Below are 57671 nucleotides of genomic sequence, written 5' to 3' on the forward strand. Positions count from 1 at the left end.
CGAGGACCAGGAGGTCACCTGGCCGGTGGTCATACAGGTGGTCCATGAAATACTGGGCATCACCCGCGGGGTTGTTCGAGCCGGCCACCCAATAATGCCCGACGATCAACCCGGCCGCGCGAGCCCGGGCGACCTGCTGGGCATAGTACGGCGCGACGTAGATGGGGGTGACGTTGGAGCCGCCTGCCTTGACGATCGCGAACTGATAGCCGGCACCGCGAATGGCGTTGAAGTCCAGATCACGCTGGGTCGTGCCGACATCGATTCCATAGACACCGAGCATCCCAGTCGGTGGAGGTGTTCCGGGGTTCTGGGCCAGCCAGTTGTTGAGACCCGCGTAGGTATACTGTCCCGGGAATCCATCCACGGGTCCCGTGTACCCGCCGAGCTGGGCGAGCCTCTGGACGCCCTTCCAGGTGTTCTCACCTGGGATGCCGTCAATGGGTCCGGAGTAGAAGCCCTTCTGGGAGATGACGGTCTGCACGCCCTTCCATGTATTGGTTCCAGGTACGCCGTCCACGGGGCCCGTGTATCCACCCCGCTGGGCGACGCGCTGGAGAATCTTTCCCTCCTCGACGCTGACCTGGATTCCTCCGGAACCCCCACCAGAGGAGGTTCCTCCGCCGGAGGAGGTGCCGAGCACGTTCCGGATGAGGGGGGCGGGATCGCTGACATTCTCGCCAAACACGCAGCGATCCGTGGTTCCCCGGGTGATGTGAAGATGCGGCCCGGTCCACGCCGACCCATGATCATCCCCGTAGCTCGCCGCATAGGCGATGATGTCACCCTGCTGAACGAAGTCTCCCACGGAGACCCGGGTCCGGATGACGTGGTCGTATCCGGAGAAATCGCCTGGCGCGGATTCCACGGCGATGGTGTGTCCCACGATGGAGGAGTACTGGACGCGGCGGACGGTGCCAGAGCGCAGCGCGGGAATGGGCTGGCCACCACTGGCGGCGATGTCGAGACCCCGGTGGCCCAGGGGGCCGTAATAGGGGCCAGTGACTCCGAAACGAGTCCCCCACCGTGCTTCCGCATAGAACGCTTGCACGTTCGACGGTACGGACAGGGTCATGCTTTGTTGCTGGAGCTCGGAGCCCTCCTGTCCCATCCCACCACAGCCTGTCAGGGCGGCCATGCTCAGCACCACCATCACGGTGGTCCATGTAAGACCCTGGAAGAACCCATTCGATGTGGACCTGCTGTTCATACGTCTCCTCTCATTTGAAACCAGAGCAAGCCCACTTCACGTGTCGAAGCGATAGGGTGTCTCTTGGATGGAAGCCCGCGTCGCGAACCGCTGACAGAAGTCGTTCAGCTCGGAATAGGAGGCAGTCGGCAGGACGTCCCGAAACTGCAGATGAGTCACGAGGCAGAAGAGCGTGACCTCCAGGTAGCTCAGGTCCCGTTGCGGCGGGAGCGCGGCGAGCGCGGACCTCGCGTTCTCCTCCAGCCACGACATCATGTTGACGAGCCCCTTTCGCATCTTCGCGTGGTGGGCATTGCTGTCGCTGGCGTCGGCCAGCTTGCCCATGATCAGCGACACTTCGGTCGCCATGGCCTGGAGAACGAGCTCCTGCGCATTGGCGAGCACCGGTTCGTCGAGATCCTCGGGCCATACCACGCGGGGTCTGGGACTCGACCGCCGCCACAGCTCGCGACAGACATTGAGGGCACCGAACCAGACACCTTGGGGCGTCTGCAAGGACGGTATCCTGAGCGCGGGGTTGCCGCCGTAGTCCTCCGGATTGGAGGACATGAGATCGCGCACCACCCGAAAGGAATAGTCGATGCGCATCTCCGCGGCGAATATCCGCGTGATGCGCGTGAAGTGTGAGCTCGAGCGGCCGATGATGACGGGTCTGGCGAGCTCTTCGATTGCAGCTGGCATACGTGTTCCTCCGAGCGCGGGGAGCTACGTATGTCGACTGTATGTTTTTTACTTACAGTGCACAAGGGGCCGTTGACAGCCTCGGGGCTCAGTTGCCGAGGAAGACTTCGCTGAATGCCGAGGAGGGGGGAACACCATGCGGACATTCATCCTGGCGCTCACGGCGGCGGGCACGCTCCTGGCGTGCAAGGGCGGTGGCACGGCGGGCGCGGCCAGCTCGACCAACTGCTCCACCTCCTCCGGGGGCGCGTCCGGGCTCACGTCTTTCGAGGAGGGCCTGGTGGGCCCGCTGCTCTCGGACGTGCGCGCGGGCGTGCAGCCCTGGAGCGACCAGAGCATCGGCATCTGCAAGGGCCAGGGCCGCGACTGCGAGGAGTTCCTCGGCACCAGCGCCGAGGAGCTGCCGCCGGGCGAGTACATGATGCGCGCCGAGCTCAAGGTGCCGCGCGTTGGCGAGAAGGGCACCTGGAAGGTGAAGTTCGAGGCGGAGTGCACCACGACGCGCAAGACCGAGCGCGGCGAGACGACCACCACGAACACCACCAGCAAGGAGTACGAGGTGCAGTACGCCGGTGCGGAGCGCGGCTCGCGGCTGTCGCCGCTCTACACCATCCGGAGCCCGGACCCGAGCGGCGAGAAGCACTGCAACTACAAGCTCACCTCGCTGCACCCGGACAGCCCCTCCGAGTGGAAGGGCAGCTGGTCGGTGCCGCAGGGCTGAATGTCGCACGTCAGCAGGGGTGGTCCCTGGGCCGGCATCCGCCTCGCGGGCCCCGCTCCGAGCGGCGGGTTCGATTCCCGCCGCCTCCACTCTTCAGGGCTCCAGGTTCTCCGGAACCTGGGGCCTTTTGTTTTTTCGGGGGGAGCACTGGTGCCAAGGCGCCGGTCGCGTCCTTTGACACCTTCTCAGCGTCCTTTGACACCTTCTCAGACACCTTGAGGCGCGGGCCGAGCTGGGACACTGCGCCCGCTCGCGTGTCGATTTTCCGCAACACCCATACCCGGGCTGTCTCCTCTTGCTGGGGGCTGGTTCCCCACGACTCGATGCAGGAGGACCCGATGAAGAAGAAGATGCTGCGTGCGCTGGCGTTGTCCCTGTCGCTGTCCCTGCTCGCCACGGCGTGTGGCGACTCCAACGCGAATGAGGATGGGGACAAGTTCCAGTGCCATGCCATGGCCTGGTGCACGAACATGGTGGGGGATGACACCGAGGTGACGGACGCGCCGGCGCTGACCGGAGGAACCATCAAGGATGGCATCTATCGCCTGGAGCAGGGCCGCGGCATCGGCTACGCGGAGGCGATGTACATCAAGGGCGACAACATCCTCTTCCTGGGGTCTGTCTGGCGCAACTACCAGGGGACCTGGAAGGTGACCAACGGAAAGCTGGAAGTGGTGGAGTTCGCGCTCTGTGACGAGTCCAGGAACAAGCAGCTGGACGATACTTGGACGTATACCGTCGCCTACGCCGTCCGTGGGGACGAGCTCTTCACCATGAGCGATGCGGACGACCCGAAGGTCCTCAAGCGCTGGAAGCGGGTGGACGACCTGTGCGATACGACCAACTCGTTCAAGTGCTGGGGCGGCGGCCTGTGCGCCTGTGAGTCCACGGTGAACAAGCCCCTGACGGGCAACGAGAACTGCACCCTCCCCTACTGACGGGTAGAAGTCCTCGCCCCTCAGTCGAGCAGCTGCATCAGGTCCGCGCGGGTGATGGCGGCGCCTCCCGACTCTCCGCTCAGCGCGGACTCGAAGAGCGCGCGCTTCTTGTCCTGGAGCGTGAGGAGCTTCTCCTCCACCGTTCCCCGCGACACCAGCCGGTAGACCATGACCGGCCGTTGCTGGCCGATGCGATGGGCGCGGTCGGCGGCCTGCGCTTCGCGGTGCCCCAGAAAAACCCGCGTCCTCCGCAACTTGCAGCCCCCTGGGGGCGATAACCTTCCCACGGTCACACTTCACAAGGTTTTCGAAATGCGAGTCTCCTCCGCCGCGCGCATCACCCTCTCCGCAGCCAGCTCACCTTCGATGCCCACCCTGAAGCTCGGTTCGTCCGGCGCTTCGGTGAAGACCCTTCAGCAGGCGCTGGCCAAGGCGGGCTTTTCGCCGGGCGCGGTCGACGGCCAGTTCGGTCCGAAGACGGCCGCGGCGGTGAAGGCGTTCCAGAGCGCGAAGGGCCTCGTCGCCGACGGCATCGTCGGGCCGAAGACGTGGGCCAGGCTGAATGGCGCGGCAGCTCCTTCGGCTCCGGGCGGTAGCGGCCCCACCCTCAAGCAGGGCCACAGTGGCGCTCCGGTGACCGCGCTTCAGAACCGGCTCAATCAGCTCGGCTTCAATGCCGGTGCGGCGGATGGTCAGTTCGGTCCGAAGACCACCGCGGCGGTGAAGGCGTTCCAGAGCGCGAAGGGCCTGGTCGCCGATGGCGTCGTCGGGCCGAAGACCTGGAACCAGCTCGGCATCACGGTGAGCGGCACGCCCACGACCCCCCCCAGCACCGGTGGCGTGCGCGGCAACTCCGCTCTCGCCAACAACGCCCGCTCGGTGGCGTTGGGCATGGGTGGCTACTCGAGCCAGGGCCTCTGCGCCACGGGCGTGAGCCGCGCCATTCAGCGCACCTACGGCATCAAGGTGTGGGGCAACGGCAACCAGATCGACGACAATCTGCCGAGGGACAAGTTCAAGCAGGTGAACCTGTCGCTTGCCGAAGCGCTGAAGATCCCCGGCCTCGTGCTCACCTGGGAGAAGACCTCCACGCGCCTTGGCAGCATCTACGGCCATACCGCCATCACCTCGGGCGACGGCCGCAGTTCCTACAGCGATTTCGTGGAGAGCAACACCCTGGGCGCGGGCGGCCGCAGCGGCTTCAAGGTCTTCATGCCGATCTAGGTTTTCGACCGCTCGGCGGGAGTTGGTGTGCTCTCCGGCGTCGAGCCATCCAGGACTGGATGAACGCGTCAAGCTCGGAGCCAGGCTTCGGCTTCCGCCCGGGAACGAACGAATCGCACCAGGGGGTGCACTTGATGTTCGTAGGCAAGCTCCTTGAATCGCTCGCCGTGGGCTTCCGGGTGGGGCACGACGAGCGCCACGCGTAGCCGGTAGTTCACGAACTTCTGAAGAAACTCGCCCGCCAGCCCACTGCGAAGGTTGAAGAACTCCGGGGCGAGGTCTTCCTCGGTGAAGAGGATTCCCTCCGCCCCGAAGCATGCGCCGATGGCGTCGGTCACGTCCCGGACGGCTCGGATGGAAATGCCTGCTTCGGAGGCAACGAGGACTCCGCGTTTTTCACTCATGGTTCATCGTACCCGAGCCGCCGTCGCCACCGAGGAACGGTGTGCGCACGGCGATGCACATTCGTGTGGCCTGCTGCTGGAGGCCCGCTACCTCACCGGAGAATACGGGTTGGCGCGCGCATCGTCCCGCGCGAGAAGCGCGAGGCCGGTCCACGCGCTGGACGCGGCGTGGGGCCAGTTGAAGTAGGACCAGCCGAGGCCCTCCCCCGTCTTCGCCTCGGCCCCGGGGGTCGCGACGAGCCCCGCGCCAACAGTCCCCGGCGCTTCGAGCTGCTGGCGGACCAGGCTGTCGAAGTAGGGCTCCGCGCCGTCGCGGAGGTCGCCGCCCATGAGATGAAGCGCCATCGCAGCCCCCGCCGTCACCTCGTTCTGCACGCCCTCGCCGGCGAGCGCGAACTTGAACCCCGCGAACCCCGCTGTGGTGGTCGAAAGCCGATCGAGCAGGAAGCGGAGGCTCGACGCGTTGCCCGCCGGGTTCAACCCCGCGAGGGCCGTCCACGTCTGCACATCGGCCGGCACGACACCCGCGTTGAGCACGTCGCCCACGCCGGTACCGGTCACGTAATAGCCCTCCGGCACGTGACAGGCCTTCACCAGTCGTTGGGCGCGCTGGGCGGCCGCGACCCAACGCTCCTCGCTGGTGAGACGGTACAGGTTGGTGAAGAGCGCGAAGGCGTCGACGTTGTGCTCGACGGACCGCCACGCGCGCTTCTGCCCCCACGCATCCTCGCCGCCGGTGTACCCCTGCCAGGCGTCCTTGGACGCGTGCTCCGTGTACACCCACCGCGCGATGCTGATGGCGTGGTGCAGGTAGCGGTACTGGCGCGTGGCCGCGTACATCCGGGTCAGCGCGATGCCGGCCCAGCACGCGTTGCCCACATCGCGGGTGGCGCCGTCGGCGGGGAAGATCGACGTGGCGTACCCCTCGGCGCGGTCGAGGAGCGCGGTGGCGTGCGTCGCCGCGACGATGCGGCCCCCGCCGATCGGATCGTGCTCCAGGGCGATGCACAGCCCGTCAGCGAGGTCGCCCGCGCGCCGGAGATCGCCGCGCGCCGCGAAGTAGATCGACGCGACGGCCGTGTCGTACGTGTCCGCGCGGTAGAACAAGTTGGATTGGGTGCCCACCCGCGGCTCGCCGGGCACGCGGTAGGTCTGGACGTAGCGCGGGCCCGACACCGAGAAGGTGTCCATCTGCTGGGCGAGGAACAGGTCGATGCGGTCGAGCGCCGTGGCGGAGGCGTCAGGCTCCACCACACGCCCCAGCGGCCAGGCGCGCACCACCGTCCGATCACGAGGCTTCCTCCCGCTCTCCCGCCCCTTCCAATCGACGAGCTTCAGGAGCTCCTGGGTGTGGTTGGTGAGGTGCTCGCCCCACCAGTCGTACACCTTCTGCTTCTGCTCATCCCCGTAGGCCACGACGCGCGCCGCGGCCTCCTGCTTCTTCTCGAAGTAGGCGGGCTCCATCCCGATGGCCTGCACCCAGCCCGTCTCGAGCCCGCCGAGGAACTCCGTCCGGTACTTGTTCGGGCTCATCCACCAGAGCGCCATGTCGTCATAGGCGGAGAAACTCACGATTTTCTTCTCGCCGGTCGCGCTCGGGCGCCGGTCGATCTCCTTCTCCATCACCTCGCCGACCCCGCCGGCAATCTGTCCCATCCGGTACCAGAGGAAGCGGTCGCGCAGCCGGCCCGCCAGCTCGGAGTAGCGGATGGCCGCCGTGTCGAGCGCGATCTGGTTCTCGTAGCGCTCCGGGTGCTGTTGCACCTGGTGGAGAAGCGCGGCGGTGTGCGCCACGGCGATGACCACCAGCGCATCCGTCAGCAGGTACAGGTACCGGTCGGGCACCGCCTCCACGCTCGCGGCCGAGATATCGGCCTGGACGAGCAGCACGGCAAGCCGGTACCGCCGCTCGTCCAGGTCCACGACGTTGGCGTAGTCGGCGAACGCGGCCCCGAGCCCCTGGAGGTCGGCCTTCACCCGCTCGAATGCCGCCGCCCCCACCGCGACCTCCACCCGCTTGTCCACGAGCGCGGTGATGCGCGACTCGAGGACCCGGAAGAGATCCTCGGCCGGCATGGGGAACAGCCAGTCCTTGAGGAGCCCCGGGAAGATCGCGCTGTCGAGGAGCCACCTGAGGAAGGGGTTGACCCCCGCGCTCGTCGCCACCGCGCCAAGGAGTCCCTTGACCACGTCCGCCGCCACGATCGCCACGGCCACCTCCAGAGGAGGCGGTACACGCTATGGGTCACGACCGTGTGCGGTCAACGAGCACGACGCGGGAGCGGTTCGAGGTACGTGCCTTGCTCCATGGCTACAGCAGATCCGCGCTGTGCGGCAGCGTCTCGAGGCCGCCCGGGCTCGGAGTGAAAGCCCTCCAGGGGGCACGTCGGGCCGAGGCGGACCGCGTATCCTTCGTGCTACGAGAGCCCTGGGGGGGCGTTGGCCGGTGCGCCCCTGGACTCGCGAGCCCATGCGCACGGACATCCCTCTCCCCGAGGAGCTTCTCGAGACGGTTCTCGGTTCGATGACGGCGGTCGCCGCCGAGCGGCTGCGGGCGGAGCCCGGGCTGCGTCAGGGACTCTCCCGGGCGTTCGAGGCGGCGGCCTCGCTGCGTGGCGTGGCGCCCGAACCGCGCGTGTTCGCGCGGCACCTGGGCGCGCGGCTCGCCGAAGCGGACGACCCCGCGCGTGCCCTGGAGCGCCTGCATGCGCGAGACCTGGCGCTCGCGCTCGCCTGCGCCCTGGAGACGCCCGGGGCCGCGGACCTGCTCGAGGAGGAGGTCCTGGGCAGGCTGCGCGTGCCGCTCTCCCGCCTCCATTCCTCGCCCGCGTTCGTGGACGAGGTGCTCCAGACGCTCCGGGCGAACCTGCTCATGCCCCGGGTGGGGGCGGCGCCACGGCTCGCGGGCTACGCGGGCGTGGGCTCGCTGTTCCACTGGGTGAACAGCGCCGCCGTGCGGCTCGCGCTGCGGATGCGCAAGGCTCATGGGCAGGAGGCCCAGGTGGACGCCGAGGTGCTCGCCGCGCACCCCGCGCAAGGGGGCCTGGAGCTGGGGTTGGTCCGCGAGGAGGCCCGCGCGCACGTGCGCGCCGCCTTCGTGCAGGCGGTGGCGTCGCTCGACGACGAGGACCGGGAGTTGCTGCGCCTGCACTTCGTGGAGCGGCTCTCCCTGGAGCGGATGGGGGCGCTGTTCGGCCTTCACAAGTCCACCCTGTCCCGGCGGCTGTCCGGCGTGCAGGCGCTGCTGGAGAAGCGCACGCGCCGGTGTCTGTCGGAGCGGCTGGCGCTCTCCTCGGAGGAGCTGGACAGCGTGATGCGCGCCATCCACGGCCGCCTCGACCTGAGCCTGTCCGGGCTCCTGGCGGCGAAGAAATGAGCTGTCCGGACGAGAACGACCTCGCTCGCTACGTGAACGGCCTGCTGTCGGTCGAGCGCGAGCATTCGGTGCGCACCCACATCTCCGGTTGCGCCGAGTGCCGGAGCGTGCTCGCCGCGCTGAGCGCGTCGGAGGAACCACCTCCCTCGATGGGCGCGGGTTTGCTCGCCACGGGCACGCGGGTGGGGCGCTACGTGGTGCTGGGCCTGTTGGGCGAGGGTGGCATGGGCCGCGTCCATGTCGCGTACGACCCCGACCTGGACCGCAAGGTGGCGCTGAAGCTGCTCAATCCGGAGCGCCTCCGCGGGGACTGGCTGGACCTGGCGCGACAGCGGCTGGAGCGCGAGGCCCGGACCATGGCGCAGCTGTCCCATCCCCATGTCGCCAGCCTCCATGACGTGGGCGAGTACGAAGGACAGCTCTTCCTGGTGATGGAGTTCCTCGAGGGCGGAACGCTGCGGCGTTGGCTGGCGGAGCGGCCTCGCTCGCGCCGGGAGGTCCTGGAGCGCTTCATCCAGGCGGCGGACGGGCTGGCCGCCTCGCACGCGCTGGGCATCGTCCACCGCGACTTCAAGCCGGACAACGTCCTGCTCACGAAGGACGGCGTCGTCCGCATCACCGACTTCGGCCTCGCCCACGCGACGGCATCGCCCGGCGCGGGAGCGGCGTCCGACACCTCGACGACGAGTGACTCGCTCACCGTCACCGGGGCCTTGCTGGGCACGCTGGCCTACGGCGCGCCCGAGCAACTGCGTGGCGAGCGCGGCGATGCCCGCTCCGACCAGTTCTCCTTCTGCGTCGCGCTCTACGAGGCGCTCAATGGCCAGCGCCCCTTCGAGGGGACGACCCGCGAGGCGCTGCTGGAGGGGATGGCGCGTCAGGCCGTGCGGCCGGAGCGGCCCGGTGTCCCGGCCTGGCTGCGGTCCGTGGTCCGCCGGGGGCTCTCCGAGGACCCGTCGAAGCGCTTCGCCTCCATGGGCGAGCTGCGCGCGCGGCTCGCCCATGACCCTGTCGCACGGTGGCGCAACCGGACCCTGGTGGCGCTGGCGGGCGTCCTGGTCGCCGCGGCGCTGGGCGTGCTCGCCCGGCGGGAACCGCGCGAGCTGTGTCAGGGGAGCGAGCGTCACTTCGCGGGAGTCTGGGACGGGGCGGCCCGCGAGGCCCTCCACCGCGCGTTCCTGGCCACGGGCTCGACGGACGCGGAGGCCTCCTTCGCGGCGGTGGCGGCGGCGCTGGAGCGCTGGAAGGCGGACTGGGTGCGCGAGCACCAGGAGGCCTGTGAGGCCACGCGTGTCTGGGGAGAGCAGTCGGACCAGGTGCTGGGCCTGCGCATGGCGTGCCTCGACGAGCGGCTGGGGGAGGTGACTCGCCTGGTGTCCGTGCTCCAGGGCGCGGATGCCCGCACGGTGGAGCGTGGCTTCGGCCTGGGTGGCTCCCTGGCGAGCCTGCGGCGCTGTTCCGACGTGAGGACGTTACAGGAGGCGGTGGCGCCGCCCGAGGACCCGGCGGTCCTGGCGGAGGTGGCGGCCATCCGGGTGGAGCTGGCGCGGGCGAACGCGGAGCTGCTCGCGGGGCATACCCCGGAGGCCCTGAAGGTGGCACTGGCCGCGCGGGAGCGCGCCGTGCGCACGCGCTACCGCCCCGTGGAGGCGGAGGCCCATGTGCTGTGCTCGATGATCCAGTCGGATGCGAACGCCTTCGATGCCGCCCGGGACTCCGCGGCCCAGGCGGCCCTCGCGGCGGAAGCCGGGCGACACCATGGCGTGCTGGCGCGGGCGCTCTACAGCCTGGCCTGGGTGACCGTGCATGGCCTGGGGCAGACGCGGGAGGCGTGGGCCCACCTCCAACGCGCCCAGGCCGTGGCGGAGCCGCTGCGCGACCCCGAGTTCGACGCGCTGCTGGACTATGTCCGCGCCGAGCTGCTCGAACAGGAGGGCCGCTTCGCCGAGGCGGAGCCCCTGCTGCGCCAGGCGCTCGACCGCGTCATCGCGAAGGGCGCGTCGCACGCCGCCACGCGCGCCGAGCTCGCCGGGCGCCTGGGGCTGCTGGCCCGTCAGCAAGGACGGCTCCTCGAGGCGAAGCGCTGGCAGGAGGAGGCGGTCCGACTCCATGAGGAGCTCCATGGCCCCGACCATCGGGACACCGCGCGGGCGCTGGCGAACCTGGGGGGCACGCTGGGCTACACGGGAGAGTTGTCGCGCGCGGAGGCCGTCATCCAGCGGGCGCTCGTCATCCTCCAGCGTGTCCTGGGAGAGGGGCACCTCGCGGTGGCACGCACTCTGTCCAACCTCGCCTTCGTGTACTTCGAGTGGGGACATGGCCCCCAGGCGCGCGAGGCCGCGGAACGGGGCTTCGCGCTGTCGCGTAAGAGCGTGGCCCCGGATGTCGCGGCGTCCATGTTGATGGTCCTGGAGTCGAACCGGCTGGGAGTGCTGGGGGAGTTGGGGGAGCGCGAAGCCGAGCTGGCGCATGCCCGACGCACCCTGGCCCACCGGGAGCGTACGTATGGAGCGGCCCACCCGGAGGTCGCCCTGGACCAGCACGAGGTGGGAAGGCTGCTGAGGTTGCTGGGGCGCGCGCGGGAGGCCCGTGCCTTCCATGCGCGCGGCGTCGCGCTCCAGGAGCCGCTGCTCGCCCGGGACGAGGTGGATGGAGAGGGGCTGCGTTGGCTCGCGGATGCCCTGCTGTTCCTGGGGCGTGTCGAGGAGGCGCGAACGCAAGCCGAGCGGGCGCTCGCGGCGTTGGAACGGGACAGGGGCCCCCTGGCGCCGGAGCGCATCAAGGCGCTGGTGCTCCTGGGCGACATCCACCTCGCGGGGAACGCTCCTGAACGGGCGGTGCCGTTCCTGCGGACGGCGCTGGAGGCGCTCGCGCGCGAGGGGGTCACGTCCGCTCGGGTTCCCCTGGCCCGGCGGCGGCTCGCCCGGGCGCTGCGGTTGTCCGGCGCCCCCGCGGAGGCCTGCCAGGAGGCTCGGCGGGCCTGGACGGAGTGGGGGCCCTGGCGCGCGGGTTACCCCGGGGAAGTCCTCGAGGCGCGGGCCGAGCTGGGGCCTTGCTCCGACGAACCCGAGTAGCACGCATGGGCGCGAAGGGCTGACCCTCCTGAGGACACACCGGGCTCGGGGCGCCGGGCCTGCCGACCTTCACCGGACGGATGAGCCCTACTTCGTCCTCCGTGAGGTCAGCCGAGCGGGAAATCGCTCCTCGACCCCTGGCAGGAACAGGGGCCGACCTTCGCGGGCGGCCTGGATTGCCAGCTGGAAATCGAGGTCGCCATAGCGGTCGAGCACCGCCGGGTCGAAGAAGTCTGCTCCGTCCCCAACCCCTTCGTTCTCGATGTCCGGATCCAGCGTCTCCCAGCCTCCGCGCGGCGCGTAGAGCAGCGAACGCACACCTCCGTCCGCATAGATGTAGGCATGCGCCCCGAGGAAGCTCGCCCTCGCGCGCAGCTCACCCGTGGCGCTGAGGACGGCATTGCGGTCCCCGTACTGGCCGAAGAGACAGTCGTCCACGAACACCGAGCCTTCAACGAAGACCCGCGCCCCATTGCCGAACGAGAGCGTTCGGGCCTGGAGGTCCCCTCTGACGATGACGAGCCCGGGGCGATAGTCGTCAGTCCACAGGTTGAGGTGGCCGGGTGACTTGAGGGGACCGTCGACCAGGACGACGTACGGGCCGTCGCCCGTGTCGATGTCTCCTGAACCGTCAACGCCCCCGTCGATGATGCGGACCGTGCAGGAAGGCGGACCGTTGGGGCGCTCGAACTCATGGAGTTCCGCCTCCCACCGGTGAAGGTGGAGGCGGGAGTGGAGCTCCGCGAACGTCGTCGCCCGGCCCAGGTCTTCGAGTCTGTCGGTGGTCATGAAGGGCATCATGCCTCCGGGATGGCTGAGCCTCGAGCCCGAGAGGGTGTCAAAGAACTTGAGCCGCACGACCCGGCACGACGCGCTTCACCTCGTGCAAGGCGCGGTAATAGCGATCCTTGCCACGCGATTCAGACATGCCATGTCCCCGCCCGAGGGAAGGGGGACGCTCGCGGTAGGGACGGCCCTTCGCCTCGAGACATTGGCCTTCCCGATGCGGCCTGTCGTTCGTGGACATGGGGCCTTCCACTTCGGTTGACCGCGTCGGCCTCCTGGAGGGGTCGATTTCGCGGCTCGATACCCTGCGGGCGTACCGGCACGATTCCGCCCCCGCCGTCCCTTGACGCGCCCGGAAGGTTCGTGTAGTTGAAATTGATAGTGATAATCAATTTCAACTTGGCGACGACCGCCGGGTGGAAGGAGCGAGACGTGGCGCGGAATACGGGACCTCGGGGCAGGGTGTGCCGCCGGTTGGGGATTGCGCTGTCGAACATCACGGCGAAGGACCCGGACAAGGATCCCGCGTTGCGCCGGCCCTATCCGCCCGGGCAGCACGGCGCCTCGGCGCGCCCCTCGGTGAGCGACTACGGGCAGCGGCTGCGCGAGAAGCAGAAGCTCAAGCTGTACTACGGGCTGATGGAGGCGCAGTGCCGCAAGGCCTTCCTCGAGGCGCGCCGCTCGCCGGGCAACACGGGCAGGGTGCTCTTGCAGCTGCTCGAGCGGCGGCTGGACGTGGTGGTGCTGCGCGCGGGGCTGGCCACGAGCATCCGCCAGGCGCGCCAGTTCGTGCGCCATGGCTACCTGCTGGTGGACGGGCGGCGCACCAACATCGCCAGCTACCGGGTGAAGGTGGGCTCCGAAGTGCGCTTCTCGCTCGCGCACCGGGAGCTGCCCATCGTGAAGGAGAGCTTCGAGCGGATGAAGGCCCGGCAGGTGCCGGGCTATCTCCAGGTGCTCGACGGGGGCCAGGGCGTGCGCTGCGTGCGCGAGCCCGAGCGCGAGGAGATTCCCGTCACGCTCAACGAGCCCTTCATCGTGGAGTTCTACGCCCAGCGCGTCTGAGCCCGCCGCTTCCACGACAACGTCACGCCTTTCAGGCCCGTCGTCGGCGGCACAGCCGCTCCAGTCCCTGCTTGTCGTTGGCGTGAGCTGGGCGCGGCGATGGTCTCCGCCGCCCGTGGAGCGCCCTCTTGGTAACTGGGCGTGGCTGAGCCATTACTTGCGTCATGCGTGGAGCGCGCTCTTCCTGGTTGCCGCTGCCGCCTCGTACCGGCGGGTACGCGCTTTGCCGTTTCATACCCAGGAGGGCCGCGCGGCCTGGCGCGACCAGCGCGTCAGCCGCGCCACGCGCCGCGAGCGGCGTAACAACGCCGGTATCACCCAGGGAATGATTGGCGACCGGTCCACTTCGTCCTGCATAGTACGAGGATGAGCACAGTCCTGGTGACAGGTGGATCGGGTTTCATCGGCAGCCATTGCATCCTGCGGCTCCTGGCGGCGGGCCATCAGGTGCGCACCACGGTGCGCAGCCTCGAGCGCGAGGGCGACGTGCGCGCCATGTTGAAGGAAGGCGGTGCCGAGCCGGGCGATCGCTTGTCATTCGTCGCCGCTGACCTCGAGAACGACGCGGGTTGGCCGCAAGCCGTCGCCGGCTGCGAGTTCGTGCTGCACGTGGCGTCGCCCTTTCCTCAGAACATTCCCAAGAACGAGGAGGAACTGATCGTGCCCGCACGCGAAGGCGCGCTGCGCGTCCTGCGTGCCTCACGCGCCGCGGGTGTCAAGCGCGTGGTGCTGACCTCTTCGTTCGCGGCGATCGGCTATGGCCAGAATCCGCGAGGAACGCCGTTCAACGAGTCGAACTGGACGGATCTCCAGGGCGATGACGTCATCCCCTACGTCAAATCGAAGACCCTGGCCGAACGCGCGGCCTGGGATTTCATCGCCAACGAAGGCGGCGGCTTGGAGCTCTCCGTCATCAATCCGGTGGGCGTGTTCGGCCCGGTCCTGGGGCCTGACTACTCGACCTCGATCCTCATGGTGCAGCGCCTGATGGACGGCGCCATGCCCGGGTGCCCGCGGCTCTATTTCGGCATCGTCGATGTACGAGATGTCGCCGACTTGCACATCCGCGCCATGGCCCATCCCTCGGCCAAGGGCGAACGCTTCCTCGCCGTCGCGGGCGATTTCATGCCAATCATCGGCATCGCCAAGGTGTTGAAGGACCGCATGGGCGCATGGGCCAGACGCGTGCCGACCCTACAACTGCCCAACTGGCTGGTGCACCTCGCCGCGCTGAGAGACCCCGCGGTGCGTCAGATCCTGCCCGAGCTCGGCAAGACGAAAAACGCCACCAACGAAAAGGCCAAGCGGATGCTGGGTTGGGCACCGCGCTCGAACGAGGAGTCCCTCGTCGCCACCGCCGAGAGTCTGGTGCGGCTCGGGCTTCTGAAGGACAGCCCGAAAAAAGGGTAGGCTCACTCGACGCGTGCGACCGTCTCGTGGGCAATCCTACGGAAGTGCGCCGCGGCGGGCGACGGTTCCGGACCTGAAAAGGCAATCGCCAGCTCCGCCCATCCCGAGGCGCCGCGCAACTCCCTGAAGGCCACTCCCTTCAGCCGAAGCGCTCGCGCCGACATGGGAGCGATGGTGATACCGAGGCCCGCTTCGACCATGCTGAGGACGGAGGGCCAGGAACCGGCCTCCAAGAGGATCTGGGGCGAGAACCCCGCCGCCACACACATGCTCGTGATCGTGTCGTGCAGACCGGGTGCCGAGTGCCGGGGGAACAGAATGAAGGCCTCGCTCGCCAGCGACGACAGGGCGAAGACCTTCTCGCGAGCTCTGCGATGCGACGCCGGGAGCGCCAGGATGAAGCGCTCTCGGAGCAGCCGTTCGACGGTCACCCCTTCATACCTGAAAGGCGCCCGGAGGATCGCCAGGTCCACGTCTCCGGCCAGGAGCGCCGCACCGATCTCCTGCCGCTCTCGGTCGTCGATATGAAGTGTCACCTCCGGAAACCGTGACCGGAACCGGAGTACGATGCCAGGCAGGAGCCCAAAGGCCGACGACGCACCGAAGCTGATCCTCAGTGTTCCGCTCTCCCCGCGGGCCGCTCGCTGAACGGCGGTGATCACGTCCTTGCGTTTCGCCAGAAGCTCCCGGGCGTCCTCCAGGAGCCGACTCCCCGCCGGGGTCAGGGCCACGCGCCGGCTGGTCCGGGTGAGCAGCTCAACTCCAAGCTCGGTCTCGAGCCTGCGGATCTGCTGGCTGAAGGGGGGCTGAGCCATCCCCACCCGAGCGGCGGCCCGGCCGAAGTGCAGCTCTTCCGCCACTGCGACGAAGAGTTGGAGCTGGCGAAATTCCATATCCAGACGATATCCGTCTTGATCGAACTCGAAAGATATATTGGTAACGCATGATCCAGCCTCCTACCCTCGGCTCATGCGACGCTCGCTCTTCCTCCTCCTCGGTATCCTGAGCACGCTCCTCGCAGGCGCCCCCGCCTGGGCAGAGGAGGCCGGCGCGCCAGCTCCCTCGGCCCAGCCCGATGCGCAGCTGCAGGCGCGGCTGGAGCTCTCGGCCCGGTACAACCGGCTCGTCGAGCTCATTCGCGACAGCCTCGTACCGCCGCAATGGCTCCGCGAGGGGGAGCGGCTGATCTTCTGGTCGGCAGTGGGGACGGACAGCGGAACCTGGGTGCTGGCCAACGCGCGGACGGGAGCGATGAAGCCACTGCTCCCCAGCGCTGAGCTGCGGACCCAGCTCTCTCAGCGGGTAGGCAAGACCGTTCAACTGCCGCAGACGATGGACTTCGCCATCGCACCGGATCAGCAGGGGATCGTCTTCCGATTCGAGGGACAGCCCTTCGGCCTGAGCCTGTCCGATGGACGCATCACGGCGCTCTCCCCGACTGACAGGGCGGTCCTGGCGCTCTCGCGGAGCAACCTCTTCTCCCCCGATGGCCGAGCCGTCGTCGTGCAGCATGAAGGCGGCTTCGCGGTACTGGGCAGCGACGGACGCACGCGGGTCGAGCGCAGCGGCGAGGAAAACTACGCCTGGCAGATTCCCGACAAGGCCTGGTCTCCTGACAGCCGCTTCCTGATGGCCATTCGCAACGACCTGCGCGGCGTCCACAAGGTCCCGGTGGTCGACTACACGAGCGCGCTCGAGCGCGTGACCCTGGTCCCCTACGTCAAGAGCGGGACACCCCTGGCGCGCTCGGAGCTCTACGTGGTCGAGCCGGCGACCGGCCGCGTGACACGCGTCCCAACGACCGAAGGTGAGACCTACGACTGGTTCGCGGGCTGGCGTCCCGATGGTCGCGAGGCGCTGCTCCTTCACCTCTCCCGTGAGGGCAAGCGGCTGGACCTCTCGGCCGTGGAGCCGAGCTCCGGCAAGCTCCGGCGGGTGCTGCGCGAGGAGCGACCCGAGAGCTTCGTGGCGGGGCTGGACTTCGCCGTGGAAGGCTGGGCCCGACAAGTCACTCCGCTGCCGGACAACAGTGGCTTTCTCTGGATGTCCGAGCGTGACGGATGGCGCCACGTCTATCTGTACGACCATGCCGGCAGGCTCGTGCGTCAGATCACCCGAGGCCCCTTCCCGGTCCATCAGGTGGTTGGCGTCGCTCCCAAGGGTGATGCGGTCTTCCTGCTCGCCTCCGCCGACAGCGCCGCGCCCTACGAACACCTCTTCTACCGGGGAAGCCTGAAGGGAGGCGCGCTGAAGCGGCTGTCGTCAGGCTCTGGCATGCACAGGATTACCCTCTCCCCGTCGGGCGGGTATTACGTCGACGCCTGGTCTTCTCGGGTGCAGCCGAGGCTGCGGGATGTGGCGTCCACGGACGGCGCGACACGCTTTCGCCTCACGACGGCGGATGCGAGTGCCCTCACGGAGCTGGGCTACAAGCCACCGGAGGCGCTCACCGTCCTGGCCGACGATGGCGTCACGCCTCTACACGGGGTGCTCTACAAGCCGCGCGACTTCGACCCCGCCAGACGCCATCCGGTCATCGCCTATATCTATGCGGGCCCCTTCACCACGGCCGTGCCCTGGAACTTCATCGGCAATGCCATGTCGCTCAATGCCAATGCCATGGCACAGATGGGCTTCGTCGTCATGATGATCGATCCGCGTGGCACGCCGGGTCGGAGCAAGGCCTTTCAGGACGTGAACTACGGCCGGATCGGCCAGACCGAGATTCCCGACTATGTCGCGGGTCTGAGACAGACCGCCGCCACCCGTCCCTGGATGGACATGGAGCGTGTCGGGATCGTCGGCCACTCGTGGGGCGGCTACTTCGCCCTGCGCGGCATGCTGACGGCGCCGGAGATCTTCAAGGCGGGCTACGCGGGAGCCCCAGGCGCGCTCGAAGAGGAGGCGATCATCAACGAGCCCTACCTCGGCCTCCCGAGCGACAACCCCGCCGGCTATCAGGCCGGGTCCAACCTCGCCCTGGCTGGAAACCTCAAAGGAGCCCTCAAGATGATGCACGGCTCCAGCGACGTGAACGCGACGCTCTCCACGACCATGCGCATGGCCGACGCCCTGATCCGCGCGGGCAAGCACTTCGAGCTGCTCATCATGCCGGGACAGCCGCACAGCCCCGAGCCCCCCGCGGCTCGCTACTATCTCGACGACATCAACCTGTTCTTCGTCCGGACCCTGGGCGGTCCGCGGTGAGCGACTGCTCCGCCGGAGCCCGAGAGGGTGTCAAAGAACTTGAGCCGCACGACCCGGCACGACACGCGGTGGGAAGGAGAAGAGAGGAAAGCGCGCCGAGAAATGCTTGGGAGCGGAGTGCAACGACGCCAAAGGACCGGAGCAGAAGCTCGCTTCCGCTGGATTCAGTCTTGTTAGGATCGGGAGAATGACTGCTTCCGCCCTGACGTCTCGTGGTTACGCCGGTGAGGCGGACCTGATTCGCATGCAGGCCCTCGTGCGCGATGCGTGGAGCCAATACGGCCCGCATGTCGAGTGCACCGTGGGGGACCTCGACTGGAGGATGTACCGGCGGGCGACGGTTGACCCGGGTGAGAACATCCGCCTCTGGGAGGCCGGCGGAACCCTGCTGGGCTTCGCGTGGTTCTTGCTCAATGGCGACCTCGACCTCCTCGTGCATCCACGCGAGCACTGCGCCACCGTGGTCGCTGACATGGTGCAATGGGGCGAGGCACGGCTGCATGCGATCGGCGGCTCGGAGCAGCCCGGTCGTCAGCTCCACGCCTGGGCGCTCGCGAGCAACAAGCCGCTCTCCCGTGCGCTCCGTGCCACCGGGCTGCGCCCCATCTCCACGTCCTACCTGCACCTGTTCCGCACACTCGATGCGCCGCTCGACGCGCCGTCGCTGCCCGCGGGGTACCACGTACGAGCCGTTACCGGACTCGCCGAGGCCGCGAAGCGTGCCGCCGTGCACCGGGCCTCATTCGGCTCGGAGCGGGTGACCACCGAGGTCTATGCACACCTGATGCGCAGCGCGCGCCACTACCGCCCCGAGCTGGATGTGGTCGTGACCGCGCCCGATGGTGATTTCGCGGCGATGGCCCTGGGCTGGCTCGATCCGGACAACCTGGTGGGCGAGCTCGAACCCGTTGGCACGGCGCCCGCTCATCGCCGCCAAGGGCTCGCGCGCGCCGCCTCGCAGGAGGCCCTGCGGCGCCTGCAGGCGGCCGGGGCGCGCTCGGTGGTCATCTACGCGCTACCGGACAACGCCGGCTCGGTCGAGCTGTACGTCTCGCTCGGCCTGCGCGAGCTCGACCGCAACGTGGGTTTCGTCCGGCCGGCAGGCTCGTGACCCCTTCGTCCACGCCCCCCCTCGCACGCTCCACGCCTACCAGCTCAACAGCCACTGCATGCGTCGAGCTCAAGTTCGTCGAGCCGCCCGCCCCCAAGAAACGCATCCTGGGGCAGTCCGATACGCGGCCTTGAGGAGGCTGGCGAGCGCCCACTCCACTCACTGCCCGAGCGACTGAGGCGGTGGCTTCGCGCTGTAGGCGGGTAGGTAGCACTCCCCCTGGTACTCGTGGAGGGAATCCGGGCACGGGGCCTTCAGCTTGTGAGGTATCCAGCACGCGCCGACGAGCTCCACCTCGGTGTAGCGGGTGCAGGGAGGGCGCTTCTGCCCTTTGTAGGGCTCTTTCGGCAGAGGCCGGGCGAGCACGGTTTGTCCTTGGGGTGTCGTGGTGTCCACGAGCCCCCTGTCGATGGAGGGAGACGGCACTTCGGCTGCCGCGGGCGCCTCGTGGCTCATGGGCACTGGCGGGGTGCTCGGGGGTTGGGACACCGAGGCCAGACGCACCAGCGCGAAGAGCAGGGCGCACACCATGGCGGCGCTCACCATGCCCAATTTTGGGCTCCATCGGAGGCGGGGCTCGTGGGTGTCGGCGACGGCGCGAGCCATGCGCCGCACTTCCTCGAGCACACCCTCCAACGTGAACAGCAGCGACTCCGCCGACTGCCTGTCCTGGGCCCTGGCCCAGGCGGTGTGCTCCACTTCCATGGCCGAGTAGCCCCGTGAGGCCCAGGAGCCGAGGAGCACCCGCCAGTCTTTCCGCGGTGCCGCTCTCTCCTCGGCGGAGTGCTTGCGCACCAGGGCCGTGGCCCCGCTCGTCTCGTGCGTGGCCAGGTAGAGCTCCACCTGACTGTCATGAGATTGCTGCACCTGCTCCTGGAGCAGGTACGGCCCCAACCGCTCTGTTTCCTCCCGATTCGCTTCGGACTTCTTCTCTTCGTCCATGCGTGCTCCTCACAGGCCTCTCCGCATGCTGCTGGTGGCCAGGTGCTCTTGTTCGCATGGACCGAGCCCGACTTCCAGGAGGTACCCGGTGTGTCAGGTGGGGGCCTACTCACACCCTTGGGGCACACGCCTGCCTGGTGATGATGGGCGCTCGCCTACTTCGCGAGGCCTTCGAGCTTCGCGACGAGTTCCGGCGAGAACGTGCCCCGCGCGAGGCGCTGGCGCATCTGCTTGAACACGCCTCCGCGCCCGCGGTGCGGATCGCCGGCACCTTGAAGGACAGCGGTGCTCGGTGGGACATCCGGGCTTGCGGAGCTCCACGCTCGTGCTCCGCGACGAGTTCACCCCACGCGCTGGCCTCCGGGGAGGAGGTTCAGTCCCCGCCCGGGCAGCCGGACGTTGAGCCTGTCCCGCTGGCGCAGCCGGGCCGCGTCCACCAGCATCCGCCCCGCCCAGCGGTACACGTTGAACTCCGCCACGAAGGCGCGTAGCGAGCGCATCCGGGCGGCCTGCTCCTCCCGGGGCATCTCCACCGCGGCGAGGATGGCGGCGCTCGCTTCCTCCAGGTCATACGGGTTGACGATGAGCGCCTCGGTGAGCTCGCGCGCCGCCCCGGTGAAGTGGCTGAGCACGAGCACGCCCTGCTCGTCCTCGCGCGCGGCGATGAACTCCTTGGCCACCAGGTTCATTCCGTCGTGCAGCGAGGACACGTAGCAGAAGTCCGCCGCGCGGTAGTAGCGGAACACCGAGAGCGGCTCGTGGTGGGCGCGCAGCAGGATGATGGGGCGGTAGTTGCCAGTGCCGAAGCGCTGGTTGATGCGCTCGGCGAGCACCTCCACGCTGGCGTTGAGCTGCCGGTAGCGCTCGATGACCGTGCGGCTGGGCGCGGCGAGCTGCACGAAGGTGAGCCGGCCGCGCAGGTGCGGGGCGCGCTCCAGCGTGCGTTCCACCGCCTGCAGCCGCTCTTCGATGCCCTTGGTGTAGTCCAGCCGGTCCACGCCCACGCCGAGCAGGGTGTCGGGAGGCAGTCCGAGCTCGGCCAGCACCGAGGCGCGGCACTCGCGCGTGGGAGGCGTCGCCTGGGCCCATTGGCTCGGCCACTCGATGGAGATGGGGTAGGGGCGCACGAGGCTCTGCCGCTTGCGGTGCACCACGGCGTTCTGCTCCCGATCCAGCCGCGCCTCCATGAAGCGGTCCACCGCGTCCAGGAAGTTGTTGCAGTGCGCCTGGGTGTGGAAGCCCAGGATGCTCGCGCCGAGCATTCCCTCCAGCAGCTCCACGCGCCACGGGCAGATGCCGAAGCGCTCCGAGTTGGGCCAGGGGATGTGCCAGAAGGTGATGATGGTGGCCCGGGGCAGCCGCTCGCGAATCATCCGGGGCGCGAGCGCGAAGTGGTAGTCCTGCACGAGGATGACGGGGTCCTCCCCCTCCACCTCCTCGCAGACGGCGTCGGCGAAGCGGCGGTTGACCTCACGGTAGTGCCGCCAGTCCTCGGCGCGGAAGAGGGGGCGCGTGTCGGCGATGTGGCACAGCGGCCAGAGGCCCTCGTTGGCGAAGCCGTAGTAATAGCCCTGCTCCTCCTCCTTCGACAGCCACACGCGCCGCAGGGTGTAGGACTGCTCGCCCGGAGGCACCCGGATGCGTCCGTGCGCATCGGCCGTCTCGCGGTCCGCGCTGCCGCTGCCGTGCGCCACCCACACGCCGGAGCACGCACGCATCACCGGCTCGAGCGCGGTGACGAGGCCGCTGGCCGGATGGGACACCTGGATGCCGCCATCCGCGGCGCGCTGGTGGATGTAGGGCTCGCGGTTGGCCACGATGATGACGCGCTCGCCACTGAGGTGGCGCGACAGCGTGCTCTTGAGCCGGTTGGCCGTCCAGGTGCCGCCCTCGCCCTCCTGCTCCCTCTCCTGGTGCAGCCGCTCCACCAGCTCGCGCACGTCCCGGAGGATGGGCTGGAACTCCCGCGCGGAGTCCTCCGGACCCACCCCCTGCAGCAGCCGTCGGAGCTGCTCGCTCCATCCGCGCCAGGACATGCGCGCGGCGATGAGCGTCACCACCGGCGCCGCGATGGCCAGGATGGCGAAGGCCACGAGCAGGAAGGACTGCGTCGTCCCCTCGCGCCGCTGCACCCAGCTCAGGTCGTGCACCAGGATGACGAAGCCCCGGACGCGCGAGCCCTCCAGCAGCGGTACCACGTTGGCCTGCACCTCGCCGCCCTCGAGCCGGGTGCGCACGGAGAAGGATGTCCCGGAGTCCTTGGAGGCCGCACGCTCCGGCTCCGCCTGGGTGCTCCGGCGGCCACAGCCGAGCGCTTCCGGGTACTCGGGCGTGCTGGCCAGGCGGTGCGGGCTCGCGTCACAGACGGCGGCGGCCATGATGCGCTCGTCCCGCGTCAGCTCTCCCAGCAGCCGCGCGAGGCCCTCCCCATCCCCCAGCGCGATGCGCTCGAGCAGTGAGTCGCGGGCGCCACTCACCGCCAGCTCCGCCCTCAGTTGGATGTCCTTCTCGAACCAGGCCCGGGTGGTGCTGGTCACCGCGAAGAGGGCCACGCCCGTCAACAAGGCGAGACCCACCACCAGTGCGATGACGAATCGTGCGGAGCGTGACATAGGAAAGTCCTTTGAGCAAAAACCATGCATTTAACACTCTTCGGGTTTCCGAAACACCCTCTGGAGAACCGAGGGCCGCTCCAGTGCACACTCCGCCGGGCGGTCAAAGGAGGAGCGGTGATGAGTGCCAGAGAGAACAGTGCGTCCGTGGCGGTGCCCGCGCAGCACCCCACCGTCCATGAGGCGCTGTTGGAGCGGTACCTGTACGTGCTCCAAGCCGATCCCCACATCCTCGCGGCCGCGGCCCGGCCTGGGGGAGAGCACACGGTGCAATGGGCGGCCGATGAGCTGCGGCACACGGCGGCCACGCTGCGCGGCGCCGCGCTGGAGGACGCCGAGTACGAGCTGCAGCGCGTGCTTCAGGAAGCCCGCGAGCGGCTGGGCCTGGTGCGGGGGCGCTGACGCCCACCGAGAGGCTACCCGCCGTATACGTGCACGATGTCGAAGCTTCCGGTGAGTGCACCCCACGTCCGCAGGCCCATTCGGCCAGAGACGTACTGCGAGTCACGACCGGTGCCCAGCGTCTGCCACGTGCCGCCCGGCTGGTAGACGCCCATCGTCAGCGCGTCGCCCTGCACCGAGAACCGGATGTTCATGTACTTCCCAGCACCGGAGGGCCAGTTGTAGAGGCCATTGGCCAGCGTGGTCCACGTCCCCCCGTTGTTCTTCGACACCGTCCACTCGTAGCCGACGTTGGTGCGCTTGAGCTCCGCCTGGTAGTAGTGCGTCGCATCCTGCGCCCTGGCGACCAGGGCGATGCCGGAGTTGAGCGGCGCGCTGTTGGCGAGCACCGAGGCGTCCAGGGTGTACGTCCGCCAGCCGGGATTACCTGCCAGGGCCAGGTTCTCGCCGCCGGTGCCGGTCGCGCAGTACTCGTAGGAGACCGGGTGGCAGACCGACCAGGTGCCGATCTGCGGCGTCCACTGGTTGGCGTTGTTGCCCTCGAAGTCGTCGTTGAACAGCCGGGGTTGCTCGGCCGGCTTCATCCGCCAGAGGTGATCGCTGGTCCCGTTGTCGCTGTACTGCACCACGTTGGCGCTGTCTGACTTGGAAGCTCCATCGACTCCGAGGACGAGCCCGCTGTTGCGGTTCAGGATCTTGAACTGTCCGCCGCCGGCGTCGATGAACCGCCAGAGCTGATCGCGCGTCCCATTGTCCTGGTACTGCTGGATCTGCGCGCTCAAGGCCGTCGACGCGCCCTGGACGGCGAGGACGAGACCACTGTTCAGGTTGACGACCTTGTACCAGCCGCCGCCCGCGTCGACCCACTCCCACAAGTGGTCCCACGTCCCGTTGTCATGGTACTGCTGCACATTCGCGCTGTTGGCCTGCGAGGCCCCGGCAACGGCCAGCAGCTTGTCGCTGTTGACGTTCTGGATGACGAAGATCGGTGCCGACCAGACCTCGAGCTCGCTGAGTCCCCAGCCCGTCCCGCCTCCGGCGTTGGGGGCGACCACCCGCAGCTGGCTCGTGGTCAGGGGTGGGAAGGTGATCTGGTTGACCGTCGCCGCCGTCGGCGTCGCTGGGGAGCGGAGCTGGTTGGGCACGCTCGCCCATGCACTCCCGGTCCAGTATTGCAGGTCGTAGCTCGTGGGCGTCCGCACCCCGCCGCCGTCGTCGTAGAAGTACAGCCTCACGTCGGATGTCGTGATGTTGCGCTGGAAGTTCACGCCGAAGGAATCGCTCGCGTTGGCCGTCGCGTACGTCGTCCAGCGGCTGTTCTGCGGAATGCCGTTGCGGTAGACGATGCCGTCGATCGCCTTCCAGACGCTGTCACTGCCGCCGCCGAATGTGTACGACGCGAACGGCTGAGCCTTGTACGCGATGCGCTGGCCGTTGGCGGCGATGTTGATCTTGCCGCCGTTGTTCGACTGGACGATCGGCGCGCCCACGTTGACCGTGATGGCGCCGAGGCCGGGCTGGCTGGCGACTCGCACCCCATCGACGTAGATGTGCAATCCCACGCCCTGTCCGTACCGCGAGCCGAGCCGGTCCCACAGGACGGTGACGTTGTGCCCGTGGTACGGGGTGTTCTCCAGCGCGAAGTAGTCCCACGACGCCGGCGCGAGGGGCCTGATCGTCAACGTGTCGCCGGGCTGGCCGCGCAGACCGATCAGTCCCGAGATGACGTTGTCGTTGTAGGTCGAGTGGTTGTAGTCCTCGCTGTGATTGCCGCCGTCATATATCCACGAGTTGGCGTCGGCGTCGTGCGCCTCCGCGACATAGGGGACGCCGTTCTTGTACTGCGTCGCCGCGTAGCCGTGCAGCAGACTGACGTAGTTCGCCGCGGTGATCGTCGACTGGGCGGGGTAGTCGTTGAGCAGGTTGGCCAGACCGGTCAGGGTCTGCGACGTCTCATAGGGCCAGGACGGACCGGTCCAGTGGCAGCAGCCCTTGTAGGCATCATAGTTGAACCACCTGCTGCGCCGCTCGACCGTGGTCGGCCCGTACGTGGCGGCGAAGCCCTGCGGGTCGAGCAGCTGGGCGAACGCGACGGAGTTCGAGGCCTGCGGCATGTTGAACATCCATGGGACGAAGCCGTGCTCCTCGCGGGTCCCGAGCAGGGCGTAGCCCGGGTTGTTGTCGCGGTGCATGTGGAAGAAGAAGCTGCGATTCGGGTCCCACAGGCGCGCCTGCATCGCGCTTTGCAGTGCGTTTGCCCGGTTGTTGTATTCCGTCGCGGTCGCGGTGTCGCCGACGAGGTTGGCGATGTTGGCGATCGCCCGCGCGTCCCCGTACTGGTAGGCGTTGATGGTCGGCCGGTAGCCGGCACCGCCGTGATAGGGGTCTGGCGATTCGTAAGACGCGGGGGTGAGCTCGGTCGCGTCCCACACGGGCACCTGCCAGTAGAGGCCGAGCGAGGAATTGAATTGGTTGTCCCAGCCGCGGTACTGCTTGATCAGGTTCGGCAGTTGGGCGACCACGAACGCCCGATCGCCGGTGGCGAGGTAATGCTGCCACACCGAGCTGGCCGCCCAGAAGCTGTACTCGTGCGCCCAGTCCGACGTGTTGGGGTTCACCTCCTCGGTCATCGGCTTGGGGAACTGCCCCGGCCCGGCCAGCCAGTAGTTGATGACGTCCTTCACGTACTGGTGGTCGCGCAGCCAGCGACCCTCGTTGATGTGGTGGCCGGCCGCCGCGACGATGCCGCCGTAGGGGGCTCCGTAGAAGACCGGCTGGAGGAACTCGTTCGAGAGATAGCCGTACTCCGCGCCGGTGTAGACCAGGTGCTCCTTGTAGGTCTGCCAGCGGTAATAGTAGACGCCCTGGATCTGGGCGTCCGGCACCTCGAGGAACGGGATGTTGGCCTCGAACCACGGTTTGTCGTTGATGCCGCCGAGCAGCGCGGTGTGGTTGAGGAAGGACGTGCCGCCGGTCGCGTTGCGCGCGTAGACGGTGGGCGCGTTGATCGCCCAGGCCGTGCCCGCGGGGACCGAGGAGGTCGCGGCGGCGAGGAGGGCGGCCGTCGCGACGCGGAGACCACGTCTGGAGATGACACGGCAAGATGACCGGGTTGAGGGCACCGGGCGCTCCTTGTTTTTTGGAGAAAGGGTGCGCGGATGCTGCTCCCGTCTGTCCAAGGAGTCAAAGCTTTTCCTGTTTTACACGTATGGGAGAGGATGGGAGGACGGTTCACCCCGAGGTTGTGCGTGATGCTGCGCAGGGCCAGCTTTACCGCGCCCTACCGCGCAAACCCACAGTCAGTACTCCTTCGAACAGAGCTCGACCATAAACCCCGAAGATGGGGTTTTTCTGTTGTCTCTCCCTGCTGAGAGCAGCCACCGCAACCAGCGGTTCACGGCCTGCCGTGGCATCTTTCGGACTGACATTGGGCATGATGCAGCGAATACAGTGGCCTGAGAACTGGATCTCTGGAGCCCCCTCACTCCACTGCAAGCTGGAAAAGCCCTCTTCAGCGAAAGGTGCAAGATCCGCATGATCCACCACCAGATTGGGACGGAAACGCTCATATTCCACCGGAGCATGCCCCCGATCTGCGAGCCGCTGGTTGAGTTGCCTGAGTGAAGCCATGGAAAGGACATGCAGGGGCATCAGGGCTTTGCGGGTCAGGCCATTCTGTCCGAGGCGAGCCAGACGCAGGGGCCGACCCAGCACAGCTGCCAGCCATTCGCTGGCTTCATCTCCAGCATCCTGACCGGAGAATGTTTCATTGACCTTGTCGTCATCATTCCAGATCTTCACCTGACAGGGACTCTCTGGCAGATGACGAGGGACCTTCAGATCTCTGAACCCCGGGGCCTGAAGCACCATGGTTTCACCTTCAAACCTGGGTTGAACCCGTGCCATCTGGTGGATTTCACCCATCCAGACCTGCTGGTTTTCACGGTTGATGATGACCCACTCCCGGTCTCCAGCCAGACCGGACTGAGGGGTGACCTGAGCAGCCGAGACCTGAATCCCCGCACAGGATTTGATGGGATAGATCCACAGGCTGACAAGTTGAAGGGCAGAGGAGAGGGCTGCTTCAGTCATGGGCATCCTTTTTACGTGGAGGGCTGTCCAGCTGTACCGCGGCGAAGCCCGTCGCGGCCAGCCCCGCCAGGAACAGCACGGGCCCCAGCAGCAGCCCGATGCGCGAGGCGAGCCGCGCGGGCATCACTGCTCCACCCTACGAGGGTGCTTGAGCGCACGAGAGACCTGAGCCTGGGCCATGACACTCCGCCGGGCCCGACTTTCCGGCGGAGGACGGCCGGGGCCAGCGGCCGGGCGGAAGCCCTCCACGCGTCCGCGAGCCCTCCCTGGCCGTCCCGGTGCATACACGTTACGGAACGAGCATAGAGGGAACGCGTCGCGAACGGGGACCTATGGCAGGGCGCCGTTGGTGATGACGATGTCGTCGATGTACCCCCGGAAGTCCCCCCGTGCTGGCGGGCCGGTCGTAGCTCATGAGGATGCGGTCGAGGGTCTTCCCGCTCAGCCACTGGCCCACGTTGCTGTGAATCTGCGTCCAGCGCATAGGCGGAATGGGGGCCGTGTTGAGGGGGCGGACTGGTGCAAAGGGGTCGAGGAGGGCCGCTGCCGGAGCGAGCAAGGGCGTGAGCCGCGCCGGTGCAGGGGGCAGTGCAAGGGGCTTGGGGCACACTGCTGCCATGGCCGCCCTGCCTTGAGGAGAGAAGCAGGGTGTGATGAGCAGTGGCTGCGCCAGCCTGTCGTTGCTACATTGCTATAGCAGGCTCGCGCTGGAGCGCTCTCAACACAACTCGGGATGGAGTAGGGGCGGCGCAAACGGCCGGAAGTCCTACGAAAACCGCCCTCGACCGCCCTCGACCGCCCTCGACCGCCCTCGACCGCCCTCGACCGCCCTCGACCGCCCTCGACCGCCCTCGACCGCCCTCGACCGCCCTCGACCGCCCTCGACCGCCCTCGACCGCCCTCGACCGCCCTCGACCGCCCTCGACCGCCCTCGACCGCCCTCGACCGCCCTCGACCGCCCTCGACCGCCCTCGACCGCCCTCGACCGCCCTCGACCGCCCTCGACCGCCCTCGACCGCCCTCGACCGCCCTCGACCGCCCTCGACCGCCCTCGACCGCCCTCGACCGCCCTCGACCGCCCTCGACCGCCCTCGACCGCCCTCGACCGCCCTCGACCGCCCTCGACCGCCCTCGACCGCCCTCGACCGCTCTCGAGAGTTCTCGCCGGATGCCTCTGGCGGCAGGTTCGATTCCCGCCGCTTCCAATAGAGGTTGCCCGCCAAAGGATGGAAGGCCTGTTGAGGGAGTGGGCTGGTGCAGAGGGGCCGAGAAGGGCCGGCGAGGTCACCTGGGCAAAGGTATCACACCGTCGGACACCCGGGCAGAGGTGCGGCTTGCCCCCTCCAGCGCGCACCGCTTCAACACCTGGATAATGACCGCCCTGCGGATGCCGTTGCTCCTCAGTCCTGCCGCTCCCCGGTAGCCCGGGCCCTGCGGCAAGCGGACCAGGCGTGGGCTGCCGCCTCTTCGGACTCGTGTAGGTATTCGACCCGGAAGTGCGGAGGGATGCATCCGCCGGACGCCTTCGCAATCCGATCCTTCAGGAAGGCGAGGTGCGCGTCCGCCAACGGCAGGATGCACGTCTCTCCCGGCGTTCCTCCGACAATCCAAGGACCCGGATGAACCTTGACGTAGTCGATCTGGTGAAGCCGAGGGAGCTTCAACTGGAGCCCGGCGGACCGACGATTCGCGTCCAGTCCCCAGTGCCCCGTCAGACGTTCCCCGCTGTTCATCGGGGCCAGCTCACGCACCGTCACTACATCGAAGTGCCCGGGCGCGCCTGCCCGTGTCTGGACCGAGAGCAGCGTGCCGTCGAGCACTCGTGGCAACACGGCTCGCGCTTTCAGGTCGAACACCTGCGTGTCATCACCGCCCACCAGGAGGAAACCGTCGTCCGACGTGAACTCGAGTGCAAGGGGCTCATTGATCCGCGAGATGTTGTCGATGACGTGCGGCCGGTCCTCATTCCATCGCCACACCTCCACGCGGTACCAGTGCGTATGCTCCTGGGATACTTGGTACCCTACAGCAAGGATGCTCCCATCGCTGCTGAGCGCCAGGGTTTCGGGCGAAACCTCTTGTCCATCCACGGGCTCAGGCGCTGGGAGGTTGCGCATCGCACCGCTTGGGGCCGTCCAGTTCAGGGTGAGCTCGGCGTTTTGCACGGCGCGGGAGGAGTCGCTCCTCGAGAAGGAAACCGCCACCCCGTGCAGGCTCGCGGTTGCATCGGGTAACGACCACGCGAACACCTCACGCGGAAGCTTCCCCCGTGCTCCCGCCACAACGACTACCCAGCCCCCTCCATGCGAGAAGCGCACCTGGATGCAGTCCTGCCCCTCCAGCGCGAGTTCCCGCGCCGGAGCCCCTGGCTCCATCAGGTTCCAGAGCAGGGCGCGCGTCCGCGAGCAACCCGCGAGAAACCTGCCGTCGCTGGAGAAGGCTGGAAGGTGTCTCCAGTCATCTCGATGGCTGTAGTAGCTGGGACCCTCCAGGCGCATCTGGACGTCCCGGAGGTGCTTCCCGGTTGTGCTCGACGCGCCCCATTGCCAGACCTGCAATCCGTCACCCCGTTCGACCAGCCCCATCACCCCCCCCTCCACGTCCATCTCAAGCAGGCGAGGGAGCACATTGGGACCCGAGAGCAGCTCGGCGCCGTCCGGGCGTCGTGCGTTCCATCGCTCGATACGCCCTCCCTTTTCCGCGATGACAACGGTGTCTCCGGCAGCCGCAGCGGAGGCGAGTTCGAGCGATGGGGCAGACCGGAGGTTCCACACGTAGGCATAGGGCTCGCGTCCTGCGAGCGTGTCCTGATGCCCGCAGTACATCCAGACCGCCTCGTCCGCCGGATCGATGGTCAGCGGAGTATTGAAAAAGCCCCCCAGCCCTGGACACGCCTGGAGGACTCCCAACATGGGGAGCGAGGCGTCGGACAGAGGCCCGTCGCCGCGATGCTCCGGGAGAACGGACAGGTCGAACACGGCCACTGACTCAGCGGTGTGCAGGAGCACATGCCTCGAGTGCTCCGTCATAACGGGCATAACGGACTGGGCATCCTCTCTGCGCTGGAACAGCTGTGCATTGCGCGAGGGGTTTGCCGAGTCAAATGCAACGAGTAGTGTCTCCGGGTTGAGACCTCCGTCGGGCTCGCGCACCTGACACCGGGCAACGATCCGCTCGCCACGCATCGCGAACCCCAACACGATGGGGTCGGCTTTGTGCCCGCCGCACAGCGCTCGGGCCCCGCCCGGTTCGGAAACCCTCCACAGGAAGGCCTGATCAGCCGCCGCGAATGCGACTTGGTTCCCCGTTGTGGAGAGGTGAAGGTCCCGGAATGATTCCTCGCCGGCGGCAGCCGTGGCCACGAGGGCAGGGCGCAGGTCGGGCGCACCCAGTGTCCAGTGAACAAGCCGCCCATCCTGCTCGACCGTCAGCAGGCGGCCGCCCTCGGCGCTGATCCTGGCGTCCTTCACGTGCGGACTCAGTCCCATCAACTGCTGGCCAGAGCGGACGTTGAAGACCCGAAGCCGCCTGGCCGTGGAGCCTCCGGGTTCCTCCAGTGTCAGGAGCCACTGGCCGTCACCCGACTGCACCATCCCCTGGCCAAACTCACCCGGGTCGGACAGCTCCGCCACCTTCGTTTTCGTGCCATCTGGCCACGCGCGGATGAGCTCGGCAGCGGTCGTACCCGGGTCGGTCTGACAGAAGACAAACGCGTGCGCGTCGTCCGGTGCCGCCGCGAATGCCAACGCATACCCTCGCGGCGGGGAGCACGCGGCCTGGACCCACACCGGTGCGGCCCTCGGCGGCCGCGATTTGGAAAACAAGTCGAGGGAGAACGGGCGCTCTCCCAGCATTGAGGAGAGGGTCGGGCGGTACCAGAACGGGAAGTCCCGCTTCGTGACGATATCGCGAGCCAGACTCTCGTGGAGCAGGTCCCATGCGAGCGGACGAAAATCCGGAGTCGTCGCCGGGTCCGTCACCTCCGCCAGGAAAAGGGCGCTGATGGTGGGTTCCGCGTAGCGGGTCTGGAGGGCCGCCGACACGAGGCTGGCATCGTGGTTGAGGCGCTGCTGCGCTTGGACTCTCAGCTGCGCCTCGAACTGGGCCTGCTGCGTCCGCCACGCCCACCCGATGAGAAGGAGGACCAGGGTCACGGCAGCGCCACCGAGCACCCGCGTCCAGAACCGGGTGCACCGGCTCGACGCAACGAGGGCCTGCTCCTCCGCGGACCACCCGCGCATTCCGGGCCGTCCCGAGAGGACACGACCGAGGTCCGCGGTATCGATTCCGGTGCGCGTCGCCACCCAGTCTGGGAGGCGGTTCTCGAGCACGCGGCGGGCCCGCTGGCCGGGTGCCTGCGAGCGCGCGAAGCGGGAGCGAACGTGGAGCGCCAGGGTGTCGTGGGCCAATCTGCGCCCACCCGCGCCCGCCCGGTTCAGGAGATACAGGCCCTCAAGGCGCTCCAACAGCGGCTCGAGTTCCGGCACATGCCCATAGCGTGCGCGGCACTCCTCGGACGACCGGGTGGCTGCGCTCCCCGCATCCGTTGTGTGCCACTCGAGGAGGTCCAGCGCGAGACCACTCTCCTCGTGCCTTCCCAGCCGCACGTCCTGCCGCAACTCCAGGAGCTGGCGGTCCAGGAAGTCGCGCAGGTGGATGCCCTCGCTCCGGATCTGCTCGTACAACTGGCGGCTGAAGACCCGGGTGCCATCGGCGGCTGGCCGCGCCTTGGCATGCTCCCACATCCGGGTGAGGAGGATTTGAGCGACCGGAGCAACTGGAGAGAGGGGGTCCGCCAGAAGGTCATCCGCCACTCTGGCGGGGAGGTCCGGCTCCGCCATCCGCAAGCGGTACGGGTCCCCCAGACGCTCGGACGGCAGACCCGAGCACACGACTTCGATGAGCGCGCTGCGGTCGAGCCGTCCAACGGCGAAGTCCTCCCACCGCAGGCCTTGCCAGGCGTCCAGCCGGTCCGCGACGTCCTTGAACCACTCCTTCCGGATGGAGAGGACCAGCCGGCCCCTGACGCTCTCCGGTCCGCGCGACAAGAGCGGTCCGACGAGGGAGAGGAAGTCGCCGAACTCGTCGCCGACCTGCGGACGGGTCCATACCTCCTCGACCTGGTCCAGGACGACCACGAGCGGACCGCCGTCGGCCTCCGCTGCGGTCCACGCGCCGGGCAGCGGACCCTCGAGCAGCTGCTCAAGCGTGGTCGAGAGGTCCCCCGTGCGCCGCGCGTAGCGCCATGGGCTTTGCAGGCGCGGCAGGAGACCCGCGTGGAGCAGTGACGACTTCCCCACCCCGGACTCGCCATGCACCACCAGGACGGGCGGCGCGGAGGGCTCTCGGAGGCGCTCCAGGATGAAGCCAATCTCGCGACAGCGGCCGGCGAAGATGACGGCATCCTCCGCCGAGAAGGGCGCCAAGTACCGGAAGGGTTCCTTCGGGGGCTCGCCAGCGACTCCCGGCAGCCCGGCACATGGGTCCGGCCACCGGAGCAAGTCGCGGCAGGCGTCGGCGATGACCCTGGTGGGACAGGCATACAGAGTCCCGGCGACGTTCCGTCCATCAGAGAGCAGGCTTGAGCGCAGCACCCCATGGATCGCACCGTCGATCAAACACGGTGCCCCGGACAGACCGCGCACTGGCATTCCGGTGCTGGCGCCAGCCTCGACGGAGAAGAGCTGCAGCGCGCTCACCCCGTAGAACCTCGCGAGGTGATTGCGCACCTCGCCTGAGACAACCATGCCGTCGAGTGGTTGTGCCTCGGGAAAGCCGAACGTTTCGAACCGCACGCCGGAGGCCTTCACCTCCGCGAGCGGCAAGGGACTGGCGCCGGGCGGACGCGAGCAGCGCAGCACGGCCCAGTCGTGCTCGACGTCGAACCGCTCGAGCTGCCCTTCCACGGTCGCCCCGTTGGGGAACTCCAGCGCAATGACCGGCAACCGCAGGTGCGGCGCGCCCTGCCCGCGCTCGGCGACCACGTGCAGTGCCGTCAGCACCAAGTCGCCTTTGCCCTTCGTGTCGGCGACCAGCGTCCCCGTCCCCGTGGACTCGCCCGCGCGAATCCTGGCGATGGCTGCCCGGATGTCAGCCCGCATTCGGTGCGCTCGGCCATGTTTCGAGAGTGGCTGCGGCCACGCGTGCCCGACCCCACCGCGACTCGAGCTGGAGCTTCACGTAGGTGTACTCCCGGAAAATCCACTTCCCCAGCCGACCGAATTGGAGGTCTTCGACGAACTCCCGCAGGGCGCTCAGCGCCCGCTGCTCGTCCGAGTGGAAGATGGCCTCGGGCAGGCGAATGCGGTCAGCCCAGGTGCCAGAGTTCAGGTACTCGCCTCCGTCGAGGCGGATGTGCTTCGGCAGGTGCGTGTGGCCGAACACCACGTAGCGGAACCCGGAGCCCAGCAGGCGGGTCACGGCCGTCATGTATGGGGCCTCGGTCTCGACATCGCGCGAGAAGCTCTGGTCCGATGCCAGGGTGCGCAGGGCACGGAGCAGGACCGGGAGGCGCTGCTCGAGCGTCGGGCCGCTCCGCGCGAAGAGGCTGGCGAGGCTCGAGAACCAGGCCAAGCGGTCGCCAGCGCCGATGTCCCCCGCGAACAAGCTTTGTGAGAACTCCCGCGTCCCGCGCTCGCCCAGGACACTCTCCCCATGGGGAGACCCGGCCGGCGACGCCCATCCACTCGCGCCCATCCCCATGTCCAGCGCCGGGCCAGTGCCCCTCGCCGGCGCGGACATGTCGCCCGCGAATTTCACCTGGCCGGTCGAGTCGATGCCACGCGAGATGCTGGGTGCCAAGCTCTCGATGATGCCGCGCAGTTTCCCCTTCGACGAGGGGTCCAGCGCGAGCAGCGTCGGGATGACCGCTCCCGTCTCAGGCTTCAGCAGGTCGACGAAGGCGAACTGCTCCTTCATCGGGTTCATCACGTCGGCGACCATCCGGCTACCGGGAGGGGCAGAGAACGCCGCGCGGCTCAGGTCCTCATCGCGGCGGGACATCGCTGAGCGCAGACGTCGCAACCCATCGTGGTCGACCTGGTTGAAGCGGTCGTATCGGTTCCCGTGCTCGATGACCGCGTCCCCCCGAACCAGTGCCTCGTTGTCATAGACGAAGTCGAACGGTCCGAGCTTCGAGAGGAGTGCCTGCCGAACCCGTGGGTAGGACAGCTCGATGTCGTGATTGCCGAGCAGCACTGTCAGAGAGTGACCCGCTGCGACGAATTCCGCGAGCGCTTTGAAAACGTCCGCATCGGGCTCTCGTGACGTCATCCTCTCGAGCAAATCCAGAGCCGTCTGCTCGTCCTGATTCCAGGCACGCCAGTGCGGCACCTGCTCGTGACGCTCCGCCAGGAAGTCGATGAAGTCTCCGTTGATGACCAACTCCACGGGGCCTGAGCGCGCCGCGACATGCCGGATGAAGCTCGCGAGGCGACCCGGCTCCGTCATCAGCCGGAAGCCCCGTTCACCCTCCACCGGCTGGCCGCCGACATGCAGGTCGGAGATGACGAAGACTTCAGAATCAGGGGCGGGTAGACCTATCTTCATCAGGAACTCCACGAGGGAAACCCGGATTTGGTTCAGCTCCGCCGAGCATAGGAGAAACAGAGACCTCTTTGACATCCAGCAGCCTGGGAATAGGCGCCGGCAAATCACGTCTCCACGTCCAGGACGACCGTGGGCTCCTCCTCACCACTGGAGCGCGTGGGGCCCCGAGCCTCCTGCTCCACCTTGCGCACCAGCGCCTCCTGGCTCAGCCGGCCAGGGCTTACTGTCCATGCGGATAGGGCGCGTGCGCTCCCGTCAGCCCGCATAGCTGTTTGCGCAGCCGCTGCCCTCTCGGGGTGCGCATAGGCGGAATGGGGGCCGTGTTGAGGGGGCGGACTGGTGCAAAGGGGTCGAGGAGGGCCGCTGCCGGAGCGAGCAAGGGCGTGAGCCGCGCCGGTGCAGGGGGCAGTGCAAGGGGCTTGGGGCACACTGCTGCCATGGCCGCCCTGCCTTGAGGAGAGAAGCAGGGCGTGATGAGCAGTGGCTGCGCCAGACTCAGCACCACGCCTGCTGGGGTGGTCCCCGTGCCGGGGCCAGCTTCGGAGCCTGCGCGGGCAGTCCCAAGTGCTCCAATATCGCGCGAACCCCAGCGGGGAGCGTCAAGTACGCCAGCACCTTTCGCCTGCCTCCACACCGGGCGCAGGCGAAGACGTCCAATGCAAAAGTGCGGCGTAGCAGCCCCGCCCAGTCTACTCGCGGCCTCCTCACCTTCTTCGGCTCCTCCACCGTCGCTGCCAGCGCCTGGCTCTCCTCCTGCGGCCTCGGCCCCGGCTCCGCCCCGGCTTGGGGGACCAGAAATGGCCGCAGTTTGGCGCCTGGAGCGAAGACGCTATGGAACCTCGTGAGGTTTGTCCGAGGCGGAGGCACCAGGGACGCCACACGCCGTATGGGGGATTTCCAATTCTCTGCAACCGCGACGAGAGCTACCCGGTGACGGTTTTCGGATGGGAAGCCTCGGCAATCTCCGGGCCTGGGGGCCAGCCGATGTTCGAAGTCCACGCGGAACTGCCATTGGACGCGGACGGCATCGCGGCGGCGGCGGAGCTTCTGGCGAAAGTGGCGGTGGATATCTCGCGTCAAACGAGGGACCCTGTGCGCAAGCCGGGTGTTCCGCCACGGGGTCTGCCAACGCCCAAGTTTCCAGAGCACATCCGCTCGCCCGAGATTCCGCATCGCCTGGGGTGGCTGAACTACTGTCGGCCTCCTTCGCACGGAGCATCGGGTTCCCAGACCCGGCGCGCGACGCCGACCTGCTCTCTCGCTTACGTCGTACCGCGACGGGCGGGTGGGTTGTTCAGCTCACGGACGCGCCGCTCGAGCTCGACAACTCCGCCCACCTGGACGCGCTCCCGCGGGCCTATGAGCGTTTTCCTGAGATCGGCGGGCTTGAACCCGCACCGCTCGCGGGACACCGCTGGCCGCCCCACTGCTCCGCACACCCCGCCCGAGCCGCGGTGGCCCTGACTCTGGAGCCCGCCGGGCGGGCCGCGAGGGCCGTTGCAGGTGCTCCCATCTGCCCCAAGGCGGAGGGCCCGGGTCGGGGTTAGACTTCGCCAATGAACTCCAGCCCATCCACCGGGCCGTCTGTCGTCGTAGCGGAGCTGGGGCCCACCAATACGGGGAAGACCCACCGGGCCATCGAGCGCATGCTCGAGCACGACACGGGCATGATCGGCTTGCCGCTGCGCCTGCTCGCTCGCGAGGTTTACGACCGGGTGACCGCTCGAGTGGGCGAGGGGCGGGTCGCCCTGATGACCGGCGAAGAGAAACGCCTGCCGCCACGGCCCGACTACTGGATTTGTACAGTCGAGGCGATGCCGACCGACCGAACGGTCGACTTCCTCGCCGTGGATGAGATCCAGCTCGCCGCCCACCGGGAGCGCGGGCACGTCTTCACCGACCGGCTGCTCCACGCGCGTGGGCGCCGGGAGACCTGGTTCCTCGGCGCGGACACGATGCGGCCGATGGTCCAGGCGCTCATCCCCCATGCGTCGATGAAGCGCGCCACCCGCCTGTCCCAGCTTCGCTACTCCGGGACCCGCTCCCTGAAGAGCCTTCCTCCGCGCTCGGCCGTGGTCGCGTTCTCCGCGGACCGCGTGTACGAGCTCGCCGAGGCGCTGCGCCGCCTCCGGGGCGGGGTGGCCGTGGTGCTGGGCGCGCTCTCCCCGAGGACGCGCAATGCCCAGGTGGCGATGTACCAGTCCGGGGAGGTCCAGTACCTCGTGGCCACCGATGCCATCGGCATGGGACTCAACCTCGACCTCAACCACGTGGCCTTCGCGGCGCTCTCCAAGTTCGACGGCGCCGAGCAGCGGGACCTCTTCCCGGACGAGCTGGCCCAGATCGCCGGCCGCGCGGGGCGCCACTTGAATGACGGGAGCTTCGGGACCCTGAACACGCTGTCCGAGCTGCCTCCACGGGTGGTTTCGGCCATCGAGTCACACCGGTTCCCAGCGGTCCGCAGCCTCATCTGGCGCAATTCGACGCTCGATTTCTCGAGCCCGGACTCCCTGCTCGATTCGCTGTCGCGAGCTCCGCGCCACGCTGCCTTCGTCCGGGTGGAGCGCGCGGACGACTTCGATGCGCTCCGGGAGCTCTCGCACGTTCCCGCCATTCGAGAGATCGCCACCGACCGGGCCACGGTCGAGATGCTGTGGCAGGTCTGCCAGATTCCGGATTTCCGCAAGGGACTCTTCGGTCAGCACGTCGCGCTGTTGCGTGAGACCTTCCTTCAGCTCTCCGAGGGTGACGGGAAGCTGGAGCAGGACTGGCTGGCCAGACAGGTGTCTCCGCTCGATGATGTCTCCGGAGACATCCACACGCTGATGGACCGGCTGGCCGCCATCCGCATCTGGACGTACATCAGTCATCGTTCGAGCTGGCTGCACGACGCCGAGCAGTGGCAGGAGCGCACCCGCCGCATCGAGGACGCGTTGGGCGATGCCCTTCATGAGCGGCTCGTGGAGCGCTTCGTGCAGCGGGCCGCGCGCAGGAGTGCACGCCGGTTCGTGAGAGCCGCCGCGAGCCCTCAGTCCGCGTCGGACAGCCCCTTCGCCAAGTTGGGGCTCCTGCTGGGGGAGGTGCCAGGCGCTGAGGGCGGCGCGATGACGGAGGAGCAGTTCGTCCAGCGGGTGGTCGACGCGACGCATGACGCCTTCCAGGTGGACGCGTCGGGAAGCATCTCGTTCGATGGTCAGCCGCTGGGCCGTCTGGTTCCCGGGAAGGACCGGCGCTCTCCGCAGATCGCGCTCGCGGAGCCGGAGGTCTGGACCGGAGGCGCGCGGCAGCGGCTCGAGCGCCGTCTGGTGGCGCTGGCGCGCGATCTCGTCACCGAGGCCATGGGCGGCTTTCCCGCCGAGGCCCTCACCGGAGCGGGTCGCTCCGCGCCGATGCGGGGCCTCGCCTACCGTCTGGCCGAGGGGCTGGGAGTGATTACCCAGGGTGAGGCGCGCGAGCAGTGGCGGCTCCTGGATGACGAGGAACGAGAGCACTTGAGGACGCTGGGCGTGTGCGAGGGGCAGCGCTACCTCTACGTCGCCGAGGCGCTCGCACCGCAGGTGCTCGAACGGCGCTGCATGCTGACGGCGCTGTTCCATCGGAGTCCGTCACCCAGGAGCGTTCCCCGAGAACCGGCTCTCGCGGTCGCGGAGCTTGGCGGCTGGAGTGCGCGAGCCTTCGGATATGAGGTGCTCGGTCCCGTGGCGTTGCGGATCGATGTCGTCGAGCGGCTCGCCGAGGCGCTGCGCCACCCGCAGGGGGCTCGGCAGGTGCACACGTTGCTGCAAGAGCTGGGTCTGGAGAGCGGTGTTCGCACGCGGGTGCTGCGAGAGCTCGGAGGACAGTCCGGGCGCCCTCCGTTGAAGAGGCGGCGGCGACGGAGGGGAGGCAAAGCGCCGACGGCTCCTGACAAGAGTGGAGCCGATAAGCAACCAGCTCATGCTGGCGTGGGCTCGCCCCGGTTTCGTGAACAGTAGGGTCGAGTGGAGGCTTCGATTCCCGCCGTCTTCAGGAGCACACCGCTGAGAGCCGGTAGCGCTCCTGTAGCAGGGCGGTCGTCAATGCCATCATCAGCACCGGCTCCTGCGCCACCCGCTCTCGTGGCGTGAGCGTGGGCAGCCGCTCCAGCAACGCCAGGACCTTCCCCGGGTCGAAGAAGGGCTGTGTCTTGAAGGCACTGCCGCGCAGCACGTCTTGCACCAGTCCCTGTGCCCTCGATGAGCCAAACAGTGTCAGGGGCGGCGCCATCAGCGGGTGTTTCTGCCTGCGGTAGACCGCTTCCGTCAGGTACGGCTTCATCGCCTCGCGCAGCACGTACTTCTCCACCGGTCCCCGGATCTTCAGCTCCATCGGCACCGCGCGCGCGAAGCCATGCAGCTCACCGTCCAGGAAGGGCAGTCGTCCCTCGACGCCGTGTGCCATCTCCATCCCGTCGCCCAGCGTCCGCAGGATGTAGTTGGCCAGCGCCAGCTTCGTCCACAGGTACAGCGACTGCTCCACGCGGTGCCGGCCCTCGAGCTGGCCCTCCACGTCCACTCCCGCCATCAGCACCGCGTACGCGTCCCGACCCTCGAAGCGCCGCAGGTACTCTTCCGTCAGGACCCCGTGCACCCGTCTGCCCAGCGTTCCCTTCGCCTCCAGGAAGCCCGGCACGAAGCCCAATGCCCTCCGTACCGCCTCCAGCGGCAGGGACTCGCCCTCGGGCAGTTGTACCCCCGCGGACGCCAGGTTCGTCTCCTCCAGCTTCCCCAGCCGCTCGGTCCTTCCCGCTCCCGCGGCCTCCGCCTGGAGCAGGTCTCGTCGCAGATGCGGGTAGCCCGCGAACACCTCGTCCGAGCCCTCTCCCGTCAGCACCACCTTGAAGCCCGCCTCGCGCACCGCCCGGCTCAGCAGGTGCTTGGCCACCAGGTGCCCGTTGATGGCCAGCCCCTCTCCTTGCGCCACCGCCTCGGGCAGGCCCTCCACCAGCGCTTCCTGCCCCACCCGCACCGGGTGCAGCACCGCCCCCACTCGCGCCGCCGTCTCCTCGGCCAGCGCCAGCTCGTCATAGCCCTCCGCCTCGAAGGCGAGCGTGAAGCAGTGGATGGGCTCCGCGCTCTCTCTCGCCGCCAGTCCCACCACGGCGCTCGAGTCCAGCCCTCCGCTGAGCTGGAACGCCACCGGCACGTCTCCCCTCAGCCGCAGCCGGACCGCCTCCTCCAGCCGTGTCCGCACCCCCTCCACCCACTCGGCCTCCGTGCGCACCGGTCGTTCCCCCTCCAGGCGCGGCACATCCAGGTCCCAGTACCGTTGCACCCGGAGGTGTCCGTCCACCGCCAGCACCATGTGCCCTGGCGGCACCTGCCTCACGCCCGCGAACAACGTCCGGTCCGGCGGCACATACTGGAGGCTCGCCGCGTGGAAGAAGGCGGCCTCGTCCCACGCCGCGGGCAGCCCCGCCGCCAGCAGCGCCTTCGCCTCCGAGGCCAGCCACAGCCCTCCGTCCACCTGCGCGTAGCACAGCGGCTTGACGCCGAAGCGGTCCCTCCCCGCCAGCAGCATCCGGTTGCGCCCGTCCCACAGCACGAAGGCGAACTCGCCGCGCAGGTGGCGCAGGCAGCCGGCTCCGTGCTCCTCGTACAGGTGCACCAGCACCTCGCTGTCCGAGCGCGTCCGGAAGCGGTGCCCTCGTGCCTCCAGCTCCGCCCGCAGCCGCTCGTGCCCGTACAGCTCGCCGTTGACGATGGCCCTCACGGACCCGTCCTCGTTGGAGAGCGGCTGGGCTCCGCCCTCCACGTCCACCAGCGCCAGCCGCCGGTGCCCCAGCGCCACCCGCCGGTCTCCGGACAGCCACAGCCCTTCTCCGTCCGGTCCGCGGTGGCGCAACGCTCCCACCGCCCGGTGCAGCGCCTCGGCCTGTACGGGCCGCTCCTCCGAGTACCACGCCACCAGCCCGCACACGTCCGTCGCTCCTTCTCAGCCCCTGCCCGGGGCGAAGAAAACCTTGCGCTCCTCGCTGCGTCCCGCCGCCTCGAAGAGCGCCGCGTGCGCCTCCAGCGGGTGCACCTCGCCCAGCAGGTCGTCCACCTTCAACCGGCCCCCGGCCAGCAGCGCGAGCGCCTCGGAGAAGGGGCCGTAGGACACCGCCTTCAGCGTCACGTCCTTGAGCACCGCCCGCGCCACGGGCAGCGCCACCGGCTCGTGCCGCCGGCTCTTGAGCACCAGCGTGCCGCCCGGACGCAGCGCCTCCAGCATGTCCGCCAGTGCCTGGTCGGAGAGCTCCGTCTCGATGATGAAGTCGTACGCATCCGCCGCCAGCCGCTCTCCACGGCGCGGCGCGTACAGCGGCACCTCGTTCAGCCCGTGCGCCGCCAGCACCCGCCGCGTGAGCTGGGCGATGCGGTTGTCCCCGTAGATGAGCCCCCGCTGACCGGGCCGCATCCCCGCCTCCAGCACTCCCAGCGCCGCGGCCACCGGCTCCACATAGGCCCCCAGCATGAAGGGCAACCCGGGAGGCAGCCGGTGCACCGCCGAGGCCGGCACCCGCACGTACTCGGCGAAGGCCCCATCGTGGTGTACCCCCAGCTGCGCTGGCCGCCCGCACCGCTCGCTCCTCCGACACCCGGGACACTCCCCGCACGCCAGCAGCGGGTGGACCGTGACTCGCTCGCCCGGTGTCAGGCCTCGCACCGCCCGGCCCACCTCGGCCACCGTGCCCGCCAGCTCGTGGCCCAGCACCAGCGGAGGTCGCACCGGTAGCCGGCCCTCGGCCACGTACACGTCCGTGCGGCACAGGCCCGCCACCGCCACCTGGATGATGACGTCATCCTCGCGCGACGCCACCGGCCGAGGTACCTCGCGCAGCCCCACCGTGCGTTCGTCCTTGACCAGAGCCCTCATGCGTCTCGCCCTGGTGCGGCCACTCGGAGTGACATCCAGCTCCTGACACCGCACCGCGCGGCTCATGCTAGCACACAGGGCCCTCGTGCTTCCCATGCACTAGACTTCCCGGGATGACGCGAGGATTCAGGGGCAAGGACGGCCTGGCCGTGCTGCTGTGCGCGGGGGCGCTGGGGTGTGTACGGGCTCCTGTCATCGAGGACGGTGGCGGCGACGAGGAGTGGACCTCCGCCTCGAGTGAGGAAGCGGCGCCCGAGGTTTCCGAGCCCCAGCCTCCCATCGAAGCCATTCCCGCCCCTCCGCGTGCCTCCAACTTCCTGGTGATGGGCGGAGGCAGCGAGCCCGCGCGAAATGAGATCGCCCTGGAGAAGAACGTCCTCTACTTCCAACGGACGCTCCAGGCGCTCGGGCTCGCTCCCGATTCCGCCTCCATCTACTTCGCCAATGGGAATGACGGGAAGGCCACGGTCCGCTATCTCGGCGAGGGCTCGCGCGAGTTGTTCAAGGCCCCCGAGGTCCCCCACCTCAAGGGACCGGCGACCCTGGAGCGCTTCCTGGAGTGGGTGGAGCAGAGCGCCCGGAGCACGCCCCAGCGGCCGGTCTTCATCTACTTCACGGGCCACGGTGGCCTGAACGGCCGGAACCTGAACAACAACCACCTGGCGCTCTGGGACTCGGACACGCTGACGGTGAGGGCCTTCGGTCTCTTCCTGGGCAGGCTTCCGAGCACCACACCGGTCGTCACGGTGATGTCGCAGTGCTACGCCGGCTCGTTCGCCAACTTCATCTACCAGGACGCCAATCCCCGGCGGCCCGTGGTGGCGCAGCCCCGCTGTGGCTTCTTCGCCACCGTGGAGTACCGCCCGTCCGTCGGGTGCACCCCGGAGGTGAACGAGGCGGACTACCGGGACTACAGTTCCAGCTTCTTCGCGGGGCTCGCGGGCGTCAGCCGGACGGGGATGGCGGTGGGCTCGGCCGACCGGGACGGAGACGGACGGGTGAGCTACGCCGAGGCCCATGCGTTCGCCAAGGTGGATGGCGAGACGACGGATCTGCCCGTCTCCACATCGGAGGCCTGGTTGCAGCGGCGCGTGAAGATCGGCGACCTGCGCCGCTTCCTCTCCGCCCCCATTGTCGAGGTATCGCGGACCGGACGCCCGGAGCAGCGCTACGTGGTGGAGTCGCTCGTGCGGAGGTTGCGCTTCGTCGCCGAGCGCTCCTGGGTCGACAACATCCAGACCACGACGCCGGAAACGGAAGAGTCCGACGCCTATGCCATGCGTCTGCGCATGGAGTTGCTCAACATCGGCATGGAGCAGAAGGTCCGTGCGTCGGGGGATTCGCCATCGCTCGCCGTTCTCGATCGCCTGCTCCAGTGCGAGGGGGGCTCCTGGGACACGCCTTCGGGTCCAGCCACGGTTCCGGTGGCCCCCTTGTCCGAATCGACCGCACGGTGAGCATGAGGTCTCCTCGCAAGCCCCTCTTCCTGCTCGCGGACAGCTCACTGCTGTTCTGGCGCAGTGGGGACAAGCCCTTCCTGGAGCGTCTCCGCCTGTTGACGGATGCGGACCTCGCGGTTGGCCCCATCCGAGCGGCCTACCTGGGCGCATCCAACGGGGACGAGCCCGCCTTCTTCGACATCTTCACCGCCGCCATGGAGCTGGCCGGCATCTCCCACTGCCGGATGATTCCCTCGCGGCCCACGGCCGAGGACCGTGATTGGCTCGCACGGGCGCACGTCATCCTGCTGGCGGGAGGAGATCCGCTCCTGGGGTGGAAGTCCTTCCAGGAGAATGGCCTGGAGGCCGTCCTGCGGGAGCGCTACCTCGACGGCGCGGTCCTCATGGGCATCTCCGCGGGCGCGATGCAGCTCGGAACGCGGGCGTGGAGCGAGTCCGGGCCCGGTCCCGAGGCGCTGTTCCCGGTCCTCGGGTTGGCCCCATTCCTCGTGGGGGTCCACGAGCAGCCGGACTGGACGGAGTTGAAGCGTGCGGTGCGGGGGGCCGGCCCGGGGGCTCGCGGAATCGGCATTCCAGCGGGGGGAGGAGCCCTCCTGCATCCGGACCAGACCCTGGAGCCCATGCGCCACCCCTTGGTCGAGCTCCGCTATGAGGAGGGCTCCTGGCGCGAGACCCCGCTCTTCCCACCGCGGGTACTTCGTTAGTACGCCGTCAGACGAGGCCCGGGAGCTCCCCGATGTAGTCCGGGTGCCCGAACGTCGTCCTCTTCGGGAGCCCGAAGGCGTTGGCGATGGAGACGAGCAGCTTGTTGTGGGCGACGGCGCCCTGGAGGATCCCCGAGCCCGTCCAGGTGCTGAGCGGATCCACTCCAGGGCGCAGCCGCAGGTAGCGGCCCATCCGGAACCTGCCGCCCGCGCCACCCGCCAGCACGATGGGGACGCCCACCCCTGTGTGCCCCGCGGGGTTGGCCAGCTCGTTCCCCCACAGGATGACGGTGTTGTCGAGCGCGGTACCGTTCCCCTCGGGCACGGCGGCGAGCTGGTCCATCAGGTACGCCACCTGCCGGGTGTACCAGAGCTGCACCTTCACCATCCGCAGCCGCGTGGCCTCGCGCTGGCTCGCATCTCCCGAGTCCAGCATGTGCGCGATGTTGTGGTGCACGTCCTCGTTGATGTCCAGCCACGGCATGGGCGGCCCCGCCATGAACAGGGTGACCACGCGGGTGAGGTCGCACGCGAACGCACGGGCGATGAGCTGCATGTGCAACTGGACGAGCGTCGGGTACAGGTCCAGTTCGGTGATTTCGTACTGGTTGTAGTCGTGTGCGGGATCCCACACGGGCTTGGAGCAGCCCGCCAGACCGGAGGACTCGAGGCGCTTCTCCATGTCCCGCAGGGCCTGCAGGTGCGAGTCGAGCTTCTGGCGCTCGTCGGTGCCCAGCCGTCCCCGCAGCCGTGAGGCGTCCTTGGTGAGGAAGTCCACCAGGCTCCTGCGGCGCGCGAGCGCACGCCGCGCGGCCTCGGGGTCTCCCGGGTCCGCCATGTCACCGAACAGCCGCGTGTAGACGTCGAACGGGTTGAGCTCGAACGGCATGCGGGCGGCATTGGAGGCGAAGCTGATGCTGTTGTACTTGCTCTGCGGGGAGAGGCCGCCCTCCCACGCATTGAGGTTCATCGAGCGGAAGCGGGTGGCGCCGCCGATGTGCGCGGCCTGGGCCAGCTCCTGGTCCAGCGAGATGCCCTCGGGGAACTCCTCGCCCCCCTTCATGAGCACCTTGCTCCCGGTGAGGAAGGTGACCGGCGCGCCCTCGTGGCCCATGGTGCCGTGCTCGTAGAGCACCCTGTAGTCCAGCCCGTCCAGGATGAGCAGCTTGGAGCGGTGCTTGTCGAGCGGCGCGAGGATGGAGTTCGGGTAGCTGATGTCGAAGTCCGTCTCGCCACCCCGTGGTGCCCAGTACTCGGGCACCGTCCCGTGCGGGGTGAACAGGGCGATGAAGCGCAAGGGCGGCGTCTGGGTCTGGGCCTTCGCCCCGAACGGCGCGGCCAGGGCCGTGCCAGCCAGCGCCTGGAGGATGGAGCGGCGGGAGAGGTTCGTGAGCATGGGGAATTCCTAGGGGGAGGGGACGCGGCGCCGGGTGAAGGCCGGCGTACGGACCAGGGACTCGAAGGCGGCGGCGAGGGTGCGCTCGCCCGCGCGCAACTGGCTCCGCATGGACTCCAGCGACTGGAGATCGCCGTCGAGCGAGTCGCGCCCCAGGCCATACCGGAACACCTGCAGCGCGAGGCAGTCCGCCACGCTGTCATCCCCGGCGAGCTGGCGTGCGAGCTGCGCTCCTCCGGTGAAGGAGAACGTGTTGCCCGCCAGGACGACCGAGCCGCTCGCGTCCACGGTCCGCCCGTTCTCCCGCGTCCGGTGTCCGCCGAGACCGTCGAAGTCCTCCAGGCCGAAGCCGATGGGATCGATCTGCCGGTGGCAGCCGCTGCACATGGGGTCTCGCGTATGCGCCGCGGTGCGCTCGCGGGTGGTGCTGTCGGGACGGGGCTCGGGCGGGACGGTCACCACGTCCGGTGGCGGAGGAGGGATGTAGATGCACAGCAGGCGGTCCAGCACGAACTTGCCGCGCCGGATGGGGGAGCCGGAGTCGAAGGTGGAGTACGTGGCCAGGAGGCTGGCCTGGGTGAGGATGCCCGCGCGCTGCGAGGGCAGCGGCACCCGCGAGAAGCTCGTGCCCGGGCGCTGCGTCAGGCCGTAGAACTCCGCCATCCGGTCGTCCGCGAGGGTGTAGTCTGCGGCGAGCAGCGCCCGCAGGCTGCCCTTCTCGTTGGCCAGGACGTGGTCGATGAACGCGTCCATCTCCCCTTGCATGGACTCGCGCAGCGAGGTGTCGAACTGGGGGAAGACGAGGTTGTTCTTGTTGAGCGAGCCCACCTTCGTCAGCCCCAGCCACTCCACCACGAAGCGGTGGAGGTGCTTGCGCGCGGCGGGCGTGCCGACCAGCCGGCGCACCTGACGCACGCGCTCCTCGCCGTCCGCGAGCGCGCCCGACCCGGCCGCCGAGAGCAGCGCGGCGTCCGGCGGGCCGGCCGTCACGAGGTAGGAGAGGGCGGAGGCCACCTCGTGGGGCGTCAGCTCCACCACCGCGCCGGGGCTGGCTCCGGTGGGACCGAGCTCGCCGCGGTACAGGAACGAGGCGGAGGAGAACATGCCCTGCAGCACCAGCTCCACGCCGTCGCGGAACGTGCCGCCGTCGCGGCCCGCCGTGTAGAGCGCGAGCAGATCGCTCCGCTCCTCGTCGGTGAGGGGCCGGCGGAAGGCGCGCGCGCCCACGGCCGCGATGAGGTCTCGCGCACAGTCCTGCTCCGCCTGCCCGGACTTGCAGGTGTGGAGCGTGGACAGGTCCTCCACGGCCTGCCTGGCGAGCGCGGCGGCCGCCGTGTCCACCTGGTCCAGGAGCAGCGCGGAGACCTGCAGCTTGTCGTGCGTGGAGAAGCCGAGCACGGTGTCCTCGGCGGCGAAGCTCTGCCCCACGGTGACGGGCCTGCCCAGCACCGCCGAGGCGGTGTTGTCGTACTCCGCACGCGTCAGCCGGCGGACGCGCGTCGGAGCGGGCTCCTCGTTCGCGGTGGGGGGCTGCCCCGCATCGGGCTTCTCTTCGACCTTGGGGGGCGGGCTCGTGCAGCCAGCGGCCAGGGCGCCCAGGAGCAGGGTGAGTGGAAGGTGAAGGGTGCCGGCTTTGCGCACGAGATGGATCCCCCGGGTGAACAGCAGGGGGAATCCTGCAATAACCGGAATACAAGATCAACACTCATGAGCACATCAATGACTGACGGCCGAGGGGCTCAGCCCCTCCACCAGCTGAAGTCGAGCGGCTTGCCCGTCTCCAGGAGGGTCTTGAGGCTGCTGAGGATGGCCTGCCATCCGCCGGTGACTTGCTGGAGCCCCTTGCTGCCCGGCTCGAAGCCCTCGTGCGTGACGACGAGGCGCAGCACCGTGGGGGTCTGCTCGATGGTGGCGATGTAGCTGACGTGCACGAACTGAGGCTTATCCATCCTTCTTCTCCTGGCTGTCTTCCAACGCTTCCTTCAAGGCGCTGAGCGCCCGCAGCCGTTCGCGATCGAACTTCCCGATCCACCGCTCGTAGATGTCGTGAATGGGCGCGGGGTTGAGGTAGTGGAGCTTCTCGCGACCCCGCCAGACGGTGACGACGAGCTGGGCGGTCTCCAGCACCACCAGGTGCTTGGTGACCGCCTGCCGCGTCATCGAGAGGTGCTCACACAACTGGTTCAACGTCTGCCCGTTCTCCACGTGCAGACGATCGAGCAGCTCCCGCCGGGTGGGGTCCGCAAGCGCCTTGAAGACCTCATCCATACCGACACCATATGCAACCTGGAGGTTGCATGTCAAGGATGGGCGCCGAGATGCTCCGTGACCCATGTGGAGATTTCCGCCGCGCGGTCGCGGGCGAACATGTGGTCGCCGCCAGCGAGCACCCGCAGCCGGGCCCTGGGCAGCAGTTGCTCGAGACGATGGCCGACCGCCACGGGGCTGATGGGATCGGCATCGCCCCAGAGGAGCAGCGTCGGGATGGAGATGCGGTGGAGCTCCGCCGAGAGATCCGTCCGGTCGGAGAGGATCCACTCCGCGGCCTTCGGGTATTCCGCGCGATAGGACGCGCGCCAATCGCTTGCGCCGTGGCTCGCCACATCGATGCCGCCGGAGGTCGCCGTCAGGATCAGATGGCTGATGCGCTCCGGATGGGCGAGTGCCAGCCGCACGGCGACGACGCCGCCCATCGATTGCGCCACGACCACACTTGGGCTCTCCAGCCTGCTGGCGGCATGCGCCACCGCATCGTCCAGGCTCTGGAGCCCCGGCTCATGCGGCTCGTGACCGAGACCCGGCCAGCTCAGATAGGTCTTGCGCCAGCTCGCCGGCAACAACGCGCCGAGCGGATGCCAGAAGGATGCGGCGCCGCCGGCGCCGGGCAGGAACAGGACGTGGTGGTTCATGTCCACCATCCTCGCCAGGGAAGGGCCGCTTCTTCAACGAGACTGAAGCCATCGCCGGAACCAGGCTTCGCCACTCACCAGGGTGATGCCCAGCAGCACCAGCACGGCGCCCCCGACGAAGTTCAGGGACAAGGGCTCATCGAGAATCAGCACACCCATGCTCACGCCGAACAGCGGGGTCATGAAGGAGAACACCGCCAGGTTCGAGGCCAGATAGCGGCGTAACAGCCAGAACCAGATGAGATAGCTGACGAAGGAGACCACCACCCCCTGGAACAGCACGCTGGCAACCGCCCGGGGCGTCAGTGCGACATGGCCGACCTGTCCGTTCATGACGGCGATCAGCAGCAACAGCACGAAGGCGACCGCGAGCTGGTAGAACAGCGTCAGGCTCGGCGGTGCCTCCGACAACTTCGAGCCACGTATCACCACGGTGGTGGCTCCCCAGGCCATGCCCGCCATGAGCCCCATGGCATCGCCCAGCAGCATCCGCGAATCCATGTTGGCCAGGGAGATGCCACCACCAAAAGCCACCGCGATGCCGACGAAGCACAGGCCGATCCCCAGCCATTGCAGCCGGCGCAGACGCTCGCTGGGCAGGAGCAGGTGCAGCCCCAGGGCGGAGAAGATCGGCGAGGTGTAGAGGAACACCGCGATGTGCCCGGCGGTGGTGCGTTCCAGCCCCAGGGCGATCAGCAGGAACTCCAGGGCGAACAGCACCCCGGAGAGCAGGCCCGCGGGCAAGGTCCCCTGACGGAGTCCCTCCCAGCCGCCGCGCCAGAACATCAGCAGGGCCACCAGCAACGCGGCGATGCCGGAGCGCGCCGACGCCTGCACGATGGGCGCGATGTCCGCCGCCGCCAGTTTGATCGCCACCTGCTGCAGACCCCAGGTCATGCAGAGGGCGATCATCAGTTGGAACGAGAAGGCATCGGCACCACGTCGCTCGTTCATGGCGCGGCTCCAGCGGCACGCACGCCGTCAGGCGATTCAAGAAGGACGACCGAGCGGAGTACGGGCAGTGGCATGGAGGTGTTTCGGCGGGCAGGCAGGCGTGAGGCGTGCGGAGAACCGCGCCCCTCGGTACAACGTCGGCGGGTTCTGGTCGATCCTGTTCTTGCTGGTCGAGACTGAAATGGGAGCGCACACACATATGCTGGACACACTCTGGAGCCACTACCGCGCCGGGGGCCTCGAGGCGGCCGCCAGCGTTGCCGGGCCTTCGCCGGAGGGGCTCCTCTATCTGGCGATGCTCGCCTTCGCGGATGAGCGCCACGCCGAGGCCGCCACCTTCGCCGCCCGCGCCGCACAGGCCGCTCCGGCGGACCCGCTCTTCCCCGCGGCCGCGGCCTACCTCGCGCGGGTGGCCCGGGAGGGCAAGCGCAACGTCTACGTCTCGGCGGAAGGCTTTGGCGCCTTCATTCGCGGTGGCGGCAACGTCGCCCTCTACCGGGAGACGAGCCGGGCGTTGGCCCGGCATTACCCGGGCGAGCCGTTCGAGCTCCTCGACATCGGCGTCGGTGATGGACTGGCGCTGCTACCCGCACTGACGCCAGCGGTGCGGAGGGTGACCCTGGTGGAGCCGGCGGCGCCGCTGCTCGAACGCACCTCGGCGGAGCTCGTCGCGCGCGGTGTGAGCCATGAGCCCTTCTCCGGGCGCTTGCAGGAGCTCATCGCCAGTCCCGGAGGGGAGACGCGGCGCTGGGCCGTGGCGCAGGCCACCTTCAGCCTTCATTCCATTCCACCGGCCGAGCGGCTCGGGCCGTTGGGCTGGCTGCGTGCCCACTGCGACACACTGCTGGTGGCCGAGTTCGACGCGCCCCTCATGGACGAGCCGCTGAAGCCGGACGTCATCCGGCATGTGTTCGGCCGCTACCGCGAGGGATTGTCCGAATACTCCGGCTCCGACTTCGAGACGGTGACGCAGGGCTTCCTGATGCCGGTGTTCTTCGGGTACGTGGACCGCGGCGCCACACGTACCACCTTCGAGCAACCCGTGAACGGCTGGGAGGCCCAGCTACGAGAGGCGGGCTTCGCGCGTGTGGACCGGCAGCTGTTGTACCCCTACTGGTGGGCTCCTGCCTGGCTGCTCGTGGCGCACGCGCGGTGACAGGAGCCGCCAGTCCTCACTGATCGTCGCAGGGCGTGCCCAGCCGGACGCCGGTGTAGGGCCCCAGCTCGTTGTAGATGAGCGGCAGGTTGTCGGAGACGGGAACCACGCGCAGCTCGAGCCGCTTCTTGTTCTGGATCCACATCGAGGGCTTCTGCTGGTCCACCACGAGCCGGAGGTCTCCCTTCTTCGTGGAGAAGATCTGCCCCTCCGAGTCGGAGACGAGGTTGACCATCTCCTGGAGCTTGAGATTGCCCTTGGGCCCGATGGACACCCGGAAGCGCTTCTGGTCCTCGGGATGGAAGCCCCGCTCGACCAGGTAGTAGATGCCCTTGCTGTCGCGCAGCAGCGCGTAGGGCACGAACTTCTGAGGGTTCGCCTCGAACGCAGCGGCCAGGAGCAGCTCTCCGGCCTTCTCGGACTCGACGAAGGTGAAGGGGATGGTCCGCTCGCCGCATCGGACCGCGCAGTCCCCCTTCTCCTTTTCCACGATGACCTTCGAGTACACGCGCATGTCCGCGCCGCGGAAGTTGGGGTTGCTGTTCGCGTCGACGAAGCGCGGCTCCAGGAAGGTGTTGCTCATGTACTTCTCGACGGGCACCTGCACGAACGTGCGGCCGTCCCCGTAGAAGAGATGGTCCGGGCCATCCTTGTTGGGTGACAGGGCGAAGTAGTGGCCCTTCCCATCGGTGCAGAGCGTGGTCTTCTCCAGGAGCCGCTTCTCTCCCAGGTTCTGGGCCTTGCCCCACGGGGGCTCGATGGCCCACGAGGCGTTCGACGAGAGGAGGACCACGGCGGCGGCGAAGATGTGACGAGCAGGCATGACGCGCTCCGTCCTAAAGGTTCTTTTCGAAGTACTGGATGGCGAAGTCTTCCTGGTTCCCGGCGTCCTGCTGCGTCGTCCAGGTCACCTGTCCCGCGTCGACGGACAGCGTCATGGCGTCGCCGAACTGGCAGCGCACCTGCCGCACCTTCTCGCGGATGATCCGCTTGCCCACGTTCGTGTCGCACAGCTTCTCCAGTGCGGTGAGCGGGTTCTGGCAGAAGGAAGCGACGCTGTAGGTCTTCAGCAGGTCATCCGAGATGGTGTCCCAGACGATCGACGCGGTCACCGAGGTGCCGCAGGTCTTGTTCATCGACTTCAGCGTCTCGGCCAGCGACTGGTCGTGCCTGGCCATCGTGCCCGGGCGGTCGAACGCCGCGAGCCTGGCGAGCGTGCCATCCGCCTTCTGCTTCTCGTACACCGAATAGATGTCGCTGGCCTTCAGCGCCTGGGTGCGCGGCTCGTCATAGGAGACGGTGATGCTGTCCCTGTGCCCGGGCACGAAGAGCAGGTGACTCTGTTTTCCGTACCGGGAGCGCACGATCAGCGTCGTGTAGTCCTTGCCCCGAAGCGTCGTGGTGTAGTCCTCCTTGTTGCCTTGGGCGCTGTGCTCGTGCAGGAGCGCCTTTCCGTCGAACTCACCGCCCGTGCCCTGGACGTAGACGAGCGCCTTGTGTTCCTGCACGGGCAGGAGTGGGATGACGGAGACTTCCTCGCCCTGCGGGCCCGAGAAGACCTTGCCCGCTCCGATAGGGGCTGGGGCTCGGGTCGTGGCGCAGCCGACCAGTCCCATCGCGATGACCGCTGCCAGGATGATTCTCACGTTCACATGTCCCCCCGTGAAGGACGTGGGTTCAAAGATTGATCTCATATTGCTTGCAGTACTGACGTACCCGGGTGCGCTCCGCCGAGGGGACCTTCGCCCACTGCGCGCGGGCATTGGCGAGGTCGCTCTGGTGGCAGTGGGCCCGGGTGAGCACCGAGAAGGACGCCCCGGTGATCTTCATCCGTTGGCTGCGGCGGGCGAGCCGGATCGCCTCCGCGGCATTGCCGTCCTTCAGTGCCTGCTCCGCATCCGTCAGATCCTTCCGCACCTCCTCGGGCATCACCTCGGGAGGGCCCTGGCGCGCGGTGGTTCGCGGGGTGGGACGGGTCTCGGCGGTGGTGGTGGCGGCGACCTGCTCGGATGGCGCGGACTCGCTCGGCTCGGACCCGGTGGGAGGGGTCTCGGCCGGAGCCGTGACGACGGCCGGGGGAGGGGTGGCCGGCTTCGGGGGCGGCTCCGCCTTCGCCGTGCTCTCCGGCGTGCTGACGGCCGGGGCGGGCGGAGTCTGGGGGCGCAGCCACCATCCGGCGGCCGCGACCGCCACGAGCAGCACCGCCACCCCACCCGCGATCAGCGGGACCTTCGACTTCGGCTGCACCGTGGGACCCAGCGGCACCGTGTTCCCTGGAACCTCCGCCTGGGGTTGGGTCGTGGGACGGCGTCCCGGCACCGTATTCGCGGGTTCGTCCGCCCGGCGCGTCGGGAACGAGGACGGGGAACCCGGTGCCCTGGGGGTCGCCTCGGGACGCGCCGTCGGCTGCGGCTGGGACGGGGGAAGGCTCTGGAGCGGGGTTCCCGTCAGCTCGGCGATGAACGACGCCACATCCGGGAAGCGGTCCTTCGGGTCCTTCGAGAGCGCCCGGTCCACCGCCGCGATCACCGACGGGGGGACGTCCGGACAGAGCAGTCCCAGCGCGTCCGGGGGCTGATACACGATGTTGTAGATGAGGCCCGCCACGGAGTCGCCGTTGAACGGCGGCCGGCCGGTCAGCATCTCGTAGACGATGCACCCGAGGGCGAACAGGTCCGAGCGGGCATCCACCTCGCGGTTCTTTCCCATCGCCTGCTCGGGCGACATGTACCGCGGCGTGCCCAGCAGCACGTCCTCCTTCGTGTGGACCGTCTGGGCGCTGGCGAGCTTCGAGATGCCGAAGTCGAGCAGCTTCACCTGCTGGCCCACCACGCCCCCGGACTCGGTGGGGACGAGGTACACGTTGCCCGGCTTCAGGTCCCGGTGCACCACGCCCGCCTGGTGGGCGGTGTGCAGGGCCGAGCCGATCTGCCGCGCGATGAGGAGCGCCTCCTGGAGGGGGATGGCGCCCTGGCGCAGCCGCTTCGAGAGGCTCTCGCCGCGCAGGTGCTCCATCACCAGGTACGGCGTGCCGTCCTCCAGGCTGTGGAAGTCGAACACCGCGACGATGTTCGGGTGGCCGAGCCGGGAGGTGATCTCCGCCTCACGGCGGAAGCGCGCGTACACCTCCGGGCTCGTCTCCTCCTGTGCGTGGAGGACCTTCACCGCCACCTGCTTGCCGGGCAGCCGGAGGTGTTGGGCCAGGAAGACCGTGCCCATGCCTCCCCGACCCAGCTCCGAGACGAGCTCGTAGGTGTCTCGAAGGATGGTTCCGATGCGGATGGAGCTTGCGACTGGTTGGGTCATGAGACGTAGCGGGGCAGATACAACAACTGACTTCCTCGTTCCGCTTCTTTCCCACATCCCTCTGACCCTGTTCCAGAGACCCTGGGCGCAGGTCCTGCTCCCAGGTTCCGCGCGAATGAGAAAACGGCGCGGAGGGACCTCACGCCGGACGGCGCGGGCTTCTGGCTAGCTCTCCGGAGGCGGGCACACGATGGGGCAGGTCTGCCCCTGCTCCACGCACGTGCCGCCGCAGCAGCCCGACAGGTACTCGCAGCCCGCGGTCTTGCCGCAGATGCTGGACGACAGCCCGTCGCAGGTGGCCTCGGGCAGGGCGCTCTGCTCGCCCGGCGGAGGCGGACACGCGATGGGACAGGTCTGGTACTGGTCCACGCACATGCCGCCGCAGCAGCCCTTCAGGTACTCACAGCCCGCGGTCCTGGTGCAGGTGCTCGCCGACAGCTCCCCACAGGAGATCAACTCGGAGGTGGCGCTACCGGTCTCGGTGCCCTCCTGCGTATCGGGCTGGCACCCGACAAGCCCAGACACCACCAACATCATCAGTCCTGCGAACAGATGCCTTGCGAGCATGAACATTCCTTCGACATCGCGGGCGGCATTGCCCGCGGTCGGCTTGCAATAGCAAAGAGGACCAACCGCGCGAAAGGGTAGGGCGGGGTACGCCCCGCTTCAGCGCTCGGCGCGGCGCTGGAGCTTCACCACCTCGGCCGTCACCGTCACGCTGCTGGGCAGCGGGATGAAGAAGAAGATGGCGCCGAACACCTTCGTCACCGGCAGGTACTGCGTCTGGCGGAAGCGGACGTTGATGGCGCCATCGCCGCCCATCTCCCGCACCTGGGGAATGAGCACGTCCTTGAAGCCGGCGTCGAGGTCCGTGCCCACCACGTCCACGAAGCCGAAGAGCAGCACGCCCGAGCGCGTGGCCTGGACCATGCCGAGCGACTCATAGGGCTCGGGGATGTCGCCCGCCGTCACGAAGACTTCCCCGCCGCTCCGGTCGGACGGGACGGAGGTGGTGTTGACGACGGTGCAGCCGGTGAGCGCCACGAGCGCGAGCGCGAGGAGGGAACGCATCGAAGGAGGCCTCACGGTTGGGTGGGAAGGAAGTGGATGATTTCGCCGGTGACGGTGATGTTGCGGTTGCGGGTCTTCACTCCACCTCGGCCACGCGCCGCGTTGGTGAAGGACTCGGACAGGTCGGAGGCGCGCTCCACGTCGGTGGGCGGGTTCTCGTCCTCGAACTCGATGTTGATGACACCGTCGCCGCCCATCCTCAGGGCCGCATCCACCAGCGCCTTCTTGATGGTGCTGTCGAGGGCGGCATCTCCCAGGTCCGAGATGCCCGCCACGGTGACGCCGTAGCCCATCACCTGGGCGAAGCCGAGGGTGCGGTAGGGCCGGGGCGAGCCGCCGGTGCTGAGGTACAGGCCGCGACCGCCATCGGGCGGACGGTCCGAGAGCTTCGTGCCGCGCGACACGGCACTGCATCCAACGCACAGCAGCAAGGGAAGGAGGAGCGGGAGTCTCACCGGGTTCTCCAAGGCGCGGAACGGGTTCAACGAGACACGGTCGTGGCCGAGGCCGGCACGGCACCCGGGGCGAGCTTCACCACCTCGCCACTGATGGAGACCTCGCTCGGCAGCGGGATGAAGAAGAGCAGGGCGAAGAGGATGCGGGTGGGCAGCGGGTACTGCGTCTGATGGAAGCGCACGTTCATGATGCCGTCGCCTCCCATGCGCCGCACCTCGGGGATGAGTGACTCATACATGCCCCCCTCCAGGTCCGCCGACGCCAGGTCCGCGAAGCCGAAGAGCAGCACGCCCCGCCGCGTGGTCTGCACCAGCCCGACGCTCTGGTAGGGAACCTTCAGGTCCGACGTGGTGACGAAGACCTCGCGCGTATCGCTCATGGGCGGCACCCGGACCACGTTCACCGAGGTGCAGCCAGCCAGCGCCATCAGAATGAGGAGTCCAGACAACCCTCGCATGCGGTCTTGCCCTCCCTCGTCCGCAGGGGAGCCGAGGATCGGTGGATTCGGGCTTTTGGGGCAATCTTTATTTTCGCGGCCGGTCTGACAGGAATTCCCGAGCGACATGTCGAATGTCGAATGTCGAATGTCGAATCGAGTTTCGAGCTCGTGGACGCGTCATTACAGCCTGTGTCGGAGGGACACGAGCATGAACGTGAACACGACGCAGGCGCCGGTACAGGCGGGTCTCGAGGGGGTGGTGGTGGCCGAGACCCGGTTGAGTGAAGTGGATGGAGAGCGGGGACGGTTGGTGATCGCCGGGAGCGACGTGGAGTCGCTCGCCGGAGTCATCTCCTTCGAGGAGGTGTGCGCGAGGCTCTGGGCGCCTCATGCGAAGGAGCCGCTCCCGGGCTCGCTCCAGGCGGCACTGGGCGAGGCGCGGGTGCGTGCCTTCGGCCTGCTCGAGGGGCTGGGAGACGCGCTCTCGGCGGAGGACGGCATGGACGCACTGCGGGCCGCGGCGGCACACGTGTCGGCGCGCTCCGATGGCGAGCTGGGGACGCACCTGCTGCTGACGGGGGCCCTCGCGGTGTTCGCGGGAGCCTGGGCGAGGCGCGGACGCGGGCTGGCTCCCGTGCGGCCGGACCCGACGCTGTCCCACGCGGCCGATCTGCTGCGCATGGTGACGGGCGAGTCCCAGCCCGACAGGGCCGCCGGGCTCGATGCCTATCTGGTCACCGTCTCCGACCACGGGCTGAATGCCTCCACGTTCACCGCGCGGGTGATCGCCTCGACCGGTTCCGACTCGGTGTCGGCGGTGGTGGGCGCCATTGGCGCGTTGAAGGGGCCCCTGCATGGTGGAGCGCCCGGGCCGGTGCTGGACATGCTCGATGCCATCGCCCGGCCGGAGCGGGCCACGTCGTGGCTCGAGGAGGAGCTGCGGGCCGGCCACCGCATCATGGGCATGGGCCACCGCATCTACCGCGTGCGCGACCCTCGCGCGGCGGTGCTGGAGCGTGCCATCGAGCGGCTCGAGCGCGGGGGCCTGCGGACCGAGCGGCTCGCCCTGGCTCGTGCCGTGGAGCGCGCGGCCGAGGACCTTCTCCGTCAGCGCTACCCCGACCGCCCGCTGCGCGCCAACGTGGAGTTCTACACGGCCGTGCTGCTCGACGCGGTGGGGCTGGACCGGACGATGTTCTCGCCCGCCTTCGCCTGTGGCCGCGTCGCCGGGTGGCTCGGGCACGTCTCCGAGCAGCGGACCACCGGGCGGCTCATCCGCCCCGCGTCGCGCTATGTGGGGCCGATGCCGGACTGAGAGGGAGGGGCGCGAGACGTGCTCGCCTGGAGGGCATGGTGGCGGGCCAGGGGCAGCCAGGGGCGTGTTATGACGCCGCGATCATGGATGTCCCACCCCCCGTCGTGTCGGATGCCGCCCCGCCGGAGGCGGTGCGTGCCCAACCGTGGCACCTCGCCTTCGGCGTGCTGATGGGGGTGGCCACGGTGGTGGCGCTGGCCACCTTCCTCGACTACGGGCTCACCTGGGACGAGGACATGCAGCGGCAGTACGCGGAGCGGGTGCTCGCCTGGTACCGCACGCTGGGGCGGGACCGTTCCGCGGTCGATTTCGCCAACCTCTACCTCTACGGGGGCTTCTTCGAGGCGCTCGCCCAGTGGGTGGGGGAGCGCTTCCCCGCAGGTGTCTACGAGGGCCGCCACCTGGTCAACGGCGTGTTCGCGCTCCTCGGGCTCGGGGGCGCGTGGCAGCTGGGGCGCAGGTGCGGTGGCCCGCGCGTCGGCTTCCTCTCCGCGCTCTTCCTCGTGCTGCACCCCCTCTATTGGGGACACGCCTTCAACAACCCCAAGGATCTGCCCCTCGCCACCCTGTCCGTGTGGACCCTCGCGGCCGTGGTGCGCGGGATGGAGCTCCTGCCGCGCGTGCCCTGGCGCCAGGTGCTGCTCACGGGCGGGGCCCTGGGGCTGGTGCTCGCGGTGCGCGCGGGCGCCATCTTCCACTTCGGCTACGTGGGGCTCGCCTGGGTCGGAGGACTGCTCGTCCACCACTGGCGCGCGGACTCCCGCAGCCGCGAGCTCCTGCGCGACGTGGGCCGGCTGGGGTTGGGACTGCTCCTGGTGCTGGCCGT

Annotated in this window: 44 protein-coding genes and 2 pseudogenes (2 of these 46 cut by a window edge); 17 read left to right on the forward strand and 29 right to left on the reverse strand. The window is 68.6% G+C overall.

What is annotated here, in order from left to right; all coding sequences use genetic code 11:
* Positions 1–1138: the beginning of a GH25 family lysozyme gene (locus tag JRI60_RS10990; RefSeq protein WP_239470456.1), read on the reverse strand. The gene continues 1256 nt to the left of window position 1, outside the view; 1138 of the gene's 2394 nt are visible here — the first part of the coding sequence; its start codon is at positions 1136–1138; its stop codon lies beyond the left edge, outside the window.
* Positions 1139–1246: 108 nt separating this feature from the next.
* On the reverse strand, positions 1247–1798 hold the full coding sequence (locus JRI60_RS10995; RefSeq protein ID WP_275439188.1) for a glutathione S-transferase domain-containing protein: 552 nt from the start codon (positions 1796–1798) through the stop codon (positions 1247–1249).
* 229 nt (positions 1799–2027) lie between these two features.
* On the opposite strand from JRI60_RS10995, the gene JRI60_RS11000 reads away from it, so the two are divergent.
* The gene (locus tag JRI60_RS11000) at positions 2028–2612 is read left to right on the forward strand and encodes a hypothetical protein (RefSeq protein ID WP_204225798.1); all 585 of its coding nucleotides are present in this window, start codon (positions 2028–2030) and stop codon (positions 2610–2612) included.
* 338 nt (positions 2613–2950) lie between these two features.
* Positions 2951–3550 (forward strand): hypothetical protein, encoded by a 600-nt coding sequence (locus tag JRI60_RS11005; RefSeq protein ID WP_204225799.1) that lies wholly within the window; start codon positions 2951–2953, stop codon positions 3548–3550.
* Between the two features lie 20 nt (positions 3551–3570).
* Here JRI60_RS11005 and JRI60_RS11010 read toward each other — a convergent pair.
* A pseudogene (locus JRI60_RS11010) lies at positions 3571–3771 on the reverse strand (hypothetical protein); the annotation flags it as partial.
* 145 nt (positions 3772–3916) lie between these two features.
* Between JRI60_RS11010 and JRI60_RS11015 the strand changes: the two are divergent.
* The gene (locus JRI60_RS11015) at positions 3917–4774 is read left to right on the forward strand and encodes a peptidoglycan-binding domain-containing protein (RefSeq protein WP_239470457.1); all 858 of its coding nucleotides are present in this window, start codon (positions 3917–3919) and stop codon (positions 4772–4774) included.
* Between the two features lie 68 nt (positions 4775–4842).
* Here JRI60_RS11015 and JRI60_RS11020 read toward each other — a convergent pair whose 3' ends face one another.
* Positions 4843–5178, reverse strand: a complete 336-nt coding sequence (locus JRI60_RS11020; RefSeq protein WP_204225802.1) for a DUF4180 domain-containing protein — start codon at positions 5176–5178, stop codon at positions 4843–4845.
* Between the two features lie 87 nt (positions 5179–5265).
* Positions 5266–7389, reverse strand: coding sequence for a hypothetical protein (locus JRI60_RS11025; RefSeq protein ID WP_204225803.1), 2124 nt, complete (start codon positions 7387–7389; stop codon positions 5266–5268).
* Positions 7390–7648: 259 nt separating this feature from the next.
* On the opposite strand from JRI60_RS11025, the gene JRI60_RS11030 reads away from it, so the two are divergent.
* Both JRI60_RS11030 and JRI60_RS11035 read left to right on the forward strand, forming a co-directional pair.
* Positions 7649–8554: a transcriptional regulator gene (locus tag JRI60_RS11030; RefSeq protein ID WP_239470458.1), complete on the forward strand. Its 906-nt coding sequence runs from the start codon at positions 7649–7651 to the stop codon at positions 8552–8554.
* Positions 8551–11628 (forward strand): serine/threonine-protein kinase, encoded by a 3078-nt coding sequence (locus JRI60_RS11035; RefSeq protein WP_204225804.1) that lies wholly within the window; start codon positions 8551–8553, stop codon positions 11626–11628. Before JRI60_RS11030 ends, JRI60_RS11035 begins: the two co-directional genes overlap by 4 nt.
* 87 nt (positions 11629–11715) lie before the next feature.
* On the opposite strand, the gene JRI60_RS11040 is transcribed toward JRI60_RS11035, so the two are convergent.
* Entirely contained in the window at positions 11716–12417 is a 702-nt protein-coding gene (locus JRI60_RS11040) for a hypothetical protein (protein WP_204225805.1), read from the reverse strand.
* 429 nt (positions 12418–12846) lie between these two features.
* On the opposite strand from JRI60_RS11040, the gene rpsD reads away from it, so the two are divergent.
* Together rpsD and JRI60_RS11050 are read left to right on the forward strand one after the other, a co-directional pair.
* Positions 12847–13479, forward strand: a complete 633-nt coding sequence (gene rpsD / locus JRI60_RS11045) for a 30S ribosomal protein S4 (RefSeq protein ID WP_204225806.1) — start codon at positions 12847–12849, stop codon at positions 13477–13479.
* A 366-nt stretch (positions 13480–13845) separates the two neighbouring features.
* Positions 13846–14889 (forward strand): SDR family oxidoreductase, encoded by a 1044-nt coding sequence (locus JRI60_RS11050; protein WP_204225807.1) that lies wholly within the window; start codon positions 13846–13848, stop codon positions 14887–14889.
* A gap of 2 nt (positions 14890–14891) precedes the next feature.
* Here JRI60_RS11050 and JRI60_RS11055 read toward each other — a convergent pair whose 3' ends face one another.
* The gene (locus tag JRI60_RS11055; RefSeq protein WP_204225808.1) at positions 14892–15782 is read right to left on the reverse strand and encodes a LysR family transcriptional regulator; all 891 of its coding nucleotides are present in this window, start codon (positions 15780–15782) and stop codon (positions 14892–14894) included.
* Between the two features lie 76 nt (positions 15783–15858).
* Here JRI60_RS11055 and JRI60_RS11060 point away from each other — a divergent pair, with 76 nt between their 5' ends.
* Together JRI60_RS11060 and JRI60_RS11065 are read left to right on the forward strand one after the other, a co-directional pair.
* Entirely contained in the window at positions 15859–18096 is a 2238-nt protein-coding gene (locus JRI60_RS11060; protein ID WP_204225809.1) for a S9 family peptidase, read from the forward strand.
* Between the two features lie 187 nt (positions 18097–18283).
* Positions 18284–19207 (forward strand): GNAT family N-acetyltransferase, encoded by a 924-nt coding sequence (locus JRI60_RS11065; RefSeq protein WP_204225810.1) that lies wholly within the window; start codon positions 18284–18286, stop codon positions 19205–19207.
* 159 nt (positions 19208–19366) lie between these two features.
* On the opposite strand, the gene JRI60_RS11070 is transcribed toward JRI60_RS11065, so the two are convergent.
* Positions 19367–20149: a hypothetical protein gene (locus tag JRI60_RS11070; RefSeq protein ID WP_204225811.1), complete on the reverse strand. Its 783-nt coding sequence runs from the start codon at positions 20147–20149 to the stop codon at positions 19367–19369.
* Positions 20150–20490: 341 nt separating this feature from the next.
* Positions 20491–22761, reverse strand: a complete 2271-nt coding sequence (locus JRI60_RS11075) for an alpha,alpha-trehalose-phosphate synthase (UDP-forming) (protein ID WP_204225812.1) — start codon at positions 22759–22761, stop codon at positions 20491–20493.
* A 120-nt stretch (positions 22762–22881) separates the two neighbouring features.
* Between JRI60_RS11075 and JRI60_RS11080 the strand changes: the two genes are divergently transcribed.
* Complete coding sequence (locus tag JRI60_RS11080) at positions 22882–23163, forward strand: hypothetical protein (RefSeq protein ID WP_204225813.1); 282 nt, start codon at positions 22882–22884, stop codon at positions 23161–23163.
* Between the two features lie 14 nt (positions 23164–23177).
* Here JRI60_RS11080 and JRI60_RS11085 read toward each other — a convergent pair whose 3' ends face one another.
* From JRI60_RS11085 to JRI60_RS11100, 5 genes are all read right to left on the reverse strand, one after another.
* A complete protein-coding gene (locus tag JRI60_RS11085) occupies positions 23178–26285 on the reverse strand; it encodes an MGH1-like glycoside hydrolase domain-containing protein (protein ID WP_204225814.1) in 3108 nt (1035 codons plus the stop codon).
* Between the two features lie 148 nt (positions 26286–26433).
* Positions 26434–27255, reverse strand: coding sequence for an MOSC domain-containing protein (locus tag JRI60_RS11090; protein WP_204225815.1), 822 nt, complete (start codon positions 27253–27255; stop codon positions 26434–26436).
* Complete coding sequence (locus tag JRI60_RS54460) at positions 27248–27379, reverse strand: hypothetical protein (protein ID WP_275439189.1); 132 nt, start codon at positions 27377–27379, stop codon at positions 27248–27250. The genes JRI60_RS11090 and JRI60_RS54460 overlap by 8 nt, the downstream gene beginning before the upstream one ends.
* Before the next feature lie 1276 nt (positions 27380–28655).
* Complete coding sequence (locus JRI60_RS11095) at positions 28656–33356, reverse strand: serine protease (RefSeq protein ID WP_204225816.1); 4701 nt, start codon at positions 33354–33356, stop codon at positions 28656–28658.
* Entirely contained in the window at positions 33346–34815 is a 1470-nt protein-coding gene (locus tag JRI60_RS11100) for a metallophosphoesterase (protein WP_204225817.1), read from the reverse strand. The genes JRI60_RS11095 and JRI60_RS11100 overlap by 11 nt, the downstream gene beginning before the upstream one ends.
* An 819-nt stretch (positions 34816–35634) precedes the next feature.
* Between JRI60_RS11100 and JRI60_RS53225 the strand changes: the two are divergent.
* Both JRI60_RS53225 and JRI60_RS11105 read left to right on the forward strand, forming a co-directional pair.
* Positions 35635–36188 (forward strand): annotated as a pseudogene (locus JRI60_RS53225) (DUF5953 family protein); the annotation flags it as partial.
* A 171-nt stretch (positions 36189–36359) separates the two neighbouring features.
* Complete coding sequence (locus JRI60_RS11105) at positions 36360–38777, forward strand: helicase-related protein (RefSeq protein ID WP_204225818.1); 2418 nt, start codon at positions 36360–36362, stop codon at positions 38775–38777.
* Between the two features lie 31 nt (positions 38778–38808).
* On the opposite strand, the gene asnB is transcribed toward JRI60_RS11105, so the two are convergent.
* Both asnB and JRI60_RS11115 read right to left on the reverse strand, forming a co-directional pair.
* Positions 38809–40740: an asparagine synthase (glutamine-hydrolyzing) gene (gene asnB, locus JRI60_RS11110; protein WP_204225819.1), complete on the reverse strand. Its 1932-nt coding sequence runs from the start codon at positions 40738–40740 to the stop codon at positions 38809–38811.
* A gap of 15 nt (positions 40741–40755) precedes the next feature.
* Positions 40756–41679, reverse strand: coding sequence for a zinc-dependent alcohol dehydrogenase (locus tag JRI60_RS11115; RefSeq protein WP_204225820.1), 924 nt, complete (start codon positions 41677–41679; stop codon positions 40756–40758).
* Positions 41680–41792: 113 nt separating this feature from the next.
* Between JRI60_RS11115 and JRI60_RS11120 the strand changes: the two genes are divergently transcribed.
* Together JRI60_RS11120 and JRI60_RS11125 are read left to right on the forward strand one after the other, a co-directional pair.
* Entirely contained in the window at positions 41793–43136 is a 1344-nt protein-coding gene (locus JRI60_RS11120; RefSeq protein WP_239470459.1) for a Caspase domain-containing protein, read from the forward strand.
* Between the two features lie 2 nt (positions 43137–43138).
* Entirely contained in the window at positions 43139–43843 is a 705-nt protein-coding gene (locus tag JRI60_RS11125; RefSeq protein ID WP_204225821.1) for a Type 1 glutamine amidotransferase-like domain-containing protein, read from the forward strand.
* A gap of 7 nt (positions 43844–43850) precedes the next feature.
* On the opposite strand, the gene JRI60_RS11130 is transcribed toward JRI60_RS11125, so the two are convergent.
* The 6 genes from JRI60_RS11130 to JRI60_RS11155 form a co-directional block, all read right to left on the reverse strand.
* A complete protein-coding gene (locus tag JRI60_RS11130) occupies positions 43851–45239 on the reverse strand; it encodes a DUF1552 domain-containing protein (RefSeq protein ID WP_204225822.1) in 1389 nt (462 codons plus the stop codon).
* Positions 45240–45248: 9 nt separating this feature from the next.
* The gene (locus JRI60_RS11135) at positions 45249–46880 is read right to left on the reverse strand and encodes a DUF1592 domain-containing protein (RefSeq protein ID WP_239470460.1); all 1632 of its coding nucleotides are present in this window, start codon (positions 46878–46880) and stop codon (positions 45249–45251) included.
* Positions 46881–46978: 98 nt separating this feature from the next.
* On the reverse strand, positions 46979–47188 hold the full coding sequence (locus tag JRI60_RS11140; RefSeq protein WP_204225823.1) for an SRPBCC domain-containing protein: 210 nt from the start codon (positions 47186–47188) through the stop codon (positions 46979–46981).
* Complete coding sequence (locus tag JRI60_RS11145) at positions 47181–47507, reverse strand: ArsR/SmtB family transcription factor (protein ID WP_204225824.1); 327 nt, start codon at positions 47505–47507, stop codon at positions 47181–47183. The genes JRI60_RS11140 and JRI60_RS11145 overlap by 8 nt, the downstream gene beginning before the upstream one ends.
* 32 nt (positions 47508–47539) lie before the next feature.
* Complete coding sequence (locus tag JRI60_RS11150; RefSeq protein WP_204225825.1) at positions 47540–48148, reverse strand: alpha/beta fold hydrolase; 609 nt, start codon at positions 48146–48148, stop codon at positions 47540–47542.
* A gap of 33 nt (positions 48149–48181) precedes the next feature.
* Positions 48182–49102: a DMT family transporter gene (locus JRI60_RS11155; protein WP_204225826.1), complete on the reverse strand. Its 921-nt coding sequence runs from the start codon at positions 49100–49102 to the stop codon at positions 48182–48184.
* A 199-nt stretch (positions 49103–49301) separates the two neighbouring features.
* On the opposite strand from JRI60_RS11155, the gene JRI60_RS11160 reads away from it, so the two are divergent.
* Positions 49302–50258, forward strand: coding sequence for a class I SAM-dependent methyltransferase (locus JRI60_RS11160; RefSeq protein WP_204225827.1), 957 nt, complete (start codon positions 49302–49304; stop codon positions 50256–50258).
* A gap of 16 nt (positions 50259–50274) precedes the next feature.
* Here the strand turns inward: JRI60_RS11160 and JRI60_RS11165 are convergent, their stop codons facing one another.
* From JRI60_RS11165 to JRI60_RS11195, 7 genes are all read right to left on the reverse strand, one after another.
* Positions 50275–51081 carry a hypothetical protein gene (locus JRI60_RS11165; protein WP_204225828.1) on the reverse strand — a complete coding sequence of 269 codons (807 nt, stop codon included), beginning with the start codon at positions 51079–51081 and terminating at the stop codon, positions 50275–50277.
* 13 nt (positions 51082–51094) lie between these two features.
* Entirely contained in the window at positions 51095–51904 is an 810-nt protein-coding gene (locus JRI60_RS11170; RefSeq protein WP_204225829.1) for a hypothetical protein, read from the reverse strand.
* 31 nt (positions 51905–51935) lie between these two features.
* Positions 51936–53564, reverse strand: coding sequence for a serine/threonine-protein kinase (locus JRI60_RS11175; RefSeq protein WP_204225830.1), 1629 nt, complete (start codon positions 53562–53564; stop codon positions 51936–51938).
* A gap of 165 nt (positions 53565–53729) precedes the next feature.
* A complete protein-coding gene (locus tag JRI60_RS11180; protein WP_204225831.1) occupies positions 53730–54131 on the reverse strand; it encodes a hypothetical protein in 402 nt (133 codons plus the stop codon).
* Positions 54132–54230: 99 nt separating this feature from the next.
* Positions 54231–54635: a hypothetical protein gene (locus JRI60_RS11185; RefSeq protein ID WP_204225832.1), complete on the reverse strand. Its 405-nt coding sequence runs from the start codon at positions 54633–54635 to the stop codon at positions 54231–54233.
* A gap of 11 nt (positions 54636–54646) precedes the next feature.
* Complete coding sequence (locus JRI60_RS11190; RefSeq protein ID WP_204225833.1) at positions 54647–55090, reverse strand: hypothetical protein; 444 nt, start codon at positions 55088–55090, stop codon at positions 54647–54649.
* A 26-nt stretch (positions 55091–55116) separates the two neighbouring features.
* Positions 55117–55548: a hypothetical protein gene (locus JRI60_RS11195; protein WP_204225834.1), complete on the reverse strand. Its 432-nt coding sequence runs from the start codon at positions 55546–55548 to the stop codon at positions 55117–55119.
* Between the two features lie 190 nt (positions 55549–55738).
* Here JRI60_RS11195 and JRI60_RS11200 point away from each other — a divergent pair, with 190 nt between their 5' ends.
* Together JRI60_RS11200 and JRI60_RS11205 are read left to right on the forward strand one after the other, a co-directional pair.
* Complete coding sequence (locus JRI60_RS11200) at positions 55739–56845, forward strand: citrate synthase (protein WP_239470461.1); 1107 nt, start codon at positions 55739–55741, stop codon at positions 56843–56845.
* Between the two features lie 83 nt (positions 56846–56928).
* Positions 56929–57671 carry the 5' end (the start) of a glycosyltransferase family 39 protein gene (locus tag JRI60_RS11205; RefSeq protein WP_204225835.1) on the forward strand. 892 nt of this gene lie beyond the right edge of the window, so the window shows 743 of its 1635 coding nt (coding positions 1–743); its start codon is at positions 56929–56931; its stop codon lies off the right edge, out of view.

The organism is Archangium violaceum, from assembly GCF_016887565.1.
Classification (GTDB): domain Bacteria; phylum Myxococcota; class Myxococcia; order Myxococcales; family Myxococcaceae; genus Archangium; species Archangium violaceum_B.

Coding starts and splice junctions, on each gene's coding strand:
- JRI60_RS11140 (WP_204225823.1), bottom strand. CDS start 47,188: ATGGATAAGCCTCAGTTCGTGCACGTCAGCTACATCGCCACCATCGAG.
- JRI60_RS11080 (WP_204225813.1), top strand. CDS start 22,882: ATGAGTGCCAGAGAGAACAGTGCGTCCGTGGCGGTGCCCGCGCAGCAC.
- JRI60_RS11145 (WP_204225824.1), bottom strand. CDS start 47,507: ATGGATGAGGTCTTCAAGGCGCTTGCGGACCCCACCCGGCGGGAGCTG.
- JRI60_RS11105 (WP_204225818.1), top strand. CDS start 36,360: ATGAACTCCAGCCCATCCACCGGGCCGTCTGTCGTCGTAGCGGAGCTG.
- JRI60_RS11150 (WP_204225825.1), bottom strand. CDS start 48,148: ATGAACCACCACGTCCTGTTCCTGCCCGGCGCCGGCGGCGCCGCATCC.
- JRI60_RS11070 (WP_204225811.1), bottom strand. CDS start 20,149: ATGGACGAAGAGAAGAAGTCCGAAGCGAATCGGGAGGAAACAGAGCGG.
- JRI60_RS11130 (WP_204225822.1), bottom strand. CDS start 45,239: ATGCTCACGAACCTCTCCCGCCGCTCCATCCTCCAGGCGCTGGCTGGC.
- JRI60_RS11180 (WP_204225831.1), bottom strand. CDS start 54,131: ATGCTCGCAAGGCATCTGTTCGCAGGACTGATGATGTTGGTGGTGTCT.
- JRI60_RS11120 (WP_239470459.1), top strand. CDS start 41,793: ATGACGCGAGGATTCAGGGGCAAGGACGGCCTGGCCGTGCTGCTGTGC.
- JRI60_RS11090 (WP_204225815.1), bottom strand. CDS start 27,255: ATGACTGAAGCAGCCCTCTCCTCTGCCCTTCAACTTGTCAGCCTGTGG.
- JRI60_RS11155 (WP_204225826.1), bottom strand. CDS start 49,102: ATGAACGAGCGACGTGGTGCCGATGCCTTCTCGTTCCAACTGATGATC.
- JRI60_RS11065 (WP_204225810.1), top strand. CDS start 18,284: ATGACTGCTTCCGCCCTGACGTCTCGTGGTTACGCCGGTGAGGCGGAC.
- JRI60_RS11075 (WP_204225812.1), bottom strand. CDS start 22,761: ATGTCACGCTCCGCACGATTCGTCATCGCACTGGTGGTGGGTCTCGCC.
- JRI60_RS11050 (WP_204225807.1), top strand. CDS start 13,846: ATGAGCACAGTCCTGGTGACAGGTGGATCGGGTTTCATCGGCAGCCAT.
- JRI60_RS11015 (WP_239470457.1), top strand. CDS start 3,917: ATGCCCACCCTGAAGCTCGGTTCGTCCGGCGCTTCGGTGAAGACCCTT.
- JRI60_RS11175 (WP_204225830.1), bottom strand. CDS start 53,564: ATGACCCAACCAGTCGCAAGCTCCATCCGCATCGGAACCATCCTTCGA.
- JRI60_RS11035 (WP_204225804.1), top strand. CDS start 8,551: ATGAGCTGTCCGGACGAGAACGACCTCGCTCGCTACGTGAACGGCCTG.
- JRI60_RS54460 (WP_275439189.1), bottom strand. CDS start 27,379: ATGCCCGCGCGGCTCGCCTCGCGCATCGGGCTGCTGCTGGGGCCCGTG.
- JRI60_RS11200 (WP_239470461.1), top strand. CDS start 55,739: ATGAACGTGAACACGACGCAGGCGCCGGTACAGGCGGGTCTCGAGGGG.
- JRI60_RS11195 (WP_204225834.1), bottom strand. CDS start 55,548: ATGCGAGGGTTGTCTGGACTCCTCATTCTGATGGCGCTGGCTGGCTGC.
- JRI60_RS11020 (WP_204225802.1), bottom strand. CDS start 5,178: ATGAGTGAAAAACGCGGAGTCCTCGTTGCCTCCGAAGCAGGCATTTCC.
- JRI60_RS11040 (WP_204225805.1), bottom strand. CDS start 12,417: ATGACCACCGACAGACTCGAAGACCTGGGCCGGGCGACGACGTTCGCG.
- JRI60_RS11185 (WP_204225832.1), bottom strand. CDS start 54,635: ATGCGTTCCCTCCTCGCGCTCGCGCTCGTGGCGCTCACCGGCTGCACC.
- JRI60_RS10995 (WP_275439188.1), bottom strand. CDS start 1,798: ATGCGCATCGACTATTCCTTTCGGGTGGTGCGCGATCTCATGTCCTCC.
- JRI60_RS11000 (WP_204225798.1), top strand. CDS start 2,028: ATGCGGACATTCATCCTGGCGCTCACGGCGGCGGGCACGCTCCTGGCG.
- JRI60_RS11005 (WP_204225799.1), top strand. CDS start 2,951: ATGAAGAAGAAGATGCTGCGTGCGCTGGCGTTGTCCCTGTCGCTGTCC.
- JRI60_RS11165 (WP_204225828.1), bottom strand. CDS start 51,081: ATGCCTGCTCGTCACATCTTCGCCGCCGCCGTGGTCCTCCTCTCGTCG.
- JRI60_RS11095 (WP_204225816.1), bottom strand. CDS start 33,356: ATGCGGGCTGACATCCGGGCAGCCATCGCCAGGATTCGCGCGGGCGAG.
- JRI60_RS11055 (WP_204225808.1), bottom strand. CDS start 15,782: ATGGAATTTCGCCAGCTCCAACTCTTCGTCGCAGTGGCGGAAGAGCTG.
- JRI60_RS11030 (WP_239470458.1), top strand. CDS start 7,649: ATGCGCACGGACATCCCTCTCCCCGAGGAGCTTCTCGAGACGGTTCTC.
- JRI60_RS11125 (WP_204225821.1), top strand. CDS start 43,139: ATGAGGTCTCCTCGCAAGCCCCTCTTCCTGCTCGCGGACAGCTCACTG.
- JRI60_RS11160 (WP_204225827.1), top strand. CDS start 49,302: ATGCTGGACACACTCTGGAGCCACTACCGCGCCGGGGGCCTCGAGGCG.
- JRI60_RS11060 (WP_204225809.1), top strand. CDS start 15,859: ATGCGACGCTCGCTCTTCCTCCTCCTCGGTATCCTGAGCACGCTCCTC.
- JRI60_RS11115 (WP_204225820.1), bottom strand. CDS start 41,679: ATGAGGGCTCTGGTCAAGGACGAACGCACGGTGGGGCTGCGCGAGGTA.